Below are 57,671 nucleotides of genomic sequence, written 5' to 3'. Positions count from 1 at the left end.
ATTCATTTTGACGTAGAACATCAGGAAATATATAGATGGGAAAGTAAAGACGAAATAAGTGTTAAAAAATTTCAGCAGGATTTAGAAGCAAAAATCAGAGCTGTAGTTGTAAATGGATAGCGGGGTTGTTTTTGACATTGGCATTTTAACTTTCTTTTGTTGTATGATGTCGAGGAGATTAAAATAAAAAGATAGTTAAAATTGATTGGTTATTTTTATTAATATTCCGACGAAACTCATTGAGATGAACATATAGAAAAGATATTGCTGGCAGATAGTTGAAAGATTTAACTTTTATTTGCCGTGTTGAGAAAGCAAAACCCCCGAAGCGATTGGTCTGCGATATTAAGAGCGAGATTATACTCTGTCTTTTCCGTCTGTCTTGAGCAGGTAAACCCGAAGATAGAAGTTAAACAATATAAAGAAAGGTAGTATAAATATGTCAAATGAAAAAGAGATAAAAGACGAACAAGCAATATTGTCGGCAAGCATTGTTCCGCGAAATATTGAAGATGAAATGAAAAACTCTTATATTGATTATGCTATGAGCGTTATTGTTGGAAGAGCGCTGCCTGATGTGCGCGATGGTTTAAAACCGGTTCATAGAAGAATACTTTATGCGATGAAAGAAATGGGATTAAAGCACAATACTGCGTATAAAAAGTCCGCCAGAGTCGTCGGAGACGTGCTGGGCAAATACCATCCCCATGGCGATGCCGCAGTTTATAGCGCTATGGTCAGAATGGTGCAGGACTTCTCTTTAAGATACCCGATGATTGACGGGCAGGGAAACTTTGGAAGCATAGATGGCGATTTTGCCGCTGCTATGCGTTATACCGAAGTGAAAATGGACGCAATCACCGATGAAATGCTTGCGGATTTGGATAAAAATACTGTTGATTTTATTCCCAACTATGACGGTTCTTTAAAGGAGCCTTCAATACTTCCGACAAAACTTCCCAGTCTTTTGATTAACGGTTCGTCAGGTATCGCCGTAGGCATGGCTACAAACATTCCCACTCATAATATAGGAGAAGTCATCGATGCGTTGGCGGCTTTAATAGACAACGGAGAACTTCCAATTTCAGAAATTGCGAGGTATATGAAAGGTCCGGATTTTCCGACGGGCGCAATAATTTTAGGAAAAAGCGGCATTAAGAATTATATGGAAAACGGCAGAGGTTCGGTAAAGATCAGAGCCAAAGCCGAAATAGAAGAAATCAAAAATGGCAAAGAAGCTATTATAGTAAATGAGATACCTTATCAGGTAAATAAAGCAAATCTCATAACTTCTATTGCCGACTTGGTAAAAGATAAGAAAATTGATGGTATTTCCGATTTACGCGATGAATCAGATCGCGACGGCATAAGAATAGTTATTGAAATTAAGAGGGACGCAAACGCACAAGTTGTTTTAAACCAGTTGTACAAACACACTCAGATGCAGTCGTCTTTCGGCGTTATAATGCTTGCGCTTGTAAACAACAGACCAAAAGTGATGAATATTAAAGAAATCTTGATGCATCACATTGAACACAGAAAAGTTGTTGTTACAAGAAGAACAAAGTTTGATTTGCAAAAAGCCGAAGCAAGATCCCACATTTTGGAAGGTTTAAAAATAGCGATTGATAATATCGACGGCGTCATTAAGATTATGAAAGAATCCGCCGATGAAGACACTGCGCGCGCAGGTCTAATGTCAAAATTTCGCTTGACAAGGATTCAAGCTGAGGCTATTTTAGAAATGAAAATCCGCCAGCTTACCGGATTAAAAAGAAAAGAGATTGACAATGAATATCTGGAGATAATAAAACTTATAGAAGAACTTCGCTCTATCTTGGCGGATTCAAGCAAGATTTTGGCTATAATTAAGAGCGAAATCCTCGATATAAAGAAAAAATACGGTGATAAGAGAAGGACGCAGATCCAAGCTGAGGAAGCCGATTTTAATATTGAAGATCTAATTCAAGAAGAAGAAGTCGCAGTGACAATGTCGCATGCCGGATATATTAAACGCATACCGCTTGACACTTATAAAGCACAACACAGGGGCGGGCGCGGAATAATTGCAATGAACACAAAAGAAGAAGATTTTGTCGAGGACTTGTTTATTACAAGTTCCCACTCATATATGTTGTTCTTTACAACACGCGGGAGACTGTACTGGATGAGAGTTTACGAGATCCCGGAGGGAATGAGAACGTCAAAAGGAAAAGCTATAGTAAATCTCCTGCAGCTGCAGGGAACGGAAGAGAAAATTACCGCAGCAATTCCAATAAGATCTTTTAATTCTAAAAATATTAAAGACGAATATTTGTTGATGTGTACGAGAAACGGTATAATCAAGAAAATTGCACTTAACAAGTTTGTAAACCCGAGAAAATTCGGCATAATAGCAATTAAACTTGCGGATGGCGATATTTTAACGGAAGTAAAAGCAATAAATAAAAACCCTGAGGTTATAATAGCTACAAAAAAGGGCAATGCTATAAAATTTAAAGAAAGCGACGTAAGAGCAATAGGCAGGCTTGGCCGGGGCGTAAAGGGAATAGTGCTTGAGAAAGACGACGAAGTTATAGGCATGGAAGTTTTTTCCTCTGACGATGTTTTCCTTTCGGTTTCTGAAAATGGTTACGGCAAAAGAACGGAAGTAGGCAAATACCGTCTGCAGAGGAGAGCGGGACATGGCGTTATAAATATGCAGACGACGGAAAAAAATGGAAATATTGTCGGTATTAAAAAGGCAAATGACGGCGAAGAGGTAATGATAATAACGCAAAACGGCGTAACAATAAGATTTAAAGTAGCTGCTGTTTCTGTCATCGGAAGGAATACTAAGGGCGTGCGACTCGTCCGGCTTGGCGGTGGAGATAAAGTTGCGGCAATCGCCTCTGTGGTAAAAGACGAAAACGACGGAGAAACACAGAATGCTATAGAGAAAACTAAAGAATAAGACCGATAGAATTCTGAAGTTTTAGGAAAATGTCAGATTACTTCACAACATTGGCTTAAAATTTAAACTATAAATTATTAAAGCTGGAAATGTTAAATAAACCGGCAGGATTAACGACAAAAATATCCTGTTTGAGAATATAAATTTATAGATAATAATGAAATAAAAAAACAGCGTATAATGAGTTTGCCAATTTTATCGGTTATAGTAAAGTTTTGAGAATGTGTAATAAAACAGAGTTGCGGCTCAAAGCGGGTAATGACAAGTATTTTCTGTCATTTTGTTGATTTCAATTCATTGCTGTGTGTATTTACTGCTTACCTTTATTCCTGTAATCTATAATATACGATTTTCAAGACTTTCCTCTTTCACAGGTTTGAATCAGCTAAAAACTTTATTTATCGCTTTCTTCCCCAGCCTTTGGCAGATTTAATGTCAAAAATGATAATTCAAATTTACATCCCGTAAATGAACATAACAGAAAGAAATGAGAAAAGACAGCATTTTAATAATATTTTAATTTTTAAAAAATCAGTCATGTCTTTATTAACCGTTTCAGCGATTCCGCCGAATGCAACGGCAGCAATCAAATTAAAAAATTCTTGCTTTGCTCTTTATTATTCCAGCAAACGAAGTGTTCTTAGCAGTTCACTCTGTTTTCATCTCTTTCCAAAATTCTTTTTTATCCTTTAAACAATTTCCTGAAAACACTGTCTTGTTTTTCGTTGCCGCTTAGCATTCCCTTAGTTTAAGTATTTTATTGTTTTAAATTTTCTTCAATACAGTTGAAATTGCATCGCAATTATTCGTTAAACTTCCCGAAAGACATCTACTTGAATGGGGATATATTTACTTATAAACTTAAAATTTATAGATTCGTTTTGGCGAAGTATTTTGCATGATTCCAATGGTTTATCAATGAGTTTATTTAATTGTTTATCTGATATTATGGGTTTTTTAAGATAGCTGTTAAAAGTAAAGTTATTAAAGACACAGTTGAAAATTATCTGTGTGAAATTATTTAGACAAATCTAAAAAAATAACTATTATTAAATATCAAATTGACCTTCTACTGTATTTGAGTTTCTGTTTGAGAAACATCGGGCAAAGAACTGGTATTTATTGGCGTATTACGACAACAGTAACTCTTTATTGTCTAAATTCTTGCACTAACTGCTATAGCAGCAAACTCTTATTGTTTGGAAAAGTTGTAGCCGCTGTCAATTCTGGCGCTTTATTTTCATTTATCGGTTTACCGACAGTCTCTTTTTTATCGCAGTCTGCCAAAATATGAATACACTTTTCATTTTTATGCTTATCCTAATTTGTTCGCTGGAGTCAATGTATCCGCGTATTAATATTTTTAAAATGAAGAAAATGAGAAAAAATTTTATTTAGTGGTCTTTATTGTAGAGACTTTGTAAAATACGTAAACAATAAGTATCCAAATGGGAACTGCGATAGCCTGTTTGATCATTCCTTGTAATATTGCCATAATAATCAAAATGAGAAGAATAAATGCAAATACTATATAATTTGTATATGGATAGAATGGCGATGGAAACAGCGTTTTATGATTTTCGAGATTTTTTTGTTTTTTAAACTTCATGTGGGACATTGTAATCAAGCCCCAGTTAATAAGAATGCAAACGACTACGAAGCTTATAATCGCTTGAAAAGCGTCAACCCAATTTGGCAGAAAATAGTTTAACGGGACTACTAAGAATGTCAAAATGCCGGACAGCATCTGTGCGGCGGCTGGTATGCCTTTCTTTGTTGTTTTTGAAAAAATCTGCGGAGCGTTATTCTGTAGAGCAAGTCCGTAAAGCGTGCGGCTGTTGCTGTAAATACAGCTGTTATAGACTGATAATGCGGCGCTTAAAATTACAAAATTGAGAACCCATGCGGCATGTTTAAAGCCTATTTTATCAAATATCATTACAAAAGGACTTTCAATTGTTTGCAAGTTGCTCCAATGATACAGCGATAGAAGCACAGTAATAGAGCTGATGTAAAGGATCAAAACACGAAATACTACTTGGTTTATAGCTTTAGGAATAGTTTTTTGAGGGTCGGCAGTTTCTGCGGCTGTAATCCCTATGAGTTCTAAGCCGCCAAAAGCAAAAGTTATCATTGGAATAGCCGCTAAAAGTCCGACGATGCCGTGCGCGAAAAATCCACTTAAAACGGGATTACCTGTATTTTCGCCGACGCTTGCCGCCATCCATAAGTTTCTGATGGTCGCGCCGTCAACTAAACTGGTATTTACAATCAATATATATCCGCCCACCAAAATCATAGCGCATATTGCAGTTACTTTTATAATTGAAAACCAAAATTCTATCTCGGCGTAAGCTTTTACCGCAGTCAAATTTATTGCATTTATAAGCATAAAAAAGAACAAGGCTGTTTTCCATGTTGCTAAAGTTGGAAACCAGTACTGGACATACGCTGCAACGGCAGTCAGTTCTGCTATACCGACAAGAACATATTGAATCCAGTAATTCCATCCTGATAAAAATCCTGGGAACTTTCCCCAATATTTATAAGCAAAATAGCTAAAAGATCCTGTCATAGGTTCTTCTGTTTCCATTTCGCCAAGCTGACGCATAATTAAGAAAATTGAGAGTCCGGCAATCAAATACCCCAAAATGACCGCGGGACCTGCCACAGAAATTGTGCTTCCAGTTCCCAGAAATAAACCAGTCCCAACTGCCCCGCCGATTGCAATAAATTGAATATGACGGTTTGTAAGTTTGCGCTTCAAATTGCTTTCTTGAGGCTGTTTCATAATAACTCCATTAAAAAGATTTAATTATAATATATCAAAGGGTTTGCATATATTTGATATTATAGCAAAGAATTGCCTGCCAATTCATCTTGGCGGGCGGTTTGGCTTTTTGTATTAAAAATTAAAACTAGTCCTGAAGACATAAGCTGTATTACAAAAAATAGTTTTTTCTAGAGCGCGGATAAAATAATGGAGATAATAATCTATGCAAATAAGGATTTCTGGCGATAAAGTCCAATATTTCTATAGATTGGATCATGTCTAAAAACATATTGGCGACAGGTTTTATATGTAAGATTTCAACGCAGCTTCACTTTTTATTAAGTTGGGTATAATCCAATTTTGTCATATTAATAGGACTTTGCTCCGTAATTATTCTGTCTTTTTTTGGATTTTTCAAAGAGTTCGCTTTTTTAGAAAAAAGCGGCTGCTTGGCGGCAGACTTAATTATACTGAATCGATTAAATGTAAATGTGTGATAATTTAAAATTGAAGGGATTTTCAGTTCGCAAATCTTTAACGGTTTTTGTTTATCTTTCATGTGTTGTTATGGTCGTGTTTTAATTTTGGAAACGCGGATAGCTCGGTTGGAAAAGGGTTGATATTTCCTATAGCGGTTCGCCAATATGTTTTAAAAGGGCAGAAATTGGAAAAAACATCATTTAAAAGTTGAGCTGGAAAACTGCTTGTTAGTGATTATTCTTTAAAAGGCAGACCATTTTCTTATTTTAAAAAGAGGTAAAAATAGTTTCTGCCGCAAGAAAAATGTCGGCGGATTATGTCAAATTGAATTTGGAGTGATAATCTGACCAGATGTGAAATTGCCATCCGTTCTGCCCTTAAAATTGTCTTTATAACCCTTCCATGCTGGAAAGTTCCATCTGTTTTAAGAAATCTTTATTAGATTTTGAGCTGAGTAATCTTTTGCTTAACTCTTCCATAACTTCTATAGAATTCATCGAATTCATCCATTTTCTCAATATCCACATTTTATTTTTTTCATCTTCGCTTAAAAGAAGTTCTTCTTTTCTTGTGCCTGAACGCAGAAGATCTATCGAGGGAAATATTCTTCTATCGGCGAGTTTTCTGTCAAGGTAAATTTCGCAGTTACCGGTTCCTTTAAACTCTTCAAATATAACGTCGTCCATTCTGCTTCCTGTTTCAACGAGAGCGGTGCCTATAATGGTGAGGCTGCCGCCTTCTTCAATATTTCTTGCGGCTCCGAAAAACCTTTTGGGTCTTTGCAGAGCATTTGAGTCAAGTCCGCCAGAGAGAACTCTTCCGCTTGACGGTATTGCCGTATTGTAAGCTCTTGCAAGTCTTGTAATGGAATCTAAGAGAACAACTACGTGTTTTCCGCTTTCAACCATTCTTTTGGCTTTTTCTATAACCATTTCTGCGACCTGTATATGTCTGTCTGACGGCTCGTCAAAAGTTGAGGATATGACTTCGCCTTTAACGGAACGCTGCATATCTGTAACTTCTTCTGGTCTTTCGTCTATCAGCAAAACCATAAGCACGATGTCGGGATTGTTTTCGGTTACTGCGTTGGCTATTTTTTGTAGAAGAACGGTTTTCCCTGTTCTCGGAGCTGCATTGATCAAAACTCTCTGCCCTTTTCCTATTGGGACAAGCATATCTATGGTTCTTGTCGATATTTCTTCTTTTTTTGTTTCGAGAACTATTTTTTCATTGGGGTACAGTGGCGTCAAATTATCAAAAAGAACGCGATCCCTTATATTTTCAAGATTTTCCTGTCCGTTGATTGATTTTACCTGCAGGAGCGCAAAATAACGTTCTTGTTGAGCTTGAGGCGGACGGACATATCCCGCCACCGTGTCGCCTTTTCTTAAAGCGAATTTCTTTATTTGCGAAGGAGATATGTATATATCGTCCGGACCCGGCAGATAGTTGTAATCCGTAGAACGTAAGAAGCCGAACCCATCGGGCAGGATTTCCAAAACGCCTTCGTCGTAAACCAATTTATTTTCTTTTGTCTGCGCTTCAAAAATTTTTGCTATAAGTTCTTGTTTTCTTAAACCTGCAACAAAATCGAGTTTAAGAGTCTTTGCAATTTCTATGAGTTCTGCCATTGTTCTTTTTGACAAAACCGACATATCCATAGAAGATTTATCTTTTTCCATTAACTCCTCCAGAGTTTTTGACGCATTTTTACTTTTGATTGTTTTTTTATTTTGGCATAGGTTGTAATTTTACTTTATTGTGTTGCCTGGTTGACTTGTTATTTTGTTCGGATTATTTTGTTTGGTTTGAAAATATCTATGCGGATTGAAAAGAATTTTATATTATTTTTGTTTTGATGTCAATAATTTATATAAATCTTTTATACTTTTTTTCAAATCCTTTTTAGAGCCGGAATTGTCTATTACGAAATCCGCAAGTTCAACTTTTTTTTCTATCGGCATCTGGGAATCAATTCTCTGCTTTATCTGATCCGCATTTAATTTATCACGCAGAGTCAGACGTTTTACCTGAATGTTTGACGGAATCCACACGACGACTATTTTATCGCACATTTTGTTTAATCCGACCTCAAAAAGGAGCGGCGCATCAATTACTATATTATGTTTGTTTGCATTGTGCGAAATTATTTTGCTTATGTGCGAAATTATATGAGTGTGAAGAATTTTTTCAACGCTGAATTTTGCTTTTTTGTCCGAAAAAATTATATCCGCCAATTTTTTTCTGTTTAGGCTTCCGTCGGAACGCAGAATGCCGCTTCCAAAACTTTTTACAAGTTCGTTTAAGACCGGCGTGCCTTTGGATGTGAGTTCGCGCGATATTGCGTCTGCGTCTATAGTATGGGCGCCGAGCGCTTTAAAGTGTTTGACGCTTTCGCTTTTTCCTGTGGCGATCCCTCCTGTCAGACCTATTATCATATTTTTTTCATTTCTCCCCAATTTCTGCCGGTTTTAATATCAACGGATATGGGAATGCTTAAGGGCAAGGAATTTTCCATTTTATCTTTTATGATTGAAATCATGTTTTCAGTTTCTTCATCTGGAACTTCAAAAAGCAGATCATCGTGAATCTGCAGAAGAATTAAAGATTTGTATCCTTTAAGTTTAATTTCGTTATATATATTTATCATCGCGGTTTTTATTATGTCTGCGGAGCTTCCCTGCACCGGAGTGTTTAAAGCTATTCTCTCTCCTGCGTTTCTCGTTTGAATGTTTGCGGAATACAGTTCGGGGATATATCTTATTCTTCCGGTGATCGTGCGCACGTATCCGTCTTCCGAAGCCTGTTTGACAATCTGTTTCATCCACAATTTTACTCCGCTGTATCTTTTGAAATATCCGTCGATATATTCTTTTGCTTTTCCGAACGGGATATTTAGCTGTTTTGAAAGCCCAAAAGGCGACATGCCGTAAACTATGCCGAAATTTATGGATTTTGCCGCGCTTCTTAAATTGTCAGGTACAGGTTCGCTTCTTGGTATATTAAAGATTTCCCTTGCTGTTGCGCTGTGTATGTCCGCGCCGCTTTTAAAAGCTTCAATAAATTTTGCGTCTTCTGAAATATGTGCTAGAACTCTTAAATCAATCTGGGAATAATCTGCAGATATAAAAATCTTATTGTCTTCTGGCACAAACGCTTTCCTGAACTCCTTTCCATAGGCGGATTTTATTGGGATATTCTGCAGATTCGGTTCTGTCGACGATAATCTTCCCGTAGTTGTTACAGCTTGGTTGAAAACGGTGTGAATTCTGTCGTTGTAATAAGAGCAGTAATTTGTTATTGGGTCTATATAAGTGCTTTTTAATTTTTGGAGCTCTCTGTATTTTAATACTTCGGCAGGAAATTCGTGGGAGGAGAGTTCGGACAATACTTCTTCATCGGTGGAGTAACCTGTTTTAGTCTTTTTGATCGCCGGCAGATTAAGTCTTTCAAACATGATGGAAGAAAGCTGTTTCGGCGAATTGATGTTGAATTCTCTGTCTGCAATTTTGTATATGGTATTTTCAATTTCCTTGAGTTCGGAAACAATTTTTTCGTTGAAATTGCGCATAAAAGACATGTCGACTTTTATGCCTGAAATTTCCATTTCGGAAAGAACTTCGACTAAAGGCATCTCCGTATTAAAGAAAAGCGGCGAAAGTTTTTTTTCTTTTATCTGAAAATCAAATATTTTGTATATCGCAAATATCGCGGCGGAAATCGAGTTTGCGTATTTTGCGCTGTTTTCTATTGAGGAATCAGCAACCGCAAACTTTTTTGCTCCTTTCGCAGCGCGATTCTCCTCCTCTGCCGTAAAGTTTAGATACTCTTTTGAGATGTCGGTCATATTGTGTGATTTTGCGGGATTTAAACAATACGATGCCAACATTACGTCAAAATATATATTGTTTATTTTGGTTTCGGACATCCTGTAAATATTTCTTTCCTGTTTCAGGTCATGTCCTATTTTCTTTATTTTATCTGAAGAAAACAACGGAGTAAAAATGTTTTTAAATTCTTCAAAAGTTATTTGCCGTGAGGTCAAATCGTTGTGTCCGATTGGAAAATAGAAAGCTTTGCTTTCAACGCACAACGATATGCCTACAATTTTTGTTTTTAAAGGGTCGGTTGTGGAGCTTATTGTCTTTAGTGCGAGAATCTCCGCTTGTTCTATTACCTTTGCGACTTCCGCAGCTCTTTCTTTGGTGTTTACTATTTCAAAACTCAGTTTGTCTGTCGTAAAACTATTAGTTTTAAATTCTTCATTGCGCTGCGTTTCATTCGCAATGAGAGTCGGTTGAATTTCTTGATTATTTCCGGAATATTTTGCCAGCAGGCTGTTGAACTCGTATTTTTCAAAAAAGGGAATGGCTTTACCCGCGTCCATATCTTTATTTTCAAACTCTTCGAGTTTGTATTCTAAAGGGGCATGTCTATTCAATTCTACTAAGCTTCTGCTGAGCAGTGCTTTCTCTTTGCCTTGCCTGAGCAATTTCCCCGTATTTCCCTCTATGGAATCCGCATTTTGCAGAATACTTTCAAGAGTCCCAAACTTTTTTATGAGTTTTATTGCGGTTTTCTCGCCTATGCCTTTTACGCCGGGTATATTGTCGATAACGTCTCCCATTAAAGCAAAAACGTCGATAAGCTGTTTAGGCATGACGCCGTATTTTTCTTCAACTTTCTTAGCGTCATACATAATGTCTTTGGAATCGTTCCATATTAAGACGTTTTCGTCTTCAGTTAGCTGCAGAATGTCTTTGTCGCCCGTTACGGCAATAGTCTGTACTCCGCTTTTCTTATTGTTGCTGGCTATTGTAGCAATTAAATCGTCGGCTTCATAGCCTTTTATTTCTATTTCTGCAATGTTTAAAGTTTTTGCGGCTTCTCTTGCGATGGGCATCTGGTTTATAAGCGCTTCGTCGAGCGGTTTTCTGTTTGCTTTATAATCTTTAAATATTTCATGTCTGAAATTTTTTGACGGGTAATCAAAGCAGACTGCGATATAGTCCGGTTTAAAGTTATTTTTGATTTTAAGCAGCAGCTTTATAAAACCGTAAACTGCGTTGACCTGTAGGTTATTTGAAGTAGAAAGCGGCGGCAGAGCATGGTATGCTCTGTGAATGTACATATTTCCGTCTATAATGAAAAATTTTTTCATAGATTTTCTATGTAATGCTGTGCGCTTATAGCCGACTGAGCGCCGTCTGATACGGCTGTTACAACCTGTCTCAGCTGTTTTTTCCTTATATCCCCGCAGGCAAAAATACCGGCGACAGAAGTATTCATGTTTTCGTCTGTTATAACGTATCCCGCTTCGTCAAGCGCAAGACCTGAAAGAAACGCAGTGTTTGGAATTAAGCCTATAAAGACGAAAATGCCGTCAACTTTCAAATCTTTGTTTTCGTTTGTCTTTATATTTGTCATTGTTATTTTTTCAGGGAAATCTCTTCCGGAAATTTCTTTTGGGACAGTATTGTATATCACTGAAATATTCGGATGCAGTCTCATTCTTTCCTGTAGAATTTTTGTAGCCCTTAACTTATCTCTTCTGTGAGCAATAGTTACGTTTTTTGCGAACTTTGATATGTAAACGGCTTCCTCAATTGCGGAATCTCCGCCGCCGACAACCAATACATTTTTGTCTTTGTAAAAAGGAGCGTCGCAGGTGGCGCAAAAGGATACGCCTCTGCCTAGGAACTTCTCCTCTCCGCGTATATTCATTTTTTTTGCGTGCGTTCCCGCAGCAATAATAACGGTTTTGGTTTCGTATGTGCAATTTGCAGTAATTACTTTTTTTGCCAATCCGTATTCAATGCGCGCCGCTTCGTCGTAGATTATTTCCGCGCCAAAATCTTTTGACTGGTTCTCAAATTTTCTGGCAAGCTCAAAACCGTCGATTCCTCCATTAAAACCCGGATAGTTTTCAAGCGAACAGATTGTTGTCATTTGTCCGCCGCAACCGTTTTTTTCTATAAGCAGTGTTTTCAGTCTTGCCCTTGAAGCGTAAATTGCTGCTGACAACCCCGCAGGTCCGCCGCCGATAATGATAACGTCATATATCATTTGGATATCGCTTCCTGCAGTATTCCTATTATTTCTTGCAGTATTTCAGCCGTGTTCATACTCATCTTGATTCTCCTTTATTTTACGCCGACGAACTCTTACTGCAGAGTTTCCAAAATTTGAGGTATCCGAAAAGTTTCTTTGTGAATTTCCACGCTTTTTTTAACTTGCCATTCTGCGCTTTAGCCGTATTTGATTTCTGCTGTGATTTCAAGAGTTCTTCTGATTCCTCTCTCTTAACTCAAGACTTTTCGTCCTGCTTTTGTACCGCAGAATCACGAATACCGGAGCCACCGCGCACAGCGCGCATATACAGACTCTGCGGGCAGCAACTGATTAATGGTTACCGCAGATTGTGCGGGGGTTTCTCTGTCGGGCATCTTTTCTGCTATCAGTTGTCTCCGCCGCGTGGTGGCTTAGAACTCCGCAATGAATCTCTTTTCTCAATCTCTATCAGAAAGCGCAGTCTTTTAAGAACCGATCATTTATCTGTTTTCTGCTGAGTTTTTGCCGTATTATCTCTGTAAAGTTTATTTTTTGATTATTTAAAACGCATTGTGTAGATGTACTTTTACTTCTCAAAAAGTATGCCATTTGCCTTTGTTTTTAGCCGTTTAAAGCTGGATTTCTGGATTCCGCGGCAATGAAAGCAGGAACGACAACCGACCTTTAGTGTCCTTTTTCATTCTTTTTTAGCAATCAATGTTAAACGTGCTAAACTCTTTATATTTTTATCGATATCCTGTTGAGTTGCAGCTTTAATTTTTTCTATAAAATTATTCTTTACGCATATTTGCGGATTTCTAATGAATTTCTCCCGCCTATGCTTGCTGTATCTAAAGTCGAATTCAATATTGATTGCGGTACTTTGATATAATCGTACTTTTCTCTTGTTTTCTTTTGAATCTTTCTGTTTGCCGCCTAAAAATATTGTTAGGTAATTTAGGGAAAAGGCTTGTTGAAGATATCTTCGCGCCCGCTCGCTCTTAATATAAAAATAGCGCCGCTTTTTCTTATTGCGTTCATTTTCAGCATAGTTATTTTTGAATGCTGTCCGGTGAGCTGATACGATAACCGGCAAAACCGCGTTTTTTTCTTCTTGTTTATTTTATATTGCTGTATATAATATGGGACAGGAAAACTTTAAATATCTCTTTTTGAGTTAAAATTCTGTTAGGTGTATTATCTTGTGGTAAAAATTCCGCTTTATCCTTTGTAATCGCAAATGAAATATTTTTTTATGAGTTGATCATAACAGCGTATTGTCAATAATTTTTTTAATATCGTTTTTAGATCTGAATCCGTCTATTTTGTGTACTGTTGTGCCGTTTTTAAATAAAATTAGGCATGGAATTGACGTAATTTGAAATTTTGCCGATAAAGATGTATTTTCATCTGTATTTATTTTGCCTATTTTTACCCTGCCGTCATATTCGTCGGCAAGTTCTTCAATGATAGGGGAAAGCATCTTGCAAGGATTGCACCAAGGCGCCCAAAAATCAACCAGCACCGGGTTGTCCGATGATAATACTTCTCGTTCAAAATTGCTTTCATTGATTTCAATTGCCACAGCAGAATTCTCCTTGTTTGTTATTGATGCCTGCCACTGACGTCATAATAATCTGTGTTGTTGGAGAATTAAGCTGACGCGGCAGATATATCGTCCCGCAACGGTATATCAAGATTTTTGTCATTGCAGATGAGTAATAAGCGGTAATGTTTACAGTTATTACGTCATAATATACTTTAAATTCTGTTTCTAATTATATCATAATTTAAAAACGATCGCCTGTTGAAAGCTGTTTGCCTTGAATAAAATCCCAGGCAAGCATGACAGGTTTATTCTCAGGCTGTACTTTTAAAACCAGAATTCTGCCGATGGCGCATGATACCGTAAACCCCTTGTTTTTTTCTGTTGAACATACAATGCCGCAATCTTTATTTATCGAGCTGCTGTCAAACACTTTTATCTCTGTAAATTTGATTCTTCTACCCGCAAGTTTGCCCTGAGAAACTATTGAATATATTCCCGGCCAGAGGTATAAACCTCTGAACTGGTTGTATATCTCGCTTACGCTTTTATTCCAATCGACCAAGCCCGTCTCCTTTTTGAGAGACGGGGCGAAACTTGGATATCCAGTTTGAGACGCTGCGCCGTATTTTCCGTTTTGAAAAAGCCCGAGAGTTTTATTCATGACGTCTATGCCTAAAGGGATGAGCTTATTAAACAGAGTTTCCGCGTTATCTTTTGTGTCTATATTGAGCTTTTCCTGTATTATTATACCGCCGGTATCGAGTCCTTCGTCAATATAAAAGGAAGATATGCCTGTTTCAGTTTCCCCTTTATACAAAGCGTATTGGACAGGAGCGGCTCCTCTGTATTTTGGAAGGAGCGAAAAATGTATGTTAAAAGTTCTGTACTTTGGAATCTCAAAAACAGTTTTTGGAATGAGTCTGCCGTAAGCTACGGCGATTCCCACGTCTGCGTCGAAATTTTTTATTGCTTCAATAACGGCAGGCGTAAATTTTTCAGGTTGTATAAAGCTTATGTTATTTTTTGCGGCGTAAACTTTTACTGCGGGAAAGGTAAGTTTTTGACCTCTCAAAGCACGTTTGTCCGATGTCGTTACGGCGAAAATTTCATGACGGTTTTTATATAATTCTTCAAGATAAATTTTTGAGATGAGAGCTGTGCCAAAAAATAATATTCTCACCAATCGCCTGCTTTTTTCTTTCTTTTTATTTTTTTTTCAATAGATTTTCTTTTCCAATCCGGGAGATAATCTATAAAAAGTTTTGCATCTAAATGGTCTATCTCGTGCTGTACGACTTTGGCAAAAAATCCTTGCGCTGTTATTTTTTGCCTCTCGTCGTTTAAATCGGTATAGCTGACAGCAATCTTTTCGAAACGCTTTACGTTTTCGTAAAAACCCGGTAAAGACAGACATCCCTCTTCAGCGGTTATTTTATTTTCACCTGAAATTATTTCAGGATTTATCGCAACTACGGGAGATTTTTTATTTGGATCCACGTCAATGACGCAAAGTCTGAGTAAAATGCCGACTTGCGGGGCGGCAAGACCTACACCCGGAGCGGAATACATAGTTTCAAGCATATCGGAAGCAAGTTTTTTTATGTCGCCGTTGATTTCTATGACTGCTTCTGCTTTTTTTCTTAGGACAGGGTTCCCGTATTTTTTTATTGTGAGTTTTGCCATAACGAATAATTATTTTATCATTTAGTCCTTGTGGTTTCAATATACGCGCGCATTTTTAAGCATTGTAGTTTTAAGCGGTATTATAGCTGTTTATGCGATTTTGCCTCTTCCGAAAGAGAAGAAAGGTAAGGTAAGGTAAGGTAAGGTAAGGTAAGGTAAGGTAAGGTAAGGTAAGGAGTCCTCTAACGGAGTAGTCCGCGTTGTGAAGATGCGATTGGTTTTAATACTGAAAGCGGGACGATACCTCTAACGGACTAAAAAACAACAACTCTCTCTTTCGTGAGAAAGAAAAGGAGCTGTGGTTATTGATGGTGGGCAGTGCAGGACTTGAACCTGCGACCTCTTCCTTGTAAGGGAAATGCTCTTCCAGCTGAGCTAACTGCCCGATGTTCTGATGTTCAGATTATTTGAGACCAAGCGTGCAGTAACAAATTTACTTTCTTCTGTCAATCTTAATTATATTATTCATTGCTTTACCAAACAACTTAATTTTGATAGCATAGCATACTAAAAGTATTGTTTCAAATTTTTATCTGTTGATCCTTATATAACTGGACGTATTTTATAAACGGGAGAATTAAGTGGAACACAAAGTGTTCAAGTCAGGACTCGATATAGGTTCTACGACTGTTAAACTTTCAATACTTGACAAGGATAACAAGCCTGTTTACTGTAACTATAAAAGACATCGGTCGGATTTGTTAAATACCGTTGTCGATTTAATAGATGACGTCCCGGAAGAATTAAAAGCTTCAGATATTGTCGTTTGCGCTACGGGTTCCGGAGCGACGGATTTGGCGCAAAGATCAGATATAAGCTTTGAACAGGAAGTTATAGCTTGCACAAAAGCCATAAAAACTTTTCTTCCTAAAGTTGATGTCGCGATAGAACTTGGCGGTGAAGATGCAAAAATTACGTTTTTTGACGGCACTTCGGCAGATCAGAGAATGAACGAAACTTGTGCGGGCGGCACAGGTGCTTTTATAGATCAGATGGCGCAAACGCTTAAAACCGACGCTGCGGGCATAAACGAACTTTCAAAAAACCATAAAACAATTTATCCTATAGCCGCAAGGTGCGGCGTTTTTGCGAAAACTGACATTATGCCGCTTTTAAATGAAGGTGCAGCAAAAGAAGATATAGCGGCAAGTATTTTACAGGCGGTTGTCAATCAGACCATAGGCGGTTTAGCAAGAGGACGCACTATTAAAGGAAACGTGTGCTTCCTTGGCGGACCGCTTTTCTTTTTGTCCGAACTACGAAATTGTTTTATTAAATCATTAAAGTTGAAGTCTGCAAACGTATTTTTTCCTGACAACGCTCATTTCTTCGTGTCTTTTGGAGCGGCTTTATTGAGCAAAGGCGACAAAACTACATTAAATGAGCTGAAAGAAAGATTTAAAAACATAAAAAGCAAACCTTTGCGTACCGCGTCGGAACTTCTCTCTCCTCTGTTTGCAAACGAAAAAGACTATGAAACATTTATGCGACGGCACGGCAAAACGTCTGCCGCGAAAATTGAACTTAGAGATGCCGAAGGGGATTTATTTTTAGGAGTCGACGCGGGATCTACGACTACCAAAGCGGTTTTGATAAACAAAAATAAAGCGATAGCATACTCTTGTTACGGCTCAAACGGCGGAAATCCTCTGCCGTCCGTAGTAAACGTTTTAAAAGATATCTATGCAAAACTTCCTAGTAACGTTCGGATAGCAGGCGCGTGTATTACCGGTTACGGCGAAGCGTTAATCAAAGCCGCTCTTAATTTTGATCAAGGAGAGGTTGAAACGATAGTCCACTATAAGGCTGCGCATCATTTTAATCCTAAAGTGTCTTTTATTTTGGATATAGGCGGACAGGATATGAAGTGCATATATGTTAAAAACGGTCTTATAGATAAAATAGTTTTAAACGAAGCCTGCTCTTCAGGGTGCGGATCTTTTATACAGAATTTTGCACAGTCGTTGAATTATACAGTACAAGATTTTGCCCGGCTGTCGCTGTTTGCAGGAAAACCTGCAGATTTAGGTTCCAGATGCACGGTCTTTATGAACTCTAAGATAAAACAGGTGCAGAAGGAGGGCGCAAGCGCGGCGGATATTTCCGCAGGTCTGGATTATTCTGTCATAAAAAATGTTTTATATAAAGTTATAAAAATAAGCAGTCCCGAAGAACTTGGAGAACATATTGTCGTTCAGGGCGGCACGTTTTTTAATGACGGCGTTTTACGCGCGGCTGAAATTCTTTTGAAATCAAAAGTTCTCCGTCCCGACATTGCAGGTCTTATGGGGGCTTTTGGATCTGCAATTATCGCCCTGCAAAATAAGAAAGCTTCAACTTCGCTTATATCTGAAGAAAAACTTTCAGGATTTGCCTGTAAGATGAGAAATACGCATTGTAAAGGCTGTGAAAATAGGTGTCTGCTAAATATCACTGTTTTTCCCAATGGCAAAACCTTTATTTCCGGCAACAGATGCGAAAACGTTTTACAGAATAAAAAATCGCAGAGTTTCGCTTTTAATATGTTTGATTATAAATATAAACGGCTTTTTGATTGCTATAAACCGCTTCCTTTGGAAAAAGCGCCGCGCGGCGAAATCGGCATACCGCGCGTTTTAAATATGTACGAAAATTATCCTTTCTGGTTTGCCCTTTTTACAAAACTCGGCTTTAGGGTGGTTCTATCCGACCAGTCGTCAAACGCTTTATTTAACAGCGGTCTCGACACCATTTCGTCGCAAACCGTATGTTTTCCTGCAAAAATGGTTCACGGACATATAGAAAATCTGGTTGAGAAAGGCGTTAAAACAATTTTTTATCCGTGTATACCTTATGAAATAGAAGAGTTTAAAGATGTTGCCAATCATTATAATTGCCCCATAGTGGGAAGCTATCCTGAGGTTATACGTTTAAATATGAGCGTTTTGGAAGAAAAAGGGGTAAAGTTTCTTCAGCCTTTTCTGCCTTGCGGTTATTCTTGCAGGAAGGCCGTATCATATTGACCCCGCGATAAATCACGGCGTTGCGGATTTAATTGCGTCGTACGGAATGATAGTTTTAAGCGAAGATTCGGTGGCGCATTTGTCAGGACCGCTTCCGAAAATTAATTTTGCCGATCAGTGGATGTATCATTCCCGTCTCTACCGCGCTGCAAATCTTGCTACAAGAATAGAGAATCTAGAGCTTGTGCAGCTCAATTCTTTCGGCTGCGGACTGGATGCGATTACAACTGAACAAACGGAGGAAATTCTCTCCAAGTCGGGTAAAATTTATACGGTTTTAAAGATAGACGAGGGTTCTAATCTGGGAGCGACAAAGATACGAATACGTTCGCTACTTGCCTCTATAAAAGAAAGAAAAGGACTAAAATTTAAAGATAATATTTTTGAAAGAACGAAGTTCTCAAAATTTTCGGAATTTACGAAAGATATGAGAAATTCTTATACTATTTTGTGTCCTCAAATGTCGCCCGTGCATTTTCGTCTTGCGGGTTCTATTATGCGCAAGTACGGAATAAAATTGGAAGTTTTGCCTGAAGTTAGCAAAGCCGATATCGAGGAAGGATTGAAATATGTAAACAATGATGCGTGTTATCCTACGATAGTCGTTGTGGGACAGCTCATAAATGCTTTAAAATCAGGCAGATACGATATAAATAAGACCGCATTGATAATTTCTCAGACGGGTGGCGGTTGCAGAGCTACAAATTATGCAGGTTTTTTAAGAAAAGCTGCTGAAAAGGCAGGCTTTAAAAATGTACCGGTGATTTCTTTAAGTGTTACGGATTCTTCGCTTAACAAATCTCTGGGGATTTCTTTTTCAATGCTGAAAGACGCTCTGCTTGTGCTTCTTTACGGCGACTTGCTTATGAGGCTGTCGAACCGCATGCGTCCTTATGAAGTTTATTCAGGACAAACGGATGCTTTAGTTGAAGCGTGGCTTATGAGACTTTCCGACAGGATAGGAAAAACGCTGTATTTTGATTTCAAAAAAACCGTAAAAAAAATTATCGGAGATTTTGACGGCATAGCTGTCAAAAAAGTAAAAAAGCCGCGCGTCGGTGTCGTTGGGGAAATTTTAGTTAAATTTCATCCTTACGCGAACAATAATTTGGTTTCAGCTTTAGAAAAAGAAGAAGCGGAAGTAGTAGTTCCCGATATGACGGATTTTATAAATTATTGTATGCTTGACGACATATACAAGCACAAGTATCTTGCCGGAAGTTTTAAAAACAGAATTATATCATTTGTTGCGAGCAGTTATATAGAGAGGCTTCGTTCCGTTATAAGAAAAGTGCTGAAAAAAAGCAACCATTTTTATTCATATCAAACCACAAAAGATTTAGCGCATAAAGCTTCCGATATTATTTCGGTGTGCAATCAAACCGGCGAGGGCTGGTTGCTGACCGCGGAAATGCTGGAACTTATAGAGGACGGTGTAAAAAATATTATCTGCGTGCAACCTTTCGGATGCCTGCCAAATCATATTACGGGAAAAGGCGTTATGAAAGAACTCAAACGGCGATATAGCGACATAAATATTATCTCTGTTGACTATGATCCGGGAGCGAGTGAAGTAAATCAAATCAATAGAATTAAGCTTTTAATGAGCGTTGCTCATCAAAATGTTAATTAGATATTTTTATCCTATTACATAATCTACCGTATATAAAGCTGAAAACAATCCTTTTTGCGCAAAAAGGAAAAAACCTGTTACAAAATTTCTGCGATAGACTTTTCTTATATTATCTAATTGTGTCAATTACTTTGATTTTCTTTTAAGTGAAGCTTAAAAAGGCGAAGGAAAATCTCCGTAATTTTTGCGAAAGTCTCCTTTCAGCAAATTAAATTCTTCTACAAGTTTTTTAATGTTTGCTTGATATCCCAAAACCGCATCTTTAATGTTTTCGTAATAATTATAGCTTTGTAAGAGATGTTGCCTGTCATCTTTTTCCTGTGCTGACAGCTGATCTAATGCATAAATTTTTTGTCTTTCTTTCCTTTTTTCTTCTGCTATGTACTCTATATTCTCATTTACCTCTTCTATGGGATATCTGAGATTTCCCTCTATTTCTATTTTGTTTGCGGTGTTTATTAGAGCGTTTGCCTTAATCCTTAGCTTTGCAGCGGATTTTAAATCAGTTTTTGTGGTGGCTTCTTGCAGCAAGTTTTCTGCTTTTTTGCGTATGTCAATAGCGGTATCTCTCGCTGCTCTGAACTTTAGACCATTGATATCGCTTTTGATCTTTTTAATATTGAAGAATTCTTCTTCTAGTTTTTCTAGACTAATAGAGACGTCGGTTTTAGGCTTTAATTTATCGATATTTTTTTTGATGTTTTCGATAGTATCAGCTTGCAATTGAAGACTTTCTTGCGTTTTTTGTACGTAAGCAAGGGTCCCTTGGGACTTAGTCTTTAACTTTGATTTATCGATATTTTTATTAGCGTTGGCTTGCGATTGAAAATTTTCTTTTAATTCATTGGCAAAGATATGACCTGATGGAGTTAAAAGTTCTTTAGATTTTATAATATCATCAATTTCTGATTCAAGGTCTTTTGCTAATTCTTTTAATTCAATAATGGGTTTTTCGCCGAGTTTATTAAAACTTCTGCTAAGTCTTTCCATAGTTTTTTTGTAATTATCCAGGATAAGTAGCTCCATAGATTTCTCGACGGCTTCTCCGACGATTTCTTTGTAATTAGCGGAATTATCAGTTGCGTTTTTTAATTCGTTGAGAGTGTTGTCGATATTTTTAAAGCCAGCGGATAGCTTTAATTCCTTGATGTTGCTTATGATATTTTCAATACTTTTTTTATCAGCGTCTGGAGCGGATAGCTTTAATTTCTTGATATCGCTTTTGATTTTTTTAATAGCGTTGGCTTGCGATTTAAGATTTTCTGCTTGTTTAAATAGTTGAGCGACGTCATCTCCGATAATTTTTTTGTAATCAGATAGTTTGGATATTTCGCCATATCCATTTTCGCGAGTTGAAAAAAGAGGTTCTTTAATAAGTTTGTTGATTTTGCTGGCGTATTGTTTGATGCTTTCAGCTGCATTCCAGAAAAATATTTTATTGATATCGCTGCTGATCTTTTCAATGCTTTCTTTGTAATTATTTGGAAGAGATGATTCTGCAGAGATATCAACTTTAGACTTTAATTCATTGATACTGTACTTTACCTTTTGAATTTTAGAATTTTGTCGTTTAAGGTTTTCTACTTGTTTAAATAGTTGAGCAACGCCATCTACGATAATTTTTTTGTTGTAATTAACAGAATTGTTGATTTTATCATTTAATTTAGGGTTATTACTATTGATTTTTTCAACGATATCAATTTGCGACTTAATATCTTCTTCTTGTTCGAATAGTTTAGCAGCGGTAACGATATCGTCGATTTCTGACTTTGATTTGCCAATACCGTTTTTAATCTCTTCGATACCTTTGATTGCGTCGGCGAAATTTAATTTCTTGATATCGCTTTCTATTTTTTTAATAATTTTTTTGTAATTATCTGGATTGTATTGGTCACGTTCACGGTAAGTCTTTGGAATACTGTTTAATTTCTTGATGTCGCTTTTAATGTTTTCAATAACATCAGCTTGCGATTTGAAACTTTCCATTGCTTTTTTTGTTTCAATATCTACAATTTTTTGGTAAATGTTTTGGAAAGTGCCTAAAAGAGATTTTCTCGCGGGTTTTAATTTGTCTTTTAGAGCTTTTAATCCATAAATTTCCCGTCTTTCATTTATCATTTCTATTATTCCTGTTGCCTCTGCTTCTTTGTCACCTGCTGAATTTTCTTCTAAGTTTATTCCTGAATCTGAAATCTGCTTTTCAATTGTATCCGCGATGGTTCTGCGGACGGCTGCCTCATTTTTTAATGCTATGGAGGGAAGCAGAGCAATTGTTTGGGTAGATTGTAATTCAAGATCTTCCGCCTGCCTGCGCAGGTCAATAACAATATCCATTTTAAAATTTTTGGCTTCCAGCTCTTTTAGTCCGTAAGCTTTTATTATATTTTGCATTTCGTCAAGCGCTTCTTTTTTACGATTTTCTTTTTCTTTTTTATATGTTTCATGCAATAGTTTTCCTAGCGGCGTTTGATTGTTTAGCTTGTCGTCTTGCTTTATAATATCGGAAAAACCATAGCTTGTTTTGTATTCGTCATTGTCATTGTCTTTGCTCAAGGCTTCAAGGAGATTTATGGCTTTAATTATACTATAAGAGTCCAGACTTAATGCGTTAAGTGAAAAATTATTATTTTTGGGCATTGAAACTGCAAGTTCTTTGTATTCCTTGTCTAAAGCGTAAGCTTGACTGTTTTTTAAAGAGAGAGCGGCATCTTTACAAGCAGAGCAACGCTTTGCGTTCAACTTTATTTTTTTGTGTTTTATTTCGCATTTTAGCACTTCTTGAAAATCAGCGTTAGACTTAAGGTTCAATTTAAGAACTTTTTCTTCCGCGCGCTTTCGAATCTCATCGCTAGATGGAAAATACTCCCTATATGCTTTCTTTCTTATTCTTTCTTCTGCTAGTTTTATCTGCTCAGAAAAATTTTCACGGAATATTTCAAAAACTTTTTTTTCTGCGCGCTTTTGGATTTGAATATCATCGCCGGGTAAGATATTCTGCTGATTGTCAGTATTGCACTTATTGACAGCCTCTTCATATTTTTCGTCTAGAGCATGATTTTCTATTTTTTTCATCGTATTTATCAGAGATGCAGGTATTTCTGATTTGACAAAATATTGATGTAAATAGTCGTCCGCGATGTATGGATTCGGCTTAAAATATCTTCTCATTTCGGCAATTAATTTGTCAATTTCTTTTGATTTATTGTTAAGCGTGATGATAGCGTCTTTATTAGAGTTGATGCGTGCTTCTTGGAGATTAATGGCGGTTTTTATGAATTTTGTAGAGTTGTCTGTTAAATCGCGTTTTGCATTATCCAGCAGAGCAGCTAATTCGTTAATTTTACTTTTTAAATTTTTAATGTCTCTGTTTTTTTTAAAGATGGCATTCAGAGAATTTTCTATATTGTTTGCCTGGTCTTTGTCGAATCGGATTTTTGGACGAATAGTAAGCTCTTTTCTTATTTTTGTTCCTTCTGTCGAATCGGAAGATTGTGCTTTGGCGAAATTGAAAGTTTCTCCGTCAGCTGTTTCCCAGCCGCCGGCGTATTCGTAGCCATTGTTCCAGCGGGGTATTCCTGGATATGGAATAGTATCGCCATGTTCAACGTATTTTTTTAGACTATTGCGGTAATCGTGCAGGTAACCGCCCAGCAAATCAATATTTACCAAATGTTTAGGCTTATTTACCAAAAGTTTAGGCTTTTTATCTGCATTTCCTTTATTGCAGCCGAATAGTGTTGTTATCGTTAGAACTACCAATAGCATTTTTTTCATTTATGTGCTTTTCCTCTTGAGTAGCATATTATATACCATTTTAAGCTTAAAATGAAGAAACGAAGAATTTTTCTATCTGGAGTTCAGATTAGTGGCGCTGACAGTCTGGCAAAGATTCTCCTTCTCTCTTACCAAAATTGGGGAAAAAATAAGAAAGTTTCTTTCTAATTGAGACAAGAGAAGGAAAGGGTTAGAGCATTGCAAAAGAGCGAAAATCCGTCGAAGTAGTCTATAAGTAGTTAAAGCGCAATTGCATAACTATTGAAGTTCTACGAACTATATCATTTATAATCTCGTGAGAGTTATGTTAGATTTTATGTTATAATACCATAACACATACATAAGTATTACAAATGAAAAGCGAGTGCGCCGATGAATTTGGAAAAAATCATTCAAATAGTGAATTATATTCTGCAAAAATATAATTTTACTTTAAATTATACCAAGCTGTTGAAGATTCTCTATATTGCCGATAGAGAGTGCCTGCGCAGATGGGATTTCGCGATTTCTGAAGATACTTATTGCGCAATGAAGCATGGAATGGTACTCAGCGGGCTTTATAGCTTTATAACTCAAAAAGCGGGTGGGTCATCTCAAGCTAGATGGAACAGCTGTTTTGAGGAAAATGGTTATGATTTATGTTCTATAGTTAAAGAAAGTTGTTCTTATGACGAACTGAGCAAAGCGGAAATAGAGATACTAGACGAGGTAGATAAAGAATATCATTCTAAAGATTGGAAATTTTTGGTTAACGAGATTCATCATAATTTTCGCGAATGGAAAGAGGTTGGTGAAAAAAAAGAGAATTCTTCCGTAGAAGTAGAGAAAAAAGAGATACTTTTGTCTTTGGGCAAAAGCGAGGATGAGATAAAAGAGATAATCTCAAATGAGAATGCGTACAGAAAGTGTAAAGATGATTTACAAGGGTGACCTTTTGACATAAAGGGATAGCTTTTTGGTTTGGCGAAGAAAAAAATCACTTGTATTTTGTAGTATCCGATCCAGATGTTGATAATAGTGTTTTAGCGGTAAACATGACGACGCTGCGTAGTCTTGTAAGAGCAGACAAGGCTTGTATCTTAAATATAGGTGACCATCCGAAAATAAAACATCAATCATTCATTTTTTATCAGAAAGCCATTGAAGTATCAGCGCCAGAAATTATGATACGTGTTTCAAGTAAGGAATATAATATGGCGGAAAGGTTGTCTGACGAGACCCTGAAAAAAATTCAAGAAGGTGCCAAAAAGAGCGAGTTTCTTCCGGAGAAATTTAAAAAATATTTTGAATATTTTTAAAAAGCAGCTTCTGAAAGTTCTTGAATAAAATTTTGATTATCCTTTGACAAATTGTTTTGGCTGTATTGTTGGATAAAACGCGGTAATAGCGTAAAATTACGGCTCATCGGCAAATTATGAAATATCGCGGATTTTACATAGAAGTTTCGAGGCGGTGCCGTATAGTTTTGATATATATAAATAATTAAGTGATAACTGGAGAGATGGCCGAGCGGTTTAAGGCGGTAGTCTTGAAAACTATTATAGGGGAAACTCTATCGGGGGTTCAAATCCCTCTCTCTCCGCCAGATATTTCCGTTTTTGCCGTTAAAGATTTATTTTGACAGGATTAGAATCGTTTAGTACTTTATTATCTAAAGGTTTTTTATTATTAAAATCTTGGTAATTTTTTATTTCCCAACCTTTTGAAGTCTTCATTTATATTGTAACTTAGGTAAGATATCTTCAACTTTAGTGACATGTTCAAACTGTACGTCTGCAAATTCTTTAAAATGAGCTTTGCCGCATTTTATTTTGAGCTTTTCCTCTGGTCTGAGTTTGTCTTGATCTAATGTAGATTTAGTTTCAACCACAAGATATGTTCTTTTATTATCATCTTTGTATATCAATGCCCAATCAGGGTTATATGTACCCAGCGGCGTCATTATTTTAAACCAGGCAGGCAATTTGATAAAGAAATCTATATTTTCACTGCTGTCGCAGTCTTCGGCAAATTTTTCTTCCACATGGGAATCAATAACAATACTGTCTGTTATTGTTTTATTTTGGTTTTTAACAGTATAGAGATTGTCAATATATGTTTCCATATTCTTAAAACACTGCATCTGCCATTCCTGTCCTCCTGTTTTTTCGTATTTGATACCTTCTATCATAAGTTTATTTATTACATTATTTATTTTGTTGACAGCAATGTCTAAAAACATTTGCGGGTTTTTCAAAATATCTGCCATTCTGCCCGAACGTTTTACTATTTCACATATGGTCTTTCTTGTCAGTTTGGCATTGAGCTTGTTTTGTATATAATCAATAATATTTGGCACTTCAAAGCTGCCCTGTATAATGCTGAGTTTATCAGCGACTAAAACTGTTGATACCCCTTCTTCTGTTACCTTTATGCCGGCTTTCTTCCGTCTTATTGCGGGGGCTTCTATTTCATCTTTAATCTCTTCTAAAGCTTTGCCCGCTTTGGACACAACTTGTTCGGTCTCATAATTTGCTCTGTATGTAGTTTTGTGTTTAATTTTATCCCAAAGCTCTTTAAATTTTGCGTCAAGGTCAAATCCTTTCTTTAAAGTTATTTCCTTTCTATCTCTTTTATTTTTTATCCCTCCGTCGAACTCGATCCCGCAGTCTTTTTCAAATTCTTTTTGAAGGCTTTTTGCAAAATCAGCGTAAGCCTCATTAGATATAACTGTGAGTATGTTGATATCTTTATCATGAATTCTATTGCCTTGAGCGTTTACGGGAAGCCGCAGTCCGCGTCCTATTTCCTGCCTCTTTTTCATTTCGGAGTGTGATTCATTCAACTTGCATATTTGAAATACATTAGGATTATCCCAGCCTTCTCTTAACGCAGAATGGCTAAATATAAATCTCAATGGCTCATTTATATCTAAAAGTTTTTCTTTATCTTTCATGATTAAATGATAAGCATCATTGTCGTCTTTGTCTTCACCTGAGGAATCCTTGAATCTACGCTTTTTATCCTTTGCAAAATATCCATTGTGAATTTTTTTAACTTCAAAAGGTATAATTCCGTCATAATCCTTATTATTCTTAATTATTTTAGTGTAAATTTCTTCGAACCATTCGGATATTTTACCCGCAACGGGATTGCCGTTCTCATCGTAAGACCTGTAATTTGATACTTTATCTATAAAAAACAGAGACAAAACTTTAGCTTTTTTGTTTTGATCTTTAAAACGCTTTTCTTTAGACAAATGTTCTAAAATAGTGCGTTCTATTTGCATTTTCATTATTTCATCTCTTATCTGGCTGTTGTTTTGTCCTAAATATATTTTTCTCCCGTTTCTAAACTCAACAAATTTTTCAGATGCGTTTATATTTATCGGTATAAAATTATCTCTGTAAATTTCTCTTTCTCCGGACAGTTTAAACAAGTTATATTTTTCATCTGCTCCTATAATTACAGCTTTAGGCTTAACTCCTGTAGCAGTTCTACACTCTATTTGCACTTTTGCCAAAATGCTGTTTTTATTTTGTTCAAACCTCAGAAGTTCTATGAACGCATTGTTATGATTATTTTCTGTTGTTACAGAATCTACTTCTATTTGTTTTACAAGTCTGCGTTTGTACGCTTCAACAGGGTTTAAGCTGTAAACCAGATTATAGAAGTTTTTGTGCGTGGCGGAATATCTTAAAGTGCAGGCTGGCTTTAGTGTCTCAATAGCTGTTTTTCGTGCGGTCGTTTCCATGTTTTGCGGCTCGTCAATTATAACTATCGGATTTACGCTTTGTATAAATTCTATAGGCTTTTTACCTGCTAATTTATCATTGGGACGGTTTATAATATTTTTATCTTTTGCGAAAGAATCTATGTTTATAATTAATATTTGTATATTATTGCTGTCAGCAAACTCGCGCATGATGGAGACCGCTGAGGAGTCATAAGTCTGAAAGGTTACAGGCGTGTTGTCGTATAATCCCTGAAAGTGTTCGCGTGTTATTTCTAGATTTTTAATAACGCCTTCTTTTATGGCAATGCTCGGTACGACTATTACAAATTTTTTAAAACCATATTGTTTATTGAGTTCGTAAATTGTCCGCAGATAAACATAAGTTTTTCCTGTCCCTGTTTCCATTTCAACAGTAAAGTTTAGTCCTTCCAGTTTTTGATATTCATCATCATTCGGATTATTGTTTTTCTGTATCTCTTGGATATTTTTTAAAATTTTTTCTTCCGATAAAGTAATATTATTCTTGGCTCCTTTATTTATACGCTGTCCTTTAAATATTTCTGTTACGGCTTCTACAGCATCTTTTTGATATTGTTGGTTTTTGTCAAAATGTAGCTTCATATTTACACCACTTTTAAATTAATTTCTGCATCTTGCAGCTGTAACACGACGTTTGTTTTAAAACTGTCCTGCCCCTTAAACAAGCTGTCCAGCATAAAACAGCTTGATGGTTTGATTTCTAATATTTTTGAAATTATTGTATTTGATATCTTTTCTAAACAAACTATGAGCTCGTTGTTATTTACGGCATAAATTTTAGCTTCGTCTACTTCCATGATTTCTGTTTTAACATTGAGATCATACCCAAACTTTAAAAGCAGTTCCAAGAGTACGTTTTCTGCTTCCGCTCCTTCTTTTAAAGGATCTTCAAACAGGTCGGCGAGGTTTTCCAATTCTCTTTCGTCGGAAATTGTATCGCAGCGCCAGATTTTAAAATTGGATTCTTTCAATTTATAAGCTTTAAATCCTAAATCCATACATTCTTTTATCTGTTCCTCTTGAGGGAAAGATGTGGCAGATGATTCTTTTTTAACTTCGGCTTCAATCTTTTTAGCGGCTCTTCTTATTCGTTCTTTAGATATTTCGGCTATTGTCTTATATCCGGCTTTAAATGCCTCAGAGTTTTCTTTCGTTTTTTCTGGTAATTGAACGCATATAAATTTTCTGTTCCCGTTGTCTTCTTTATTTAATTCCATAACAGCCTGCGCCGTTGTGCTTGAGCCGGCGAAAAAATCTAGGACAATGTCGCTTGATGAAAATTTTATAAAGGAAATTATAGTTTTCAATAGTTTAACAGATTTTGAGTGGTTAAATATGGCAGTACCAAACAATTCTTTCATAGCATATGTGTCGTTAGCATTTAATGCTATTAAATTTTTGTGTGAATATCCCCTTTCAACAGAATTCCCTCTACTGTTTACGTTAAGATAGTTTTTATAACATACATCCCAGCCGCTTTCTGTGTTACTTGATTTTTTAAATTCAAGGAAATTATTTTTTCGCGCCCATTCAACTCTTTTCTCATTCCATGCCCAGCTCCAGCCTTCTTGTATTTTTTCTTTTCTTCCATTTGGATATGTTAAAGTTCCGTCAGGACACTCTATAGCAAAATTTCTTCGAGGAGAATCATTATGTATGCTCAGCTCGCCTGTATAATAAGCTCCTCTTGTTGAGATGTATTCATCTTTATATTTATATCTTTCTAAATATTTTTCTAAGTTGTGAGGATTTTTTGAAAAACTCATCAATTCGTTTTTTTTACTTTTGTTTTTGCAATATACTATGATGTGTTCTGTAATTGTATTAATTGCTTCTACATGCCAATGTCCAGTCTTTTTTTGACATGTAATTTCTGAAACAAAATTCTCTTCCCCAAAGATTTCGTTCATCAGAAGTCTTAGATTGTGAACCTCATTGTCATCTATTGATATAAAAATTACGCCGTCGTCTTTAAGAAGGTTTTTGGCTAAAAATAATCTTGGATACATCATGTTAAGCCAGTTGCTGTGAAACTGTCCGTTTTCTTTGGAATTCTTGTGAAATAATCCTTCTTTAAGTAAGTATCCTTCTTCGTCTTTTTCTTTTATTTTTTTGAGGTATTCTTCTTTGGTTTCTGAAAATTTGTCGGGATATATAAAATTATCACTACCTGTATTGTAGGGCGGGTCTATGTATATCATTTTAATTTTGCCGAAGTACGACTTTTGGAGTATTTTTAATACTTCCAGGTTTTCTCCTTCTATAAATACATTTTCTGTAGAATCGGGTTTAACAGATTCTTCCGGGGCAAAGCCCAGAGTTTTTGTCGTAGTAGTTTGTATGGCAGTAAACGCTTCTCTTTTGTTTTCCCAGTTCAAAACATATCTTTCGTCGGAAATTGATGCATTTTTGCCGAGAATTAATTTGAGTCGTTCGAAATCGACTTTGCCTTCGCTGAAAACTTCAGGGAATAATTGTTTAAACTCGTTTAATTTTTCTTTGGTAATATTCAATGATTCTTTAGAGAAATTCTTCATAAAACCTCCGCTTTTTGCCGTAGTTATTTGTTAACTTGAGCCGTCCAAATAGTAGTACAGCTGATTTTTTGTCAGGCAAGGATATTTTTCCTGTATTCATCAAATAATATAGCAATGATATCGGGATATTCAATTTCTTGCCAACTTCAACAGCAGTTAATATTTCCATTATATAATATCTCTTGCGCAACTAATTTTTAGTCTTTTTGTACATTCTCCCGGCATATAATCTGCTTTACAGGAAAGTTTAATTATAATTTTCACCAAGAATCTGATTATCACAGATTGTTTTACAATAGTCTATTTGCCCTTTATATTTTTTTTCAATATGGTCTATTATTGCTTTGCAGATATTAACATAGCGGTCAGGATGAATTGGCGACTGTTCGCTTCTCTAAGCCCCGTGAGATAAATCATGTATTGCTGTATGCAAATTTTTATCATTGGAGAAATTGGTTTCTATATAATTGTTAACATCATCAGTTGAAGCCAGTATATTTTGAAAATATGTTAATGTTTCAATAATATGCCGGATAGAGTTTGCAGTTGTATGATTTGGACTTCCATGATTTTTTGCAATATTGTAAATATCTAATAAATGACTAATATAATGAGGTCGTCCAGACCTTATTACCATATTCACCGCAAAAGCATCTTAACTTAGTATAGTAGGAAATCTTTCCTCAATCTGTCAAAAAAAGCTATATATCCTTTTCCCGCTGTTCTATAATAAAGTATAAAGAAGTTAGACGCGTACTGCTATAAATTCTGCACCCATCCGTTCTCTAGATTTAACAGTTCGAGATAATTTACCGCTTCTTCGTATTCTTCTTTAGTTAAGGAGCGCGACAGCTCTTTAAAATTATTTGATTTATGTGCCGTATGATACTGTGACATCAAACTCACAAAAGTACTTTCTGATAATTCTTTAGCAATAAACTCTAAAGCTTTTTTGGTATTTTCAATATTTCCAGGCAAAACCAGATGTCTTACAATAACGCCTTTTTGAGCCGCGCCGTCAGCGGTAACCTCTAAATCGCCGACTTGCCTTTTCATTTCTTTTAAAGCGGTTTGATTTATTTCAACATAATTCTTAACTCCGGAATATTTAAAAGCCGTTTCGTCATCAGAATATTTTACGTCAGGAAGATATATATCAACAGTGCCTTCAAGAAGTTTCAAAGTTTCAATATTTTCATATCCGCTGCAATTATATAGTATAGGCAGCTTCAAACCCTTTTTGCGGGCAGCGTGTACGGATTTTACAATCTGCGCACTGTAATGAGTAGGCGTAACAAAATTTATGTTATGAACAGCTCTGCTTTGAAGATTGAGCATTATACCAACTAAACCTTCAACGCTCACTTCTTTTCCGTTGCCGAGCTGGCTTATCGGATAGTTCTGGCAAAAAACGCAATTTAAAACACAATTCGAAAAAAAAATCGCTCCAGATCCGTTGTCTGCGCTTACCGGCGGTTCCTCGCCTCTGTGGATATTACTGCTTGCGATAAATATCTTGTCTGCAGTATTACAAAGACCTTTCTGCCCGCTATTTCTGTCTGCGGCACATTTTCTCGGGCATATAGAACATTTGTCCATCATTGAATAAAGTTTTTTTATATTGTTTTCAAAATCAATCATTTTCTGTTCTATTTTTCTGTTCTATTTTGCAGTTTGCAAAATATTCTGGCGTTCAAGTAAAAGAGAGAAGGAAGTCCGCCTAATATCGCAAACATATCCGAGACTTGAAGAAACGCAAACACGAAATATAAACCAAAACCGCGCCCGTCCGGATTTGAACCGGAATTGCCGGCTCCGGAGGCCGGCGCTCTATCCGTTAAGCTACGGGCGCAATCTGTTCGCAGTCAACGAGGGATAATTTTACAAAATACTATAATTGCTGGCAAATCGGCGACAACAACTTTTAATTTTTGAAAAGACGGGCAGAACATATTATTTAGATTGATAATCAATGCTTGCATTTTTCAATTAAAAGTTGTTTAACTATAGTTGAAATAACAGAGTGAGAGAGTTTTTTTATCTTTTTGCAATCGCAATTAGGAGCTGAATAATGAATAATTTTTTGACGGAAATTTCCAATATCGGAATAGTGCCGGTCGTCGTAATTGACGATACACAGCAGGCTTTGCCTGTTGCAAGAGCGCTTTATGAGGGCGGCATAGGATGCGCGGAAGTGACTTTTAGAACTGCAGCCGCAGAAGAATCAATAAAAATTATCTCAAAGGAAATGCCGGAAATGCTTGTCGGCGCCGGCACGGTTTTAACCGTCGAACAGGTTGACAGAGCCGTTGCCGCCGGCGCTAAATTTATAGTGAGTCCGGGACTGAACCATAAAATTGTAGAATACTGCGTTGGTAAAGGTATCACGATAATTCCAGGATGCGCAACGCCGAGCGATATAGAAACCGCATTGAAGTCTAAACTTGAAGTCGTCAAATTCTTCCCAGCGGAAGCCGCCGGCGGAATCAATATGATTAAAGCAATGTCCGCGCCTTATAAAAACATAAAATTTATGCCGACGGGCGGGATTAACATAAAAAATTTGAACACATATCTCTCATTTAATAAAGTTATTGCCTGCGGCGGAAGCTGGATGGTCGGCAAGGACTTGCTCAAAAACGGCAGCTATGAAACCATTACAAAGTTAAGTAAAGAAGCTCTGCACACTATGCTCGGCTTTGAAATAAAGCACGTAGGTATTAACACGCCGGACGCGGCTTCCGCAGATAAAACAGCAAGCGCATTTGAAACTTTGTTCGGTTTTACAAAGAAAGAACATTCCATCTCCTTTTTTGCCGGTTCCGGGGTGGAGGTGATGAAAAAACAATTTTTAGGTAAAAACGGACATATAGCCGTAGGCACAAACAGCGTAACGCGCGCAGTATATTATCTGAAGAAAGCCGGCGCCGCATTTAACGAGGAGACTGCTTCGTACGATGAGGCAGGCAATCTACGCACTATATATCTCAAGGAAGAGATTGGGAATTTTGCCGTTCATCTTGTCGAGAAAAAATAATTTAAACGGAGATTTGAAATGTCAAAAAAAGTAATAACATTCGGAGAGTTGATGCTTAGGCTTGCGCCGGAAGGATACTATCGTTTTTCACAAGCTGACAGATACGGCGCCGCTTATGGAGGCGGCGAGGCGAACGTTTCCGTTTCTCTATCAAATTTTGGACTGAAAGCAGCCTTTGTAAGCAAAATGCCTAAACACGAAATCGGACAGGCAGGCATAAATTCTTTAAGAAAATACGGCGTTGACACCTCTTTTATAGCGCGCGGCGGAAATCGCGTCGGCATATACTTTTTAGAAAAGGGCGCAAGCCAGCGTCCATCTAAAGTTATTTACGACAGAGCGGGGTCGTCCGTGTCTGCGGCGTCAAAAGAAGATTTTGATTGGAATAAAATTTTTGAAGACGCTCAGTGGTTCCACTTCACGGGCATTACGCCTGCGTTAAGCGACAATATCGCCGAAATATGCCTTGAAGCCTGCAAATATGCCAAAGAAAGAAACATCACTATAAGCTGCGATTTGAACTACCGGAATAAACTCTGGTCTAAAGAGAAAGCCGGCAAAGTTATGGGCGATATCTGCAAATATGTAAATGTCTGTATAGCAAATGAAGAAGACGCGGGAGATGTCTTTGGCATAAAAGCAAAACACACAGACATAGCCGCCGGCAAAGTCAACCATGAAGGCTATAAAGAAGTGGCGCAGGAGTTAAAGGCAAGATTTAATTTCTCAAAAGTGGCAATAACGCTTAGAAGTTCTATTTCCGCCAGCGATAACCGTTGGGCGGCTATGCTTTACGACGGCAATGATTTCTTCTTCAGTAAGGAGTATCTGGTTCATATTGTCGACCGCGTAGGAGGAGGCGATTCTTTCGGCGCGGGGCTGATATATTCCTTAATAAACGGATATGCAGGTCAGGAAGCAATAGAATTTGCGGTTGCGGCAAGCTGCTTAAAACACAGTATAGAAGGAGATTATAACCAAGTTTCGCTTGACGAGGTCAAAAAACTCGCCGGCGGCAACGCTTCTGGTCGCGTAGAGAGGTAACGTATGAAAATGACTTTTAGGTGGTACGGGGAAAATGTCGATACTATACCACTGAGACATATAAGGCAGATACCCGGCGTCGAAGGCGTAGTGTGGGCATTGCATGACATACCAGCAGGGGAATGCTGGCCTATCGCTCGCATTGAAGAAGTTAAAGCGCAAGCCGCAAAATACAATTTCAATACGGACGTTGTGGAAAGCGTCAACGTTCACGAAGATATCAAACTTGGTCTTCCGTCGCGAAAAAAATATATAGAAAATTATAAAAACACACTCAAAAATCTCGGCAGAGCCGGCGTAAAAGTCGTATGTTATAACTTTATGCCGGTTTTTGATTGGACGCGCACCGACTTGTACAAACCGCAGTCCGACGGTTCCACAGCGCTTTTCTATGAAAAAGCTAAGGTGGACAGCATAAACCCAATTGAGTTTTTGGAGCAGATGTCAAAACAAGAAGGACTTTTGACAATGCCCGGATGGGAGCCGGAAAGACTTTCAAAAATAAAAGAACTTTTTAAAGCATACGAGGGCATGAAAGAGGATGAGCTTTGGGAAAATTTGAAATATTTTTTGCAGGAAATTATTCCCACCGCGCAGGAAAGCGGCATAAAAATGGCAATACATCCCGACGATCCTCCTTGGAGTATATTCGGTCTTCCGCGCATAATAACCTGCAGGGACAACATCAAAAAATTTCTAAGCCTTGTTGACAATCCTTCAAACGGACTCACGCTGTGCAGCGGGTCGTTAGGCTCCTGTATAAAAAATAATGTTGCGGCTATGGTGCGGGAGTTCGGCGACAGAATATATTTTGCACATATACGCAATATCCGGCATTTTGAAAACGGCGATTTTACAGAAACTTCTCATAAAACTTCCGATGGTTCGCTTGACATAACAGAAATTGTAAAGGCATATCACGATATAGGCTATAAATATTATGTTCGTCCCGATCATGGGCGGCATATATGGGACGAAAAACCCCGACCCGGATACGGTTTATACGACAGATCTCTCGGTATAATGTACATATTTGGATTATGGGACGCCTTTGAAAAAATATCAACGTTCAAAAGGGGGTAGTATGGAGTGGAACAAAAAGGCGGCTGTCATAACCGGCGCCGGCGGCGTATTGCTCAGCGCTTACGCAAAAGAATTAGCTTCAAAAGGCGTCAAAATAGCCGCTTTAAGTAGAGATATTAAACACGCCCAGCATACCGCAGATGAAATCAACTCTGCAGGCGGCGCTGCAAAAGCGTACGCTTGCGACGTGCTTGATAAAGAAAATCTTGCCAAAACGGAAGAACAGATATATAGAGATTTCGGGCAGTATCACATCCTTATAAATGGCGCCGGCGGCAATATGCCCAACGCCAATACCACAAACGAAATTTTCAAATCTGAAGATTTAAATAACCCGAACGTCTGTTCATTTTTTGATTTGGATTCAAAAGAAGTAGAAAAAGTTTTTGCGGTAAACTTTCTTGGAACGTTTCTCGTCACGCAAATTTTCGCAAAACGCATGCTCGGCGTAAAAGGCGCCACAATTATAAACTTTTCAAGCATGGCGGCGCAAACTCCGATGACAAAAGTTCTCGGTTATGCTGCGGCAAAAGCGGCGATTGACAATTATACAAAATGGCTCGCGGTACACTTTGCGGAACACGGACTGCGCGTAAACGCCGTAGCGCCCGGATTTTTCTTGACAAATCAAAACAGAGCGCTTTTAACAAATCCCGACGGTTCGCTCACTCCCAGATCCAATAAAGTTATTGCCAATACGCCAATGAAGCGTTTCGGCGAACCGCGCGATTTATTCGGCGCGCTTTCATGGCTTTGCGACGAAGACGCATCAGGCTTTGTCACAGGCAGCATTATTGCGGTGGACGGGGGATTTCAGGCGTATTCAGGCGTGTAAAATAAACGGAGTAAAATTATGAAAAATTTTCTTGATAAAGATTTTTTACTTTCTACAGAAACGGCAAAAGAGCTTTTCCATAAACACGCGGAAAAAAAACCCATATTGGACTATCATTGCCATATTGACCCTAAGGAAATCGCGCAGGACAGACAGTTTGAAAATATAAGTCAGGTGTGGCTTGGCGGAGACCACTATAAATGGCGGCAGCTACGCTCCAACGGCGTAGAAGAAAAGTATATCACCGGCAATGCTCCTGATAGAGAAAAATTTCAAAAATGGGCGGAAACTCTTGAAAGAGCGATAGGAAATCCTCTCTATCATTGGAGCCATCTCGAACTCAGAAGATATTTTGGCTATGAAGGCGTTTTAAACAGCGAAACCGCAGAAGAAGTATGGACGCTGTGCAACAAAAAACTTGAAGAAAAATCCATGTCCGCGCGCGGCATGATAAAGCAGTCCGGCGTTACGCTGATATGCACTACGGATGATCCAGTCGACAATCTTGAATGGCACAAAAAAATTAAAGAAGATAAATCTTTTGACGTGCAGGTTCTTCCAGCGTGGCGTCCAGACAAAGCGCTGAACATAGAAAAACCCGGCTTTATGGATTACATCATCCGTCTTTCGCAAATAAGCAACATCAATATTAACTCTTTTTCAGCGCTGAAAGAAGCTTTCCAAAAAAGACTGGAGTTTTTTATTTCTTTAGGCTGCCGCGCGACAGATCATGCCCTTGAATACATTGCGTACGTCCCTTCTTCCGAAAAAGAACAGGAACTAATATTTAGCAAAAGACTAAGCGGAGGCGTGCTTACCAAAGAGGAAGAATTGAAATATAAAACCGCTTTTATGATTTTTGCAGGCGAGGAATATTTCAAAAACGACCTTGTCATGGAACTGCACTACGGCTGCAAACGCAACAATAACACGCTCGTGTTTGATAAACTCGGACCGGACACCGGACATGATTGCATAGATAATTTTGCCTCCGGCGCGCAAATGGCGGACTTTCTCGACGCTCTTGACTCTTCCGGACGACTTCCGCAGACGATAATATACAGCCTTAATCCCAACGACAACGCCGTCATAGGCACCGTGCTGGGCTGCTTCCAAAACGATTCGGCTTTAAGCAAAGTGCAGCAGGGCGCTGCATGGTGGTTCAACGATCACAAAACCGGCATAATTGAACAGCTCACTTCTCTCGCCAATTTGGGTATTTTAAGCAATTTTATCGGCATGCTTACCGATTCACGCAGTTTCCTATCTTACACAAGACACGAATATTTCAGACGCATTCTATGCGATTTGATAGGCGGCTGGGTTGAAAACGGCGAATATCCGTACGACATCAAAATGCTTTCCAAAATAGTTTCAGACATTTCTTATGATAACGCCGTTCGTTATTTTAAATTTAATCTCTAATTTCCTGACATCGCGTTACGCGAGCAAAAGAAATTTTAACAGGAGAATCGTCAATGGCGCAAAATGAAACTTTTTCCGCTGCCAATACAATCAATCAAAAAGCGACTAATTACAGATGGATTATCTGTATGCTGCTCTTTTTTGCCACCACTATAAATTATGTAGACAGACAGGTGTTAAGCCTGCTGCAACCGTATTTGTCGGAGAAGTTTCACTGGACATACAGCGATTATGCCAATATCACTTCAGCCTTTCAGCTTTGTTACGCCGTAGCGCTGCTTTTTGCAGGCAGGTTTATAGACTGGCTCGGCACTAAAAAAGGATATTCATGGGCGTTGGTATTGTGGTCAATAGGGGCGATAATACATGCTTTCGCAAACCGCATAGGCGGCGCTTTGTCGCCTTTGTTCTCTGCACTTGGCTTCGCAATGCCCGCGTCCGTAATAGGCTTTATATTCGCGCGTATTGTGCTAGGCGCGGGCGAATCTGGAAATTTCCCTTCGGCTATTAAAACGACGGCGGAATGGTTTCCTAAAAAAGAACGGTCGCTTTCAACGGGCATCTTCAATTCTGGCGCTAATATCGGAGCGGTCATCGCGCCGCTTAGCGTGCCGCTGATAGCGGAATATTTCGGTTGGGAATACGCGTTTATCTTAGTGGGTTTAACGGGATTTTTATGGCTGGTCTTTTGGAGATTCTATTATGACAGTCCGGAAAAACTTTTGAAAAAAGGAAAAATAAACAAAGCCGAATATGATTATATTCACAGCGATACGCAAGAAGAGAGCGTTGAAAAGAGCAACGCCAAAGATGGCGAAAACGATAAAAATAAAGTCCGCTGGTTCCGTCTTCTCGGGTACAGACAGACATGGTCTTTCGTCGCGGGCAAATTTCTTACGGACTGCGTTTGGTGGTTTTTTCTGTTTTGGCTTCCGGTTTTTCTTAAATCGTACTATGGTATGACAGGCACGCAGTTAATGCTGCCCCTTGCGGTGGTTTACACTATGACTATGGTTGGCAGCGTAGGCGGAGGATGGCTGCCCACTTATTTTGTCAACAAAGGCATGAATATGTACCCTGCCCGCATGTTGGCTATGATTGTTATAGCGCTTTGTCCTCTTGTGGTGCTGTTGGCACAGCCGCTGAGCAGTATCAGCTATTGGTGGCCTATTGTGCTAATAGGAATCGGCACGTCGGCGCATCAGGCATGGTCGGCTAATATTTTTACTACGGTATCGGACATGTTTCCCAAAAAAGTTGTGGCTTCGGTAATCGGTATTGGAAGCACGGCGGGCAGTATCAGCGGCGTAATTATTTCTAAAGCCGGCGGCTGGCTGTTTGATCATTATAGCGCGCTTGGACATATTGAAACGGGATACACTATAATGTTTGCTTTCTGCGCAGTCGCTTATTTGCTAGCGTGGTGCGTAATGAAACTGCTTGTCCCCAAGTTTAAACCTATAACAGACTTGTAGAGGCGCTATTGTCTTTATGGCAACAGCAATGGAAGCAAGTATGCAGATAGCAGAGAATTTTTTTCTGTGGCAAATATCTCAATGAGAGACTTTATAGCTGGCTTTTTATGCCAAATAAATTTGCAATATTAGAAACTTTAATTTTCATTGCTGTCGTCATCATCTGTTGCTGTAAAACCAAAATCCGAACGCACTGAGCCCGAATCATCGCTAACCAGACCAGACTCCGAACTTTAATCAACCGTTTCTGAATCTTAATTCAAATCCGCAAAAGGAATCCTAAATCTTCTAACCAGTCCGCCTCCGCGGAAAATAATGAACGTGTAAATTAATGTTGACGAGACAACCAAAGTGCTTTATCGACGACTGTCTGGATTGGAGCGGATGGTTGACTGGAAAAAAAGAAAAGCAACAAATCAGAGAATTATCTTCGCCGTCTGTGAGCGGCGCATAAAAAGACAAGAGAAAATTTCTTTTATTAGGGATTCTGTAAAAATTAAAGCAGAAGGAATGGTCCTGCGTATTAGAAAAACGGGAGTATTTTAGAGAGAAATTTCTTTGATAAGAGAAAGTTGAGAACAACTCTTGACGAGCCGTTGATAGCTGAAGTATAAAAGCTTATGATATTTCAAAAAAAAGAACATCATAATAATTCCTGCGCGTTTTTTATGGCGTTGCTTAAATTTGACAAATCTTTTGATCCGCCTTGAGCAAAATCAGGTTTTCCTCCACCCGAACCGTTTATAGTCGCGGCGAAAGCTTTCGCTATTTTACCCGCATCTACCCCTTTTTTTACATAATCCAGCGTAGCAGACACTATAAAAAACGCTTTGCTTTCGTTTTTTGAAACTATTAACAATACGACAGATTTCAATTTCTCTTTTAATTGATCGGATATATTCCTCAGCGATTTTACATCCGTTTCGCCGACCATGGCGGATAAAAAATTTATTCCATTGACACATTTGATGTTTTTAGCATAAGAATCTATTTTATCTAATATCTGGCTGCTTCTTAACGAGCCGAGTTCGCTTTCAAGCTTTTTATAATCAATAACGAATTTCCGCGCTTTATTTATAAGGTCTTCTTTCGCAACGTTCAATATTTCTGCAGTCATAACAGTTGCAGCTTCTTCGTTTAAAATATAATTTTCAGCGGCGACGCCGGCAACTGCTTCTATACGCCTTATTCCTGCGGCAATAGACGATTCTGCCGTAATTTTAAAAATACCTATATCGCCTGTTCTTCCGACATGCGTCCCTCCGCACAGTTCCATTGAGTAATTGCCGTTTCCATCTTTGTTTTTTACAGAAACAGTCCTTACCTCTTCGCCGTACTTTTCGCCAAACAGCGCTATCGCTCCGGCGCTTCGCGCTTCCGCTGCCGCCATAGTTTTAATACGCACTTCTAAATTCGATCTTATAATACAATTAACTTTTTTTTCTAACCCGATTAAATCGTTTTTTTTAACTGCGGAAAAGTGCGTAAAATCAAAACGGAAATAATCTCTTGCCACCAAAGATCCCGCCTGAGCTATATGTTCGCCGAAAGTCTCGCGGAGCGCTTTATGAAGCAAGTGCGCGGTCGTGTGGTGTCTTGCAATCTGCATTCTGCGTTCAATGTCAATTACCGCCGATACCGTATCGCCAATTTTCACAAGACCTTTTAAAATTTTTACTTTATGCACAAACAAATTTCCCGCAGGTTTAAAAACGTCTTCAACGGCGCTTTCAAAAGAATCGTTTGCTATTTTTCCTTTATCGGCGTCTTGTCCGCCGGACTGCGCATAGAAAGAAGTCTGAGAAAGTATAATCCCGCCGCTTTCGCCGGCTCTCAATTCGCCTACTTCTTCGTCGGTTTTTATCAGAGCTAGAACTCTGCCCTCGCTTGCGTAATCGTCATATCCCGCAAACGCTGTGTCGCCTGTTTTTTTGCGCAGCGTTGAATAAAAAGTCATGTCTTTTTCACCCGATCCGCCCCATGCGGCGCGCGATTTCTCCCGCGCTGTTTTCTGTTCGGATTTAAATCCGTCTTCGTCAATCCCCAGCCCGTTTTCAGAGGCAATCTCCTTTGTTAAATCGTGCGGAAATCCGTAAGTGTCGTAAAGTTTAAAAACATCTTTGCCGCCGACGGCGTTTAGTCCTTTAGATTTATAAGAGCTTATAATGCCGGAAAGCATTTCAGAACCCGATTCGAGCGTTTCTAAAAACTTTTCTTCTTCAGTTTTGATAACGTATCGTATGCTGCTTAACTTTGAGGAAAGTTCCGGATACGCAGATTCCATAATTTTAAATACGGGCAAAACAATCTCGTTTATAAACGGTCTGCCGTATCCGTAAAATTTTCCCTGTCTTAAAGCTCTTCTTAAAATTCTTCTTAAAACGTATCCTCTTCCTTCGTTTGACGGCAGTATTCCGTCTGAAATTAAAAAGGTTGCCGCTCTTGAATGATCCGCAATCATTCTGAGCTTCGGCATATCTTTGCCTTCATTTTTTATCTTTAAAATCTCCGCGGCGCTTTCTATAATTGGCATAAACAAATCGGTGTCAAAAACATTCTTTTTGCCGTTTGTCGCCGCAATCAGTCTTTCGAGTCCCATACCTGTGTCAATGTTTTTTTGGGGAAGATTTCTAAGCGAGCCGTCGGACTGTCTGTCAAACTGCGTAAACACAAGATTCCATATCTCAAGATATCTGCCGCAGCTGCAGGACGGACTGCATGCAGAACTGCCGCAACCCGTTTCACGACCCAAATCTATTAAAATTTCTGAACACGGACCGCACGGACCCACATCGCCCATATTCCAAAAATTCGTTTCTTCGTCCATCTTTATAATTCTGTTTGACGGAGCGATTACCTTCCAGATTTCAGCTGCTTCGTCATCGTCTTTGTAAACGGTTATATACAGTTTATCCTTAGGCAGCGACATATTTTTTGTTAAAAATTCCCACGCCCACGCGGCGGCTTCTTTTTTAAAATAATCGCCGAAAGAAAAATTTCCGAGCATTTCAAAAAACGTAAGATGCCTTGCTGTCGTTCCCACTTGTTCGATGTCAGACGTTCTGAAACATTTCTGGCAGCTTGCCGCTTTTGTAAAAGAATCTTTGCTCTGTCCAAGAAAATGCTGTTTGAACTGCACCATTCCCGCAGAAGTAAAAAGCAGTGTTTTATCCCCGGCGGGAATAAGCGAATCCGACGGGACGACGACACATCCGTTATTCTTAAAAAATCTTAAAAATTCCGATCTGATTTCCGATGATAATTTATCCATAATGGAGTAATTTTACTAAAAGTTTTATCTTAACTCAAATGTTTGCAACCTACAGCAATTACTGCAGCGAGACGGAAATTTATTCCATCGCTTCCATGCATTTTGTTTCATAAACCAGATTGTATTGTAATACAGAAGAGCGAATAAAAAAGAGCGCGGATTTTATTAAATCTTAAATATTTTTTAACGATTTCTAATACCGAGAGAAAAGAACTTCCACAATACGGACTTTATATCTTATACTTTTTTATTTTATTGGCTGGCGCGTCTGTGCTAATGCTTTAACCTCATCTAACGTTATACTCTTTAATATTTGCTGTCTTGTTAATTCTGCCTTGTTTCTCGCTATGCGTAATTCTGCGTCAGATTTTTTTATTTACGATTTATTTCACTCTCCTTTGCTTCGTCGTTTTCTATTCTTTTCCAGCGGGCGGCATCGCCGCTGGCGCTCCCGAAAAACAGTCCTGATAATAAAAATGCTGTTGTTAATAATCTCATTGTTTTGCTTCTTTCGCGCAAGATTTGCGTCCTCTAGCCGCGCTTATTTTGGTTGTTGCGCAACATGTTATTACTTGTATTTTTTTTGCAGAATGCGCGTTTGACAGCGTAGCCCTTGCGTATTAAATCAATTATACAGCGGATATAATCTGCATACATCTCAGCCTCATCGGCGTCCCGACTGTAATGGTAAACGTACGCGACGGCTCTCGCGTTAAGTAGTAAGTCCCGTTGCGGCAGTTATCCCAAGCCTCATAAAAGCAAGGTCTCGCAGGCGCTTAATCTCGTCTTGCAATCCTGCTGTTAGCAACTTGTAAAAATCCCGACTGGTATTTACACTGTGTAAACAGCTGAAGTATTTATTAATTACTGCCTCGCCCGTTTTGCTATTGCAACGGCTGAAACGCCGTTGCAGCTCGCCGAATAAAATGCTCGGAATATTGTCATCGGCGAAACTCATTATCGCACCGATTAACGGACAAAATGGCAATTGCAGTTTAATTATAATCAGAAAGCGCTTACGAAAACGTCTGTATAACGCAGATTGAGCTGACAGCCGTTTAATTGCGCGAATAAATTAATTTTAAATATTTTCCAAACTTTCAATGCCGTCGGGAAAAATCAGCTGAATATACAATTAATTTGACGTTTTTTTTCAAGTGCAAAAGTATTGAAAAAGTAAAACGCTTGCCCTAAAAAAGAGAAATGCAAAATTAATTTAAGCTATAAAATCACCGATATTATTCTTGTTTCAAAGGATTGTTTTGTATAAGATCCCGATACTTTATCGTATTGCTCTGAGGCTTTTGTTTTTCATCTAATTCAACAATATTTATTTTTAATGGCAACTGCGCGGCGGTGCCGCTAAATATACAAGTTCCAACTTCTAAAGTTGGTATTGAGCCTAACGACAATCTATCTATATACGACACTGCGTTAGATATAGCCTCAATGTCCTCGTGATTTACAAGTTTATGAATAAAATAATTATGCGCTTGCGAAATTATTGTCTCGGAAATATCGCTTGGACGCTGGCTCGCTATAGTTAGAAAAACTCCAAATTTTCTGCCTTCTTTTATTATCTCTTCAAAAGTTTCTAACCTAAAATCCTTCCAATCTTCAGATTCCCTAAACGATTGATTAGATAATATGTTATGAGCTTCATCTATAATAATTGTTAACGTTCCCTTATTATTTTTTTTATGCTCGGAATATACTTTTTTTGCTAGCAAAAGAGGAATAGTCTTTTTCATATCTAAATTGGCGTCGCGCATATTAATAACGATAAAATTTTTTTTCCAAAAAGTATCTGCTTTTTCATCATTTATATTGAATATTTTTTCAATATCATTTTTTTTAGACTTTATTCTATTAATTAGAGGAGCGATATGCTCATTATTAGCTCTATTGCTAAGAACTTGTTGTATCAATTGTAAGTACATAAAACTTATTATTTTTTCAATAAAACTGTCGCTGAACTTGAAATCATTAACAGTCTTGTATATTTTAGTTTTTTCAATAAATTCGCTAGTGCCAGGAAGCGCGTGTTTTTCACCATCGCTGAAATGAAACTCTTTATTTTTACAATGCCAAATGATGTCAGATTTAGCACCTTCTATATTGTTTTCATCAAATAAAATTCCACTTGCGTAATCTAACAACAAATCAGCTTTAATGTCTCTCAAACGAAATATATCTCTTATTCGAGCTTTTAATATATTCTTAAAATAATCAATTGGGTTTTTTTCTTTAAAAACACGATTATAAAACCTAACTACTCCGGAAATAAATGGTTTTTGAGTTTTTTCTGTCGCATTGGATAAAATAGAAAACATTTCTACATCAAGCATATCTGTGGTTTTTAACGGAATTTTATCGACGTCTTCCTCCTTATGCGTCGATAAATTGTACGAATGTTTGTTTTCAGTTATACAATCTTTTCCTATATATTCGCCATTAAAGTCAAATATAATAAACTTTGAACTCTCTTTAAAAGATTTCTCATTTTCTCTAACTAATGAACTTATTAAGCTTTGATATAAAGAAGCTACAGTGTTTGACTTTCCGCTCCCAGTATTGCCAAAAACGGCTATATGGCTGTTGAACAAGTTATCAACAGGTAATTTTATTGGAGCATCATCAATATGCGATTTAGCTATATTAATAGACAATTCGTTACCACCTATGAAATTATAAACAATTTCTTTCTTTTCCTTTGACAGTATAAACGCTTCATTGCCAATTAGAGGAGCTTCTTTTGTACCTCCCTTAAAGCGATTTTTCACAATATAACCGACTATAGAAACTTCTAATATTCTCTCAACTTTTTTCCCTTCAAAATGCTTTTTTTCCTCATCTGAAAAAATTTTTTCAGAATCGACAATTCCAATGAGACTTACAAAACCTTTTTGAATTTCTATATGATTGCCAACCGCTACATTTTTTATAACATCGCCGTTAAACAATAAATCAGGTGAATTTTTATTTTTATCGACGACGATAAAAACCTTTTTGCCGTTAATTTCTACGACATTCCCTATTTTTAATACAGCTTTTTCTATTAATTCTTTATATTCCATTTATTGTTTCCGTTAAAAGTTTGTTGAATCCCTTGAAGCTTAATTCCTCTCCGGTACGATGTATTAACGACACGTTGTCAAAATTCTTAAATTTACTTTTAAAACTTTCAAATGCTTTTTCATCATAGCAAAAGATAACTAAATTGAGAGTACTGTTCTTTAGCCCCCTGCGCGTAATATCTAAAAGATGTTTATCTTCAAAAGAAAACCCTAACGAGATTAGAAGCGTGTTTTCTTTTTCTATCTCGTTTGCGTACATTCTAATTAAATCGTAAATAATATGTTTTATGACAGTTTGCTCAAATTTATCATTGCTTGGCATGATACTCACAAAATCAGTATCGTATTTATATCTATATCCATCGGAAAATATTATAACATCGTCATCATCTATTTTTTTTAACTTCCAAGACACTGAGCCATGCAATTTAAAAAGATTGATTTTTGGAATCTCAAACTCATAATTATATAACTGCCCGTTATTGTAAGTGGTATTAAAAAATGTATTTGTTGAAAACTTAAACAAGTTTTTTAAATTAACATTTCTTTCAAATCCATCATTTAATATAGCGTTTATATCATTAGCGGCTTGTTCAATAAACAAATCGTAATTTGTGGTAAAAATATTAGCTTTTTTATGAATATTTATATTAGGTCTTTTATGTAAAATTCTTGAAAGCATGTCCAAAAATTTCCGGTATTCTTCAACAGTTTCAAGCTTATTATTTAAATCCTTATGAGCATTTAAGATTTTTTCTTTAAATTTATTCGACTGGTTTTCAGCTTCTTCCTTTCTACCAGCTTCCTTCAATTTATTAATTTCTTGTTCAATATCGCCTAATAATTCAATACCGGGAGTAGAACACCCAGAACCTACTAAAAAATTTAAATTACACGATTGAAGCATTCTTATCAATTTATCTTTTATTTCTTTAGAATATTTTGTAATATCAATGATATCCATAAATTCCCTCTCGTTTCATTATTTATTTTATATTTTATCATTTTTCATCAGGACTCATATCACTACATAAACTGACAATTCCAGTTTAATTAGTTATAATTACAACAAAAGTTTATAATAAAGAAAACAACATATTTTATTAGTAAATAACTACGGCAAAAAGCGGAAGTTTTATGAAGAATTTCTCTAAAGAATCATTGAATATTACCAAAGAAAAATTAAACGAGTTTAAACAATTGTTCCCTGAAGTTTTCGGCGAAGGCAAAGTTGATTTTGAACGCCTCAAGTTAATTCTCGGCAAAAATGTATCAATTTCCGACGAAAGATATGTTTTGAACTGGGAAAACAAAAGCGAAGTGTTTACTGCCGTACAAACTCCTACGACAAAGGCTCTGTGCTTTGTCTCGGAAGAATCTGTTAAACCTGATTCTACAGAAAATCTATTTATAGAAAATATAACAAAAATATAAAAGGCATTCTATAGTATCCTGTCGGATTTAGAATAATTAAATGAAAGGCTTATAGAAATTTCCATAGAAGAATCCGAAAAGTTTTTTCAAGATTAATGGGTGATTTATTTAAAAAGATAGAGGAAAGGCGTGAAATAACATCTATAAATCTACAAAAAATACATTTAGTTTTAAACATAAAAATTTTGCGGAATTTTTATATGCAAAATTAATGAGATTTCAAGGCAATAATATTACAGATAATACACGTGTGTTTCAGCTTTATTGGATTAGAATATTTTATGGCTGGTTATGTCAGTTCTGTGACAGTTATTACTTATGGTATTACATCAGTAATGTTAGATGTTGCAAATATGTATTTAGGGTTTTGCAGTGGTAAAATAAAATTTATCATTTCTGTCATTTCACCACTCATCAGAATGAACATTTTGGCATTTTCAAGATACTTTGTAAGAAAAGCCTACCCATGTGAATTTTTGAAAGAACCTCTTATAAATTCATTTTTGACTATAACTTCAATGCCTGATATACCCGAATATCAAAGTGTGTACATTATTTTTTATAAGTGTAGTTTTAATTGACTTAGAATATAAAGGATTTGATATTATCTTAAATGAATTTAATAAAAAAATATCTGCTGATATGCAATGGGCTATGCTTTGCAAATACAAAACTTTGAAAGAACGAAAAAATATTTAAAAACTCAAGAACATATTATAAGAAAGATTGCGAGGAAGTATAAATTTACCGATAATCAAAAGAAAATGTTATTTTTACGTCCAGTATTAGAATCGAAATCAAAGTGATAAGCATAGGAATTATTATGAATCTTTGGATATTAACAGAAGAGCGGCCAAAAACAAAAGTTTTAAAGCAGATTTTGAGTAAATTTGCAGTTGATAAAGGTTTTTGTGCTTTTATTGATACCTTGAGAATTTTACCAATGCTAGAAAACAGTAAATTTTCTTTTAGTTATGAACTTATAGGGTTTAGATGTAATAAAGTCAATAAAATTTTTATAAAAACAGTAAGCGGACATTCAAGTTTTGTTGATTTTTTGGTTTTCTTTCAAGATAAAGAACCTACAATAAAAGATAAGCCGATTTATGCTATTGAAGAAACTAAAACCGACGATAGCGAAAGTAGAAATACAGGAATTTACCAGCGTTGTTCTAAATTTGTATTTTTATATTATTATTATCCTAATGTAAAAATGATAATGCTTTATAATCTACAAATTGAACAAAAAGAAAGACCCACTAAAACAAATATTTTTGGCACTAAAATGCTTTTAATGTTTGGCGTCGAAATTTTAGGGAAACAATTAGATTCAGATATATTTTCACCATTTTGTTCAATAAAAGAATTGATAGATTTTAAGAAACAGATGCACAATGCTCCAAAAGGCAACATTCCCATTATATTAAAACAAAGAGTAGACATCATAGAAATATCAGGAAAACTTATAAAAGGCGGTGGTTTATCACACGACCCTAATATTGGAGCATTAAGTGTAATTTGCGCAGTTCTTAGAAAACTAGGTTGGAAAAAAGATTTAGTGATTACTAAGCATGGCTTAGAGCAAAAACATTTAAAAGGCAGTAATAAGTTTATTTCGATTGCAAATAAATTGAACATAAAACTAAAAGGATTAAATTTACCGAAAGCTGAACTTTATCAAGATTATTGGCATTATGATAAAAATGGCGAAAAATTAGGAACTATTTTTATTCATATAGTAGTTGAAAGCTTTACAAAAGGTTATTCTATTTTTGAAAACCACGCCGGAAGCGAAAAAGGTTATTTTATAACTGCAAAAGGCGAACATATACCTCTTGCTAAATATTCTGACAGAGTAAAATATAAGGCAGGAAATAAAGATAAAATCGTTCGTATTCCAGATTTAATACTTATTGATTTTGGACGAAGTGAAATCATAAATATTGAAGGTAAAAAATATCAGTTTCGAAAAAATGGTATAGAAAAATTAAAGAGCTATGATTTTATTGAAAAGAATTATATTAAAAAATATTATCCTGAATTTACAATAATAAGAACTGTCGTTTTATATGGTAGTAAAGAAAAAGAAATCATTGAAATCGAAATAGGTTTTTTGTTGAACGAATATGGGGATTTGATTTTAGGAATAAAAGCTCCTGCTATTTTTAAAGAAGCAATTAAAAATTTATTAGATTTTTGGAGTTAATTTGTATGGCAAAAAATGTTACAAATAATTGTTTTATTAAATCTCCTTTTAATTACATCGGTGGAAAGTATAAAATTCTTCATCAGATCATGCCTCTTTTTCCTAAAGATATAAATTGTTTCATAGACTTATTTGTTGGCGGAGGAAATGTAGGATTAAATGTTTCAGCAAAGAAAATAATATTGAACGACAATCTTATTCATTTAATAGAATTGTATAAAAAATTACAGAAAACTCCATTAAAGAAAGTGCTAAAGCATATACACAATAGAATTGATGAATATTCTCTATCGCTAACAAATAAAGACGGTTATGTAAAATTACGTAAATTCTACAATGAGACAAAAGATCCATTAGACTTGTTTTTACTTATTTCATATTCATTCAACCATCAAATAAGATTTAATGGTAGTCATGAGTTCAATAACTCGTTTGGAAGAGAAAGGAGTTTCTTTAACCCCTCTATTGAATTTAATTTGAAAGCTTTTATTAGAAAATTACAACAGTCAAATATTGAGTTGTCTTCAAAAAATTTTGACAACTTAGATTTGTCTTTTCTTGGTGTTAATGATTTCGTTTATTGTGACCCACCATATTTGATTACAACAGGTACTTATAACGATGGAAGGCGAGGTTTTACGGGTTGGAGTGAAAAAGAAGAAGAACTATTGTTAAGCAAACTAGATAAACTTAATGATAAAGGCATAAAGTTCGCTTTATCTAATGTGATACAACATAAAAACAAAACTAATACATTATTGAAAAAATGGGTCGTTGGTAATTCGAGTTATTTTATAAATTCTATCAAAATGAATTATTCAAATTCTAACTATCAAATAAAGAATAGGAATAAACTTACTACTATCGAAGTTTTAGTTACAAACTATGTCCCACAAATAACAAATATATTCCATCAGCAACTGTCTTTAATCCCTCTTAAAAGAGAATACAATGAGATTTATTGGCAACAAAAAACACTTGCTTAATAGTATATATTATACATTAAAGCGGAGAAATATCAGAGGAAATTCCTTTTTTGATTTTTTTTCAGGAACGACAAATGTTGCGCGTTTTTTTAAGAAAAAAAATTATAAAATTTTCTCATCTGATCTTTTATATTTTTCCTACTGTATGCAATATGCTTATATTAAGAACAATAAAAATCCTCAATTTAAAAAATTACTGGCACATATAAATATAGAACAAGCAAAACTGTTTTATTCCGCATCGGATATAGTCGTGGAATTTCTCAATCATATTGAACCTATAGAAGGCTTTATTTATAACAATTATTCAGTAGGTGGAACTTCACACCTAAAAAAACCTAGAATGTACTTTTCTGACGATAATGCAAAAAAAATAGATGCTATCAGAACGCAAATTGAAGAATGGAAATCTCAATGTTTATTATCTAACGAAGAATATTTTATTTTATTAACTTGTCTCATAGAAAGTGTATCCTTTTATTCAAATATTTCAGGCGTATATGCTGCTTTTCAAAAGAAATGGGATAAAAGAGCATTAAAGCCATTTAAATTACAAACAATAGAATTAGTTTTTAATAAAGAGAAAAATGAAGTATTTAATATGGACAGCATACAATTAGTTCATAAAATAGATGCTGATATTTTATACTTAGACCCACCATATAACGAGCGACAATACGCTCCAAATTATCATATATTAGAAACAATCGCAAGGTACGATAATCCTATGATTAAAGGAATAACAGGAATGAGAGATTACAGTAATCAAAAATCCTCATTCTGCAATAAAAACAATGCATTACAAACATTAAATAATATTGCTAAAAATGCAAAATATAAACATATAATTTTGAGTTACAATTCTGAAGGAATTATGTCATCGAAAAACATAATGGATACTTTACAAAGTTATGGAACAGTTGAATTAGTTGAATTCAAATATCTTAGATTCAAAAGTAGCAGTAATGGCGAAAATAAAACAAAAAAACATATACAGGAACAGTTATATATCTTAAGGAAATAATCATAAAAATATACAGGCTTTCTTATAATGTTGTTAGATAACAGCATGCGATATATCAGTCTTTTTTTTGATAGCGTCCTCGACCAATCTCTTTAAATTTTTTGCTATATCGTTGTAAGCATCAGCAGGGTAAGGTTCAAAACACTCTACAATAGAAGATAATCTAGTACCATTTAAGATAAAATCAAATGGATTATTCCCCTTTTGTGAAAAGCCCGAACGAGGACATTTAATGTTGTGAATATATATTCCAACAACTCCTTTTCCATCACTCCAAGCCTTTCTAATCTCATATTGAACCCATTTCCTATTTGCTGTTTCTTCTCCAACTAACACAACAATGCAAGAACAATTTTTCATACTGTCATCTATCCATCTTTTTATTGCGTGATCTCCACCTGCTTTTATCTGCTCCCATTCATTATCAGATACGGGAGTATTTTTTTCCAATGCACCTATATTTCTGATTTCAGCTGTACGCATTGCATCTTTTTCATAATGGAAACTGTAAAACACTCTTCTTTTTGTACTCATAAAACCTCTCTATATAATTTTTAAATATGCGCATACGGCTATGGTAACTGTAAGAAATATTAACGGTATATAGAATATACGCATTGTTTTTGAAAATAGAATCTCTTTATAATTTACATCATATGGACTAATATCCATGCTATAAACTTTTACTTTATATGATACTGCATCGTTATATAACATTCTGAATTGTCGTTCCTGCTTAAGATATTTAGCATCAAGCAACCATAAAAAGAATGTTGTCATAGATGATATTAAAATCAATTGAGGACAAGAAATTTCTTTTACTGCATAAACACCAAAAATTGCGGTAATTATCGCGATAGTTAATTCTTTTATTTGAAAAGAATTAGTATTATGTCTTGTTATTATATTTTGAACAAATTGTAGATATTGCATTTTTTGTTCTTGCATTTTTTTTATTCCTTCTCTATTTTTGCTTTTTCGGAATTGCTTACAGAAGAACAATAATAATTTAAAGTATCTTCGGTTATACCCATCTTATCCCCCTCCTATTAATTAATAAATTTTCCTACATGGTTGTTTCTTTATTGTGTGATTACACGAGTTTTATATAAAAATCAATCAGCGAAAATTCCTTAAGAATTTCCCACATATTTATACTTCAGAAATAACCGTCATTTCTGTTGTTTTTAATATTTTAAAAACTTTATCTGAAACTATATAAAAGACTGATAACACTGTTAAGTTATATTTCTATGCTATACCCACCAACCAATCCAGCGCATTGACGCGTTGAATACCGTTATATGAAGATGCCGGTAAATAATCCATAGTTATGAGATATTTGGGATTGTGGTCGTTGATTGCATTTAACGGAGTAAGTTCTCGTTTCAGCGCGCTTTGTTCTATTATGCTTTGAGCAGCTTGATAATATTCAACTTTACCATTTTTAAGCGCAACAAAATCAATTTCATTAGTTCCTGCTTTGCCTATGTAAACTCTGCACCCTCTGCGAACAAGCTCAAGATAAATTACATTTTCCAAAATATGTCCTATATCGGCATTTGCGTTACCTAACAGAAAGTAGCGAAAACCAATGTCAACTAAATAATATTTTTCGTTTGTTTTTAAGTATTGTTTTCCTTTTATATCATAACGCCCTACTCTGTATAAAATATAACTGTCCAATAATGCGTCTAAATAATTTTCAACAGTAGCCGGATGCATTTTTCTGCCGTCGGATGACATTGTATCGCTGATTTTTTTGATTGAAGATAAATTTCCTATATTGTTAAACATAAACCGTATTACGCTTTCAAGCCTCGAAACGCTGGAAATATTTTTGCGTTCTATAACATCCTTTAAAACTATAGTATTATAAATCCCTCTTAAATAATCGTTGATTTGCTCTTTATTGCCTTGAAATTCAACAGCATATGGAAACGAGCTATTTTCCAAATAATCTCTAAACTTTTGCGGTAAGTTTGAATTATCCTTAAATGCCGAAATATATTCTTTAAATGATAACGGAAGCATTGGGATTTCAACATAGCGGCCTGAAAGAAGCGTAGCTATTTGACCTGAAAACATATATGCATTTGAGCCTGTAACGTATAAATCAACATTTTTTTTAATATACAAACTGTCGACAACTTTCTGAAAATTACCAACATTTTGAATTTCATCTAAAAAGATATAATTAGTTTTATCAATAAGCAGACCATCTTCTATATGTTTATGGAGTACGCTGTAATCTGTAAACTTCTCATTATTTACATCTTCAAGATTAATACTTTGAATTTGAGCTTTATCAACTCCGCTGTGCAATAAATAATCTTGAAAAAGTTTCAATAAGGTTGATTTTCCGCATCTTCTTATGCCCGTTATAATTTTAATGAGTTGTTTATCTTTAAATCCAATCAATTTCCTAAGATATTCTGGTCTTTCAATCACAATTGACCTCTTATATTTTTATAATATGGTATATAAAAATTTACGAAAAGACAATAGTTTTATAATATGTAACGTAAAAACTTATAAAAATTAAATAGTTTCATAATATATAGTGTAAAAACTTTTACATATTTTATAAAAAAATTTGAATTGCCAATTTTTTCACTTAATTATTATAAATCCTGCAATTTCTGTGACTTTATAATTCAAAAGCAAAAAAATAGTGATTATACACATCTTATATTGAAAGTTAACAACTTTAATCTAAATTTATAAGAATTGTTTTAATTCTTTTATATGTTTAGGAATTAATGAAGTTGTTTTGCAGTATTTACAAATAAAATTAAATAGTATAAAGTTACTTAAATGACTTAGAGTAAAATAAGTAGAACAAAATATGTCGGAACGAGAATTTATTCTGTTAAATGCAGCCAGCAGCCATAATCCCGAATATCTCGTAATTATGGATTAAACGATATCTCCGATACATCAATGTATTAGATTATAGTTAGCGGGCATAGGTTTAGAGATATAATTTAATAGTATTATCGGTCTTTTATATAGTTTTAAATAAGATTTTTAACAAACATTAAAAGTAACAGCAATAATAATTATTTCTGAAATATAAAAAATTCTTAAAAGATTCTTGTTTTTGCAGGTTAATCTCTATATGAAATTTGATATGAAAAAAGATAAAAAAATTACATTGTCTATAAAATGCCAAAACATTGCGCCCATAAATAATTTGTCAAAAGATATTCAATCGGATTCATTAAAAATAGGTATTTTTGCTGACAACGGAAGCGGCAAGACATTTATTAGCAGACTTTTTAGGCTTACGGAAAATCGAGAAAATCCATCAGAGCAAGATGAAACATTTCCAACTGATGAACTGTTAAGCTTTGGTCAAGACAATGGAAAATTTGAAATTTCCGTAAAAGGGAAAGATGGAGAAATAAAAGATGATTTTCAAATCACAATTAATAGAGGTAAATTCCCGTCAATTCCGAAAACAAAGTATCTATACCATACGTTTAATCAAGATTATGTAAAAGACAACATCAAAAATTATGAAAAAGACAGTGAAATCGAGGGTTTTATATTAGGGAAAATAAACATTGATTTAAATGAAGAAGAGAAAGAACTAGAAAAGATAGAGAAAGAAAAAAGAGAATCGATTGACCAGATAAAAGAAGGAATCGACAAACATGTGAAGGAAAAAACCTCGAGTATTGAAGGTATTGCTCGCTTTAACAAATATAAAGACTTGAACTATCAGAAGGTTTCTGAAGGAATAGACAAAGAGAAATTACCAGTTTCTAAAACCACTGAAGAATTGATTGCAGATTATAATAAAGTCAAATCGGCTCCGGAAAATCTAAGCGATATTCAGCCTATTGAAAGAGTAAATTTTGATTCTGATTTATTGAAAAAAATTAGAGATAGCATAGAAGAAAAATATTCGTTAAGTTCTTTCGCGGAAGAATTCAAACAGAAAGTTAAAAATGAACAACCCTTTATAGAGAGAGGCGTGAAATTACAGAAAGAAAATGCTAAAATCTGTCCTTTTTGTAAGCAGGAATTAAAAAATGACGCCCTCCGGCTTATAGAGGAATACACAAAATACTTAGAAGATACAGAATCTGAAAAAATAAAGCTTTTTAAAGGCTATGCTGAAAAGTTAGATAAGTATATAGATGATCTACATGGATTAGAAAATAATAATACTGATCGAATTAACTCATTTAATGAATATAAAGCAAAATACATACCGTCGAGGGGAGGTGTCGAACTCCAAAAAATACAGAGTGAACAGCTGATTAAAAATATCCAAGCTGTAATTGAGAAAATAAAAGAAAAAGTTAAAGATATTAGTAAATCTATCGTTGTTGAAGAAGAATTAATATCAAAGATTAAAGAATATCAGGACCTAATAGATGAAACTGTAGCTGAGAGTAACAGAGAAATTGAAGATATGAATTCAAGAAAGAATAAGATTAGCGAAGAAATGAAATATACAAAAGAAAAAATTTGTGAAAGTATTCATAACGATCTTGTAGATAAGTATAGGGATAAGATTAAAGATATAAATAGTAAAGACGAATCGATAAATAAATTAAAAGAAGAAATCAAAAAAAAGAGAGAACAGGAAAAAATAAGCAAAAAATCAGAAGTTGCATCAACTATAACAAAAGTCTTAAATTACTTCTTTTATGGTAAATATACCTTTGATAAAGAAACTTTTAGATTAAAGTTTCATGAAAAAGCATTAGAAACAGGACAAGCAAAAAATGTGTTGAGCGAAGGAGAAAAAAATATTATCGCATTTGCGTATTATATGGGAGATTCTCATCTTAAGATTGAAAATGAAAGCGATTATGAAAGATTGTTCTTTATTATTGATGACCCGATTTCCAGCATGGATTTTTCACATGTTTACACACTTTGCAAAGTAGTGAAAGATATTAAGAAGATTATTATTAAACTAAGTAAAGAACTAAGTAAAGAAAGATTTATTATTTTCACGCATAACAATGATTTTATGAGAATCATTACTTCAAGTGAGATTATCAATAAAACGCTGCTTCTAAAGAATTCCGAAATCAAAGGTTTTAATACAAAATTTACAGTGCCGTATATCAGCCATTTATTAGATATTTACAATATTGCAAAAAATCATGGAAGTCCAAATCATACAACTGCAAACTCTATCCGGCATATTATTGAAACATTAACATATTTTCAAAATATACTGACTTCAACTAATAGTATTCGCAGCTATATAGAAACCAATTTCCCCAACGATAAAAATTTGTATCTAGCAATACAGGATTTATCTCACGGGGCTTGGAGAAGCGAACAGGCGCCAATTCATCCTGACCGCTATGTTAATATCTGCAAAGCAATAATAGACCATATTGAAAAAAAATATAAAGGACAAATAGACTATTGTAAAACAGTCTGTGATAATCAGATTCTTGGTGAAAATTATAATTAAACTTTTCTGTAAGACAGATTATATGCAGGGAGAATGTGCAAAAAGACTAAAAATTTACTACTACTTGGAAGACTCAAGTTAGCAAATAACTACGGCAAAAACGGAAGTTTTATGCAGAATTTCCCTAAAGAATCATTGAATATTACCAAAGAAAAATTAAACAAGTTTAAACAATTATGATATGATAATGAATATAAAGCGGGAATAGCGATAAGCGGTAAACTGATAAAAGAGCAATGTTATTAATGTTGTTGTTATTTGTCGGTTGTAATAGCCCTGAGTTAGAAGCATGCTCCCGCCGGGCGAAAGAAAATTGAAAAAGGAGAGAACACCATTTAGACGAATACAAATTGTATAAAGCAGCTCTAAGCAATGAAGCCAAAAGAGGCAGAAACAAATTTAGCGGATATAAGCCTAAAAGGAAGCAAATAAACGGGAGGAACAAAGTGAAAAAGAAAATTAGTTTAGTACTTTTGACAGTGCTGATGATATGCAGTTGCGGGAAGAAGCAAGATCCGGCTAACTCGGTATCTCCGACGAAGTATGTTGATTCGCACGATATAACAAACAACAACTTGAACACGAACATGCTGAACCTCACAGAAGAACAAATGGAAACGGTATTACCCTATGTAAAATTGGTGGCTTACTCAAGTGTTTTGGTTGGTCTAGCGGCAATAGCCTATATGATTCCTCCGGCTTATAATTATATTTTCAGTCCGGCAGCAAAGTTAATAATGAGAGGTTTGTGCAAAATTCCAAAGGTTGGAAATAATAGCTTCATTCAAGAGCAAGCTAAGAAGTCAATCTTTCCAGAGTCGCCAAAATTTCCAACAGAAATAACGGTAGGTAATAGTTTTGAAAAACCTTTATTTACTGTGCCTTGCAATACAGGAGGCGACGGCAGTCTTACAAAGAATACAGCAGTGGTACCATCTGCATAGTAAGAGAATATTCAGAGTATTTCTTTGCTGTCTATTGATATGAGGTTACGGAAAAGACAAAGACCTGGTAAAACTGTGCAAAGCTATCGCAGAAGTTATATAGGAAGTTGAAGAGTTGCCTGTTGTGCCTATTGAAGAAATTGAAATGTTGTAGCTCCTGAAAAACCGCAGGAAATTGCGGGGGGGGGGGGG

40 protein-coding genes and 3 tRNA genes (1 of these 43 cut by a window edge) are annotated in these 57,671 nt (G+C 36.0%); 20 read left to right on the top strand and 23 right to left on the bottom strand.

Annotated features, from left to right (window positions below; all coding sequences use genetic code 11):
- Positions 1–120, top strand: partial view of a hypothetical protein gene (locus LE179_RS02170; RefSeq protein ID WP_374128733.1) — the 3' end only. It extends 894 nt beyond the left edge of the window; 120 of the gene's 1,014 nt are visible here — the last part of the coding sequence; its start codon lies beyond the left edge, outside the window; its stop codon occupies positions 118–120.
- Between the two features lie 319 nt (positions 121–439).
- Positions 440–2,953, top strand: coding sequence for a DNA gyrase subunit A (gene gyrA, locus LE179_RS02165; protein ID WP_374128732.1), 2,514 nt, complete (start codon positions 440–442; stop codon positions 2,951–2,953).
- A gap of 1,390 nt (positions 2,954–4,343) precedes the next feature.
- Here the strand turns inward: gyrA and LE179_RS02160 are convergent.
- The 10 genes from LE179_RS02160 to LE179_RS02115 all read right to left on the bottom strand — a co-directional run bounded on the left by LE179_RS02160 (position 4,344) and on the right by LE179_RS02115 (position 15,874).
- Positions 4,344–5,744: an amino acid permease gene (locus LE179_RS02160; RefSeq protein WP_374128731.1), complete on the bottom strand. Its 1,401-nt coding sequence runs from the start codon at positions 5,742–5,744 to the stop codon at positions 4,344–4,346.
- An 851-nt stretch (positions 5,745–6,595) separates the two neighbouring features.
- Entirely contained in the window at positions 6,596–7,867 is a 1,272-nt protein-coding gene (rho, locus tag LE179_RS02155) for a transcription termination factor Rho (protein WP_374128787.1), read from the bottom strand.
- A gap of 183 nt (positions 7,868–8,050) precedes the next feature.
- Positions 8,051–8,644, bottom strand: coding sequence for a dephospho-CoA kinase (coaE, locus tag LE179_RS02150; protein ID WP_374128730.1), 594 nt, complete (start codon positions 8,642–8,644; stop codon positions 8,051–8,053).
- The gene (polA, locus tag LE179_RS02145) at positions 8,641–11,367 is read right to left on the bottom strand and encodes a DNA polymerase I (protein WP_374128729.1); all 2,727 of its coding nucleotides are present in this window, start codon (positions 11,365–11,367) and stop codon (positions 8,641–8,643) included. The genes coaE and polA overlap by 4 nt, the downstream gene beginning before the upstream one ends.
- Positions 11,364–12,272, bottom strand: a complete 909-nt coding sequence (gene trxB, locus LE179_RS02140; RefSeq protein WP_374128728.1) for a thioredoxin-disulfide reductase — start codon at positions 12,270–12,272, stop codon at positions 11,364–11,366. The genes polA and trxB overlap by 4 nt, the downstream gene beginning before the upstream one ends.
- 682 nt (positions 12,273–12,954) lie before the next feature.
- The gene (locus LE179_RS02135) at positions 12,955–13,353 is read right to left on the bottom strand and encodes a hypothetical protein (RefSeq protein ID WP_374128727.1); all 399 of its coding nucleotides are present in this window, start codon (positions 13,351–13,353) and stop codon (positions 12,955–12,957) included.
- A 168-nt stretch (positions 13,354–13,521) separates the two neighbouring features.
- Complete coding sequence (gene trxA, locus LE179_RS02130) at positions 13,522–13,842, bottom strand: thioredoxin (RefSeq protein ID WP_374128726.1); 321 nt, start codon at positions 13,840–13,842, stop codon at positions 13,522–13,524.
- 205 nt (positions 13,843–14,047) lie between these two features.
- Entirely contained in the window at positions 14,048–14,986 is a 939-nt protein-coding gene (gene fmt / locus LE179_RS02125; protein ID WP_374128725.1) for a methionyl-tRNA formyltransferase, read from the bottom strand.
- Positions 14,983–15,489, bottom strand: coding sequence for a peptide deformylase (gene def / locus LE179_RS02120; protein ID WP_374128724.1), 507 nt, complete (start codon positions 15,487–15,489; stop codon positions 14,983–14,985). The genes fmt and def overlap by 4 nt, the downstream gene beginning before the upstream one ends.
- 309 nt (positions 15,490–15,798) lie before the next feature.
- Positions 15,799–15,874, bottom strand: a tRNA-Val gene (locus LE179_RS02115).
- Between the two features lie 196 nt (positions 15,875–16,070).
- Here LE179_RS02115 and LE179_RS02110 point away from each other — a divergent pair.
- Complete coding sequence (locus LE179_RS02110) at positions 16,071–18,491, top strand: acyl-CoA dehydratase activase (RefSeq protein WP_374128723.1); 2,421 nt, start codon at positions 16,071–16,073, stop codon at positions 18,489–18,491.
- Between the two features lie 46 nt (positions 18,492–18,537).
- A complete protein-coding gene (locus LE179_RS02105) occupies positions 18,538–20,124 on the top strand; it encodes a hypothetical protein (RefSeq protein WP_374128722.1) in 1,587 nt (528 codons plus the stop codon).
- Positions 20,125–20,277: 153 nt separating this feature from the next.
- Here LE179_RS02105 and LE179_RS02100 read toward each other — a convergent pair whose 3' ends face one another.
- Positions 20,278–23,898, bottom strand: coding sequence for a hypothetical protein (locus tag LE179_RS02100; protein WP_374128721.1), 3,621 nt, complete (start codon positions 23,896–23,898; stop codon positions 20,278–20,280).
- A 372-nt stretch (positions 23,899–24,270) separates the two neighbouring features.
- Here LE179_RS02100 and LE179_RS02095 point away from each other — a divergent pair, with 372 nt between their 5' ends.
- The 3 genes from LE179_RS02095 (at position 24,271) to LE179_RS02085 (ending at position 25,483) form a co-directional block, all read left to right on the top strand.
- On the top strand, positions 24,271–24,828 hold the full coding sequence (locus LE179_RS02095; RefSeq protein WP_374128720.1) for a Panacea domain-containing protein: 558 nt from the start codon (positions 24,271–24,273) through the stop codon (positions 24,826–24,828).
- A 50-nt stretch (positions 24,829–24,878) separates the two neighbouring features.
- A complete protein-coding gene (locus LE179_RS02090; RefSeq protein WP_374128719.1) occupies positions 24,879–25,196 on the top strand; it encodes a hypothetical protein in 318 nt (105 codons plus the stop codon).
- Between the two features lie 197 nt (positions 25,197–25,393).
- Positions 25,394–25,483, top strand: a tRNA-Ser gene (locus LE179_RS02085).
- A gap of 126 nt (positions 25,484–25,609) precedes the next feature.
- Here the strand turns inward: LE179_RS02085 and LE179_RS02080 are convergent.
- The 5 genes from LE179_RS02080 to LE179_RS02060 all read right to left on the bottom strand — a co-directional run bounded on the left by LE179_RS02080 (position 25,610) and on the right by LE179_RS02060 (position 32,041).
- Positions 25,610–28,234, bottom strand: a complete 2,625-nt coding sequence (locus LE179_RS02080) for a DEAD/DEAH box helicase family protein (protein ID WP_374128718.1) — start codon at positions 28,232–28,234, stop codon at positions 25,610–25,612.
- A 2-nt stretch (positions 28,235–28,236) separates the two neighbouring features.
- Entirely contained in the window at positions 28,237–30,189 is a 1,953-nt protein-coding gene (locus LE179_RS02075) for a site-specific DNA-methyltransferase (RefSeq protein ID WP_374128717.1), read from the bottom strand.
- Positions 30,173–30,358: a hypothetical protein gene (locus LE179_RS02070; protein WP_374128716.1), complete on the bottom strand. Its 186-nt coding sequence runs from the start codon at positions 30,356–30,358 to the stop codon at positions 30,173–30,175. Before LE179_RS02070 ends, LE179_RS02075 begins: the two co-directional genes overlap by 17 nt.
- A 590-nt stretch (positions 30,359–30,948) precedes the next feature.
- Positions 30,949–31,830 carry a radical SAM protein gene (locus LE179_RS02065; protein WP_374128715.1) on the bottom strand — a complete coding sequence of 294 codons (882 nt, stop codon included), beginning with the start codon at positions 31,828–31,830 and terminating at the stop codon, positions 30,949–30,951.
- 139 nt (positions 31,831–31,969) lie between these two features.
- Positions 31,970–32,041 (bottom strand) — tRNA-Arg (locus LE179_RS02060).
- 219 nt (positions 32,042–32,260) lie between these two features.
- On the opposite strand from LE179_RS02060, the gene eda reads away from it, so the two are divergent.
- The 6 genes from eda (at position 32,261) to LE179_RS02030 (ending at position 39,088) form a co-directional block, all read left to right on the top strand.
- The gene (gene eda / locus LE179_RS02055) at positions 32,261–33,226 is read left to right on the top strand and encodes a bifunctional 4-hydroxy-2-oxoglutarate aldolase/2-dehydro-3-deoxy-phosphogluconate aldolase (RefSeq protein WP_374128714.1); all 966 of its coding nucleotides are present in this window, start codon (positions 32,261–32,263) and stop codon (positions 33,224–33,226) included.
- 18 nt (positions 33,227–33,244) lie between these two features.
- Positions 33,245–34,270: a PfkB family carbohydrate kinase gene (locus LE179_RS02050; RefSeq protein WP_374128713.1), complete on the top strand. Its 1,026-nt coding sequence runs from the start codon at positions 33,245–33,247 to the stop codon at positions 34,268–34,270.
- A 3-nt stretch (positions 34,271–34,273) separates the two neighbouring features.
- The gene (gene uxuA, locus LE179_RS02045) at positions 34,274–35,353 is read left to right on the top strand and encodes a mannonate dehydratase (RefSeq protein ID WP_374128712.1); all 1,080 of its coding nucleotides are present in this window, start codon (positions 34,274–34,276) and stop codon (positions 35,351–35,353) included.
- Between the two features lies 1 nt (position 35,354).
- Complete coding sequence (locus LE179_RS02040) at positions 35,355–36,188, top strand: SDR family oxidoreductase (RefSeq protein WP_374128711.1); 834 nt, start codon at positions 35,355–35,357, stop codon at positions 36,186–36,188.
- Positions 36,189–36,206: 18 nt separating this feature from the next.
- Positions 36,207–37,613, top strand: a complete 1,407-nt coding sequence (uxaC, locus tag LE179_RS02035; RefSeq protein ID WP_374128710.1) for a glucuronate isomerase — start codon at positions 36,207–36,209, stop codon at positions 37,611–37,613.
- Between the two features lie 89 nt (positions 37,614–37,702).
- Positions 37,703–39,088 (top strand): MFS transporter, encoded by a 1,386-nt coding sequence (locus tag LE179_RS02030; protein WP_374128786.1) that lies wholly within the window; start codon positions 37,703–37,705, stop codon positions 39,086–39,088.
- Between the two features lie 643 nt (positions 39,089–39,731).
- Here LE179_RS02030 and alaS read toward each other — a convergent pair.
- The 4 genes from alaS to LE179_RS02010 form a co-directional block, all read right to left on the bottom strand.
- Positions 39,732–42,359: an alanine--tRNA ligase gene (gene alaS, locus LE179_RS02025; RefSeq protein WP_374128709.1), complete on the bottom strand. Its 2,628-nt coding sequence runs from the start codon at positions 42,357–42,359 to the stop codon at positions 39,732–39,734.
- Between the two features lie 372 nt (positions 42,360–42,731).
- Positions 42,732–42,857 (bottom strand): hypothetical protein, encoded by a 126-nt coding sequence (locus LE179_RS02020; RefSeq protein WP_374128708.1) that lies wholly within the window; start codon positions 42,855–42,857, stop codon positions 42,732–42,734.
- A gap of 740 nt (positions 42,858–43,597) precedes the next feature.
- Positions 43,598–45,436: an ATP-binding protein gene (locus LE179_RS02015; protein ID WP_374128707.1), complete on the bottom strand. Its 1,839-nt coding sequence runs from the start codon at positions 45,434–45,436 to the stop codon at positions 43,598–43,600.
- Positions 45,426–46,400 (bottom strand): SIR2 family protein, encoded by a 975-nt coding sequence (locus tag LE179_RS02010; RefSeq protein WP_374128706.1) that lies wholly within the window; start codon positions 46,398–46,400, stop codon positions 45,426–45,428. The genes LE179_RS02015 and LE179_RS02010 overlap by 11 nt, the downstream gene beginning before the upstream one ends.
- Positions 46,401–46,573: 173 nt before the next feature.
- Here LE179_RS02010 and LE179_RS02005 point away from each other — a divergent pair, with 173 nt between their 5' ends.
- From LE179_RS02005 to LE179_RS01985, 5 genes are all read left to right on the top strand, one after another.
- The gene (locus tag LE179_RS02005; protein WP_374128705.1) at positions 46,574–46,870 is read left to right on the top strand and encodes a hypothetical protein; all 297 of its coding nucleotides are present in this window, start codon (positions 46,574–46,576) and stop codon (positions 46,868–46,870) included.
- A gap of 281 nt (positions 46,871–47,151) precedes the next feature.
- On the top strand, positions 47,152–47,451 hold the full coding sequence (locus LE179_RS02000; RefSeq protein WP_374128704.1) for a hypothetical protein: 300 nt from the start codon (positions 47,152–47,154) through the stop codon (positions 47,449–47,451).
- Between the two features lie 242 nt (positions 47,452–47,693).
- Positions 47,694–49,076, top strand: coding sequence for a hypothetical protein (locus tag LE179_RS01995; protein WP_374128703.1), 1,383 nt, complete (start codon positions 47,694–47,696; stop codon positions 49,074–49,076).
- A gap of 5 nt (positions 49,077–49,081) precedes the next feature.
- Complete coding sequence (locus LE179_RS01990) at positions 49,082–50,062, top strand: DNA adenine methylase (protein WP_374128702.1); 981 nt, start codon at positions 49,082–49,084, stop codon at positions 50,060–50,062.
- The gene (locus LE179_RS01985) at positions 50,028–51,086 is read left to right on the top strand and encodes a DNA adenine methylase (protein ID WP_374128701.1); all 1,059 of its coding nucleotides are present in this window, start codon (positions 50,028–50,030) and stop codon (positions 51,084–51,086) included. Before LE179_RS01990 ends, LE179_RS01985 begins: the two co-directional genes overlap by 35 nt.
- Positions 51,087–51,119: 33 nt before the next feature.
- Here the strand turns inward: LE179_RS01985 and LE179_RS01980 are convergent, their stop codons facing one another.
- The 3 genes from LE179_RS01980 to LE179_RS01970 all read right to left on the bottom strand — a co-directional run bounded on the left by LE179_RS01980 (position 51,120) and on the right by LE179_RS01970 (position 53,537).
- On the bottom strand, positions 51,120–51,620 hold the full coding sequence (locus tag LE179_RS01980; protein ID WP_374128700.1) for a TIR domain-containing protein: 501 nt from the start codon (positions 51,618–51,620) through the stop codon (positions 51,120–51,122).
- A 9-nt stretch (positions 51,621–51,629) separates the two neighbouring features.
- On the bottom strand, positions 51,630–52,034 hold the full coding sequence (locus LE179_RS01975) for a hypothetical protein (RefSeq protein ID WP_374128699.1): 405 nt from the start codon (positions 52,032–52,034) through the stop codon (positions 51,630–51,632).
- A gap of 303 nt (positions 52,035–52,337) precedes the next feature.
- Entirely contained in the window at positions 52,338–53,537 is a 1,200-nt protein-coding gene (locus tag LE179_RS01970) for an ATP-binding protein (RefSeq protein WP_374128698.1), read from the bottom strand.
- Between the two features lie 670 nt (positions 53,538–54,207).
- Here LE179_RS01970 and LE179_RS01965 point away from each other — a divergent pair.
- Positions 54,208–56,535: an AAA family ATPase gene (locus tag LE179_RS01965; protein ID WP_374128697.1), complete on the top strand. Its 2,328-nt coding sequence runs from the start codon at positions 54,208–54,210 to the stop codon at positions 56,533–56,535.
- A gap of 446 nt (positions 56,536–56,981) precedes the next feature.
- The gene (locus LE179_RS01960; protein ID WP_374128696.1) at positions 56,982–57,479 is read left to right on the top strand and encodes a hypothetical protein; all 498 of its coding nucleotides are present in this window, start codon (positions 56,982–56,984) and stop codon (positions 57,477–57,479) included.
- Positions 57,480–57,671 lie beyond the last annotated feature (192 nt).

Source organism: Candidatus Endomicrobiellum agilis (genome assembly GCF_020328115.1).
GTDB classification, from domain to species: domain Bacteria; phylum Elusimicrobiota; class Endomicrobiia; order Endomicrobiales; family Endomicrobiaceae; genus Endomicrobiellum; species Endomicrobiellum agilis.
This window is presented reverse-complemented; position numbering and strand designations above follow the sequence as displayed.

Excerpts from the sequence above, each read along its gene's own strand:
- LE179_RS02160 (WP_374128731.1), bottom strand. The coding sequence starts at position 5,744 with ATGAAACAGCCTCAAGAAAGCAATTTGAAGCGCAAACTTACAAACCGT.
- LE179_RS01965 (WP_374128697.1), top strand. The coding sequence starts at position 54,208 with ATGAAATTTGATATGAAAAAAGATAAAAAAATTACATTGTCTATAAAA.
- LE179_RS02105 (WP_374128722.1), top strand. The coding sequence starts at position 18,538 with ATGATAGTTTTAAGCGAAGATTCGGTGGCGCATTTGTCAGGACCGCTT.
- LE179_RS01985 (WP_374128701.1), top strand. The coding sequence starts at position 50,028 with ATGAGATTTATTGGCAACAAAAAACACTTGCTTAATAGTATATATTAT.
- LE179_RS02100 (WP_374128721.1), bottom strand. The coding sequence starts at position 23,898 with ATGAAAAAAATGCTATTGGTAGTTCTAACGATAACAACACTATTCGGC.
- LE179_RS02065 (WP_374128715.1), bottom strand. The coding sequence starts at position 31,830 with ATGATTGATTTTGAAAACAATATAAAAAAACTTTATTCAATGATGGAC.
- LE179_RS02040 (WP_374128711.1), top strand. The coding sequence starts at position 35,355 with ATGGAGTGGAACAAAAAGGCGGCTGTCATAACCGGCGCCGGCGGCGTA.
- LE179_RS02000 (WP_374128704.1), top strand. The coding sequence starts at position 47,152 with ATGGCTGGTTATGTCAGTTCTGTGACAGTTATTACTTATGGTATTACA.
- LE179_RS02075 (WP_374128717.1), bottom strand. The coding sequence starts at position 30,189 with ATGAAGAATTTCTCTAAAGAATCATTGAATATTACCAAAGAAAAATTA.
- LE179_RS01975 (WP_374128699.1), bottom strand. The coding sequence starts at position 52,034 with ATGCAAGAACAAAAAATGCAATATCTACAATTTGTTCAAAATATAATA.
- trxB (WP_374128728.1), bottom strand. The coding sequence starts at position 12,272 with ATGATATATGACGTTATCATTATCGGCGGCGGACCTGCGGGGTTGTCA.
- LE179_RS02095 (WP_374128720.1), top strand. The coding sequence starts at position 24,271 with ATGAATTTGGAAAAAATCATTCAAATAGTGAATTATATTCTGCAAAAA.
- def (WP_374128724.1), bottom strand. The coding sequence starts at position 15,489 with ATGGCAAAACTCACAATAAAAAAATACGGGAACCCTGTCCTAAGAAAA.
- eda (WP_374128714.1), top strand. The coding sequence starts at position 32,261 with ATGAATAATTTTTTGACGGAAATTTCCAATATCGGAATAGTGCCGGTC.
- LE179_RS01990 (WP_374128702.1), top strand. The coding sequence starts at position 49,082 with ATGGCAAAAAATGTTACAAATAATTGTTTTATTAAATCTCCTTTTAAT.
- LE179_RS02020 (WP_374128708.1), bottom strand. The coding sequence starts at position 42,857 with ATGAGATTATTAACAACAGCATTTTTATTATCAGGACTGTTTTTCGGG.
- LE179_RS02005 (WP_374128705.1), top strand. The coding sequence starts at position 46,574 with ATGAAGAATTTCTCTAAAGAATCATTGAATATTACCAAAGAAAAATTA.
- LE179_RS02015 (WP_374128707.1), bottom strand. The coding sequence starts at position 45,436 with ATGGAATATAAAGAATTAATAGAAAAAGCTGTATTAAAAATAGGGAAT.
- LE179_RS01995 (WP_374128703.1), top strand. The coding sequence starts at position 47,694 with ATGAATCTTTGGATATTAACAGAAGAGCGGCCAAAAACAAAAGTTTTA.
- LE179_RS02050 (WP_374128713.1), top strand. The coding sequence starts at position 33,245 with ATGTCAAAAAAAGTAATAACATTCGGAGAGTTGATGCTTAGGCTTGCG.
- coaE (WP_374128730.1), bottom strand. The coding sequence starts at position 8,644 with ATGATAATAGGTCTGACAGGAGGGATCGCCACAGGAAAAAGCGAAAGC.
- LE179_RS02070 (WP_374128716.1), bottom strand. The coding sequence starts at position 30,358 with ATGGAAATATTAACTGCTGTTGAAGTTGGCAAGAAATTGAATATCCCG.
- rho (WP_374128787.1), bottom strand. The coding sequence starts at position 7,867 with ATGGATATGTCGGTTTTGTCAAAAAGAACAATGGCAGAACTCATAGAA.
- polA (WP_374128729.1), bottom strand. The coding sequence starts at position 11,367 with ATGAAAAAATTTTTCATTATAGACGGAAATATGTACATTCACAGAGCA.
- LE179_RS01980 (WP_374128700.1), bottom strand. The coding sequence starts at position 51,620 with ATGAGTACAAAAAGAAGAGTGTTTTACAGTTTCCATTATGAAAAAGAT.
- alaS (WP_374128709.1), bottom strand. The coding sequence starts at position 42,359 with ATGGATAAATTATCATCGGAAATCAGATCGGAATTTTTAAGATTTTTT.
- gyrA (WP_374128732.1), top strand. The coding sequence starts at position 440 with ATGTCAAATGAAAAAGAGATAAAAGACGAACAAGCAATATTGTCGGCA.
- uxuA (WP_374128712.1), top strand. The coding sequence starts at position 34,274 with ATGAAAATGACTTTTAGGTGGTACGGGGAAAATGTCGATACTATACCA.
- LE179_RS02010 (WP_374128706.1), bottom strand. The coding sequence starts at position 46,400 with ATGGATATCATTGATATTACAAAATATTCTAAAGAAATAAAAGATAAA.
- LE179_RS02080 (WP_374128718.1), bottom strand. The coding sequence starts at position 28,234 with ATGAAGCTACATTTTGACAAAAACCAACAATATCAAAAAGATGCTGTA.
- uxaC (WP_374128710.1), top strand. The coding sequence starts at position 36,207 with ATGAAAAATTTTCTTGATAAAGATTTTTTACTTTCTACAGAAACGGCA.